This is a genomic window from Orbus sasakiae (assembly GCF_039542345.1).
Lineage (GTDB): Bacteria > Pseudomonadota > Gammaproteobacteria > Enterobacterales > Orbaceae > Orbus > Orbus sasakiae.
Genome location: NZ_BAABHY010000006.1, coordinates 171,685 through 229,355 on the forward strand (window position 1 = coordinate 171,685; position 57,671 = coordinate 229,355).

At 38.1% G+C, this 57,671-nt stretch carries 46 protein-coding genes (2 of these 46 only partly in view); 38 read left to right on the forward strand and 8 right to left on the reverse strand.

What is annotated here, in order from left to right; translation table 11 throughout:
• From thiE to ABEA36_RS11630, 3 genes are all read left to right on the forward strand, one after another.
• Positions 1–39, forward strand: partial view of a thiamine phosphate synthase gene (gene thiE / locus ABEA36_RS11620; protein ID WP_345492342.1) — the final stretch only. It extends 615 nt beyond the left edge of the window; the window shows 39 of its 654 coding nt (coding positions 616–654); the start codon falls outside the window, past its left edge; it ends in the stop codon at positions 37–39.
• A 3-nt stretch (positions 40–42) separates the two neighbouring features.
• Positions 43–834 (forward strand): bifunctional hydroxymethylpyrimidine kinase/phosphomethylpyrimidine kinase, encoded by a 792-nt coding sequence (thiD, locus tag ABEA36_RS11625; protein WP_345492344.1) that lies wholly within the window; start codon positions 43–45, stop codon positions 832–834.
• Between the two features lie 375 nt (positions 835–1,209).
• On the forward strand, positions 1,210–3,981 hold the full coding sequence (locus tag ABEA36_RS11630) for an autotransporter outer membrane beta-barrel domain-containing protein (protein ID WP_345492346.1): 2,772 nt from the start codon (positions 1,210–1,212) through the stop codon (positions 3,979–3,981).
• Positions 3,982–4,064: 83 nt separating this feature from the next.
• On the opposite strand, the gene ABEA36_RS11635 is transcribed toward ABEA36_RS11630, so the two are convergent.
• Genes ABEA36_RS11635 through ABEA36_RS11655 form a run of 5 tightly spaced genes read right to left on the reverse strand, consistent with a single transcriptional unit; the run spans position 4,065 to position 9,116 of the window.
• On the reverse strand, positions 4,065–5,429 hold the full coding sequence (locus tag ABEA36_RS11635) for an FAD-binding oxidoreductase (protein WP_345492348.1): 1,365 nt from the start codon (positions 5,427–5,429) through the stop codon (positions 4,065–4,067).
• Between the two features lie 12 nt (positions 5,430–5,441).
• Positions 5,442–6,113 carry a methionine ABC transporter permease gene (locus tag ABEA36_RS11640; protein ID WP_345492350.1) on the reverse strand — a complete coding sequence of 224 codons (672 nt, stop codon included), beginning with the start codon at positions 6,111–6,113 and terminating at the stop codon, positions 5,442–5,444.
• Entirely contained in the window at positions 6,113–7,132 is a 1,020-nt protein-coding gene (locus tag ABEA36_RS11645; protein ID WP_345492352.1) for a methionine ABC transporter ATP-binding protein, read from the reverse strand. Before ABEA36_RS11645 ends, ABEA36_RS11640 begins: the two co-directional genes overlap by 1 nt.
• Before the next feature lie 5 nt (positions 7,133–7,137).
• Positions 7,138–7,956, reverse strand: coding sequence for a MetQ/NlpA family ABC transporter substrate-binding protein (locus ABEA36_RS11650; RefSeq protein WP_345492354.1), 819 nt, complete (start codon positions 7,954–7,956; stop codon positions 7,138–7,140).
• Positions 7,950–9,116: a pyridoxal phosphate-dependent aminotransferase gene (locus ABEA36_RS11655; protein WP_345492356.1), complete on the reverse strand. Its 1,167-nt coding sequence runs from the start codon at positions 9,114–9,116 to the stop codon at positions 7,950–7,952. Before ABEA36_RS11655 ends, ABEA36_RS11650 begins: the two co-directional genes overlap by 7 nt.
• Positions 9,117–9,338: 222 nt before the next feature.
• Here ABEA36_RS11655 and ubiD point away from each other — a divergent pair, with 222 nt between their 5' ends.
• From ubiD to ABEA36_RS11825, 34 genes are all read left to right on the forward strand, one after another.
• Positions 9,339–10,802 carry a 4-hydroxy-3-polyprenylbenzoate decarboxylase gene (ubiD, locus tag ABEA36_RS11660; RefSeq protein ID WP_345492358.1) on the forward strand — a complete coding sequence of 488 codons (1,464 nt, stop codon included), beginning with the start codon at positions 9,339–9,341 and terminating at the stop codon, positions 10,800–10,802.
• A gap of 220 nt (positions 10,803–11,022) precedes the next feature.
• A complete protein-coding gene (gene rplK, locus ABEA36_RS11665; protein ID WP_345492360.1) occupies positions 11,023–11,451 on the forward strand; it encodes a 50S ribosomal protein L11 in 429 nt (142 codons plus the stop codon).
• Between the two features lie 3 nt (positions 11,452–11,454).
• Positions 11,455–12,156 (forward strand): 50S ribosomal protein L1, encoded by a 702-nt coding sequence (gene rplA, locus ABEA36_RS11670; protein ID WP_345492362.1) that lies wholly within the window; start codon positions 11,455–11,457, stop codon positions 12,154–12,156.
• Between the two features lie 273 nt (positions 12,157–12,429).
• On the forward strand, positions 12,430–12,933 hold the full coding sequence (gene rplJ / locus ABEA36_RS11675) for a 50S ribosomal protein L10 (RefSeq protein ID WP_345492364.1): 504 nt from the start codon (positions 12,430–12,432) through the stop codon (positions 12,931–12,933).
• A gap of 84 nt (positions 12,934–13,017) precedes the next feature.
• Positions 13,018–13,386, forward strand: coding sequence for a 50S ribosomal protein L7/L12 (rplL, locus tag ABEA36_RS11680; protein WP_345492366.1), 369 nt, complete (start codon positions 13,018–13,020; stop codon positions 13,384–13,386).
• Between the two features lie 259 nt (positions 13,387–13,645).
• Complete coding sequence (gene rpoB / locus ABEA36_RS11685) at positions 13,646–17,674, forward strand: DNA-directed RNA polymerase subunit beta (protein ID WP_345492509.1); 4,029 nt, start codon at positions 13,646–13,648, stop codon at positions 17,672–17,674.
• 87 nt (positions 17,675–17,761) lie between these two features.
• Positions 17,762–21,979 carry a DNA-directed RNA polymerase subunit beta' gene (gene rpoC, locus ABEA36_RS11690; RefSeq protein WP_345492368.1) on the forward strand — a complete coding sequence of 1,406 codons (4,218 nt, stop codon included), beginning with the start codon at positions 17,762–17,764 and terminating at the stop codon, positions 21,977–21,979.
• A gap of 371 nt (positions 21,980–22,350) precedes the next feature.
• Positions 22,351–22,566 (forward strand): YheU family protein, encoded by a 216-nt coding sequence (locus ABEA36_RS11695; RefSeq protein WP_345492370.1) that lies wholly within the window; start codon positions 22,351–22,353, stop codon positions 22,564–22,566.
• Positions 22,567–22,684: 118 nt separating this feature from the next.
• Positions 22,685–23,317 (forward strand): cAMP-activated global transcriptional regulator CRP, encoded by a 633-nt coding sequence (crp, locus tag ABEA36_RS11700; RefSeq protein ID WP_345492372.1) that lies wholly within the window; start codon positions 22,685–22,687, stop codon positions 23,315–23,317.
• A gap of 173 nt (positions 23,318–23,490) precedes the next feature.
• Positions 23,491–24,210: an undecaprenyl pyrophosphate synthase gene (uppS, locus tag ABEA36_RS11705; RefSeq protein ID WP_345492374.1), complete on the forward strand. Its 720-nt coding sequence runs from the start codon at positions 23,491–23,493 to the stop codon at positions 24,208–24,210.
• 14 nt (positions 24,211–24,224) lie between these two features.
• Positions 24,225–25,061, forward strand: a complete 837-nt coding sequence (locus ABEA36_RS11710) for a phosphatidate cytidylyltransferase (RefSeq protein WP_345492376.1) — start codon at positions 24,225–24,227, stop codon at positions 25,059–25,061.
• Positions 25,062–25,070: 9 nt separating this feature from the next.
• A complete protein-coding gene (gene rseP / locus ABEA36_RS11715; RefSeq protein WP_345492378.1) occupies positions 25,071–26,396 on the forward strand; it encodes a sigma E protease regulator RseP in 1,326 nt (441 codons plus the stop codon).
• Positions 26,397–26,434: 38 nt separating this feature from the next.
• A complete protein-coding gene (gene bamA / locus ABEA36_RS11720; RefSeq protein WP_345492380.1) occupies positions 26,435–28,849 on the forward strand; it encodes an outer membrane protein assembly factor BamA in 2,415 nt (804 codons plus the stop codon).
• A 40-nt stretch (positions 28,850–28,889) separates the two neighbouring features.
• Positions 28,890–29,378, forward strand: a complete 489-nt coding sequence (locus tag ABEA36_RS11725) for an OmpH family outer membrane protein (protein ID WP_345492382.1) — start codon at positions 28,890–28,892, stop codon at positions 29,376–29,378.
• Positions 29,378–30,406 (forward strand): UDP-3-O-(3-hydroxymyristoyl)glucosamine N-acyltransferase, encoded by a 1,029-nt coding sequence (gene lpxD, locus ABEA36_RS11730; RefSeq protein WP_345492384.1) that lies wholly within the window; start codon positions 29,378–29,380, stop codon positions 30,404–30,406. Before ABEA36_RS11725 ends, lpxD begins: the two co-directional genes overlap by 1 nt.
• A gap of 118 nt (positions 30,407–30,524) precedes the next feature.
• The gene (gene tig, locus ABEA36_RS11735) at positions 30,525–31,829 is read left to right on the forward strand and encodes a trigger factor (protein WP_345492386.1); all 1,305 of its coding nucleotides are present in this window, start codon (positions 30,525–30,527) and stop codon (positions 31,827–31,829) included.
• Positions 31,830–31,943: 114 nt separating this feature from the next.
• The gene (gene clpP, locus ABEA36_RS11740) at positions 31,944–32,528 is read left to right on the forward strand and encodes an ATP-dependent Clp endopeptidase proteolytic subunit ClpP (protein ID WP_345492511.1); all 585 of its coding nucleotides are present in this window, start codon (positions 31,944–31,946) and stop codon (positions 32,526–32,528) included.
• A 76-nt stretch (positions 32,529–32,604) separates the two neighbouring features.
• Positions 32,605–33,852 (forward strand): ATP-dependent protease ATP-binding subunit ClpX, encoded by a 1,248-nt coding sequence (gene clpX, locus ABEA36_RS11745; RefSeq protein WP_345492388.1) that lies wholly within the window; start codon positions 32,605–32,607, stop codon positions 33,850–33,852.
• A gap of 167 nt (positions 33,853–34,019) precedes the next feature.
• Positions 34,020–36,440 carry an endopeptidase La gene (gene lon / locus ABEA36_RS11750; RefSeq protein ID WP_345492390.1) on the forward strand — a complete coding sequence of 807 codons (2,421 nt, stop codon included), beginning with the start codon at positions 34,020–34,022 and terminating at the stop codon, positions 36,438–36,440.
• 173 nt (positions 36,441–36,613) lie between these two features.
• Positions 36,614–38,437 (forward strand): SurA N-terminal domain-containing protein, encoded by a 1,824-nt coding sequence (locus ABEA36_RS11755; RefSeq protein WP_345492392.1) that lies wholly within the window; start codon positions 36,614–36,616, stop codon positions 38,435–38,437.
• Between the two features lie 146 nt (positions 38,438–38,583).
• Complete coding sequence (locus ABEA36_RS11760) at positions 38,584–38,904, forward strand: ComEA family DNA-binding protein (RefSeq protein WP_345492394.1); 321 nt, start codon at positions 38,584–38,586, stop codon at positions 38,902–38,904.
• 131 nt (positions 38,905–39,035) lie between these two features.
• Positions 39,036–40,031: an aspartate-semialdehyde dehydrogenase gene (locus tag ABEA36_RS11765; RefSeq protein ID WP_345492396.1), complete on the forward strand. Its 996-nt coding sequence runs from the start codon at positions 39,036–39,038 to the stop codon at positions 40,029–40,031.
• A 14-nt stretch (positions 40,032–40,045) separates the two neighbouring features.
• Positions 40,046–40,828: a tRNA pseudouridine(38-40) synthase TruA gene (gene truA / locus ABEA36_RS11770; protein ID WP_345492397.1), complete on the forward strand. Its 783-nt coding sequence runs from the start codon at positions 40,046–40,048 to the stop codon at positions 40,826–40,828.
• Positions 40,829–41,030: 202 nt separating this feature from the next.
• Complete coding sequence (gene accD, locus ABEA36_RS11775; protein WP_345492399.1) at positions 41,031–41,927, forward strand: acetyl-CoA carboxylase, carboxyltransferase subunit beta; 897 nt, start codon at positions 41,031–41,033, stop codon at positions 41,925–41,927.
• A gap of 25 nt (positions 41,928–41,952) precedes the next feature.
• A complete protein-coding gene (gene folC, locus ABEA36_RS11780) occupies positions 41,953–43,248 on the forward strand; it encodes a bifunctional tetrahydrofolate synthase/dihydrofolate synthase (RefSeq protein WP_345492401.1) in 1,296 nt (431 codons plus the stop codon).
• A complete protein-coding gene (locus ABEA36_RS11785; RefSeq protein WP_345492403.1) occupies positions 43,241–43,768 on the forward strand; it encodes an SPOR domain-containing protein in 528 nt (175 codons plus the stop codon). Before folC ends, ABEA36_RS11785 begins: the two co-directional genes overlap by 8 nt.
• Positions 43,769–43,825: 57 nt before the next feature.
• On the forward strand, positions 43,826–44,311 hold the full coding sequence (locus ABEA36_RS11790; protein ID WP_345492513.1) for a CvpA family protein: 486 nt from the start codon (positions 43,826–43,828) through the stop codon (positions 44,309–44,311).
• Positions 44,312–44,345: 34 nt separating this feature from the next.
• The gene (purF, locus tag ABEA36_RS11795; RefSeq protein ID WP_345492405.1) at positions 44,346–45,866 is read left to right on the forward strand and encodes an amidophosphoribosyltransferase; all 1,521 of its coding nucleotides are present in this window, start codon (positions 44,346–44,348) and stop codon (positions 45,864–45,866) included.
• Positions 45,867–45,871: 5 nt separating this feature from the next.
• Positions 45,872–46,468 carry a UbiX family flavin prenyltransferase gene (locus tag ABEA36_RS11800; protein WP_345492407.1) on the forward strand — a complete coding sequence of 199 codons (597 nt, stop codon included), beginning with the start codon at positions 45,872–45,874 and terminating at the stop codon, positions 46,466–46,468.
• A 287-nt stretch (positions 46,469–46,755) separates the two neighbouring features.
• Entirely contained in the window at positions 46,756–49,494 is a 2,739-nt protein-coding gene (locus tag ABEA36_RS11805; protein WP_345492409.1) for an inverse autotransporter beta domain-containing protein, read from the forward strand.
• Positions 49,495–49,612: 118 nt separating this feature from the next.
• On the forward strand, positions 49,613–50,635 hold the full coding sequence (locus ABEA36_RS11810) for a hypothetical protein (protein WP_345492411.1): 1,023 nt from the start codon (positions 49,613–49,615) through the stop codon (positions 50,633–50,635).
• Positions 50,636–50,795: 160 nt separating this feature from the next.
• Complete coding sequence (rnr, locus tag ABEA36_RS11815; RefSeq protein WP_345492515.1) at positions 50,796–53,159, forward strand: ribonuclease R; 2,364 nt, start codon at positions 50,796–50,798, stop codon at positions 53,157–53,159.
• Positions 53,156–53,899 carry a 23S rRNA (guanosine(2251)-2'-O)-methyltransferase RlmB gene (gene rlmB / locus ABEA36_RS11820; RefSeq protein ID WP_345492413.1) on the forward strand — a complete coding sequence of 248 codons (744 nt, stop codon included), beginning with the start codon at positions 53,156–53,158 and terminating at the stop codon, positions 53,897–53,899. The genes rnr and rlmB overlap by 4 nt, the downstream gene beginning before the upstream one ends.
• A gap of 31 nt (positions 53,900–53,930) precedes the next feature.
• Positions 53,931–54,530 carry a hypothetical protein gene (locus tag ABEA36_RS11825; RefSeq protein ID WP_345492415.1) on the forward strand — a complete coding sequence of 200 codons (600 nt, stop codon included), beginning with the start codon at positions 53,931–53,933 and terminating at the stop codon, positions 54,528–54,530.
• 268 nt (positions 54,531–54,798) lie between these two features.
• Here ABEA36_RS11825 and metB read toward each other — a convergent pair whose 3' ends face one another.
• A complete protein-coding gene (metB, locus tag ABEA36_RS11830) occupies positions 54,799–55,983 on the reverse strand; it encodes a cystathionine gamma-synthase (protein WP_345492416.1) in 1,185 nt (394 codons plus the stop codon).
• 169 nt (positions 55,984–56,152) lie between these two features.
• On the opposite strand from metB, the gene metJ reads away from it, so the two are divergent.
• Positions 56,153–56,470 carry a met regulon transcriptional regulator MetJ gene (gene metJ / locus ABEA36_RS11835; protein ID WP_345492417.1) on the forward strand — a complete coding sequence of 106 codons (318 nt, stop codon included), beginning with the start codon at positions 56,153–56,155 and terminating at the stop codon, positions 56,468–56,470.
• 68 nt (positions 56,471–56,538) lie between these two features.
• On the opposite strand, the gene rpmE is transcribed toward metJ, so the two are convergent.
• A complete protein-coding gene (gene rpmE / locus ABEA36_RS11840) occupies positions 56,539–56,754 on the reverse strand; it encodes a 50S ribosomal protein L31 (protein WP_345492419.1) in 216 nt (71 codons plus the stop codon).
• 146 nt (positions 56,755–56,900) lie between these two features.
• Positions 56,901–57,671 carry the 3' portion of an outer membrane-stress sensor serine endopeptidase DegS gene (degS, locus tag ABEA36_RS11845; RefSeq protein WP_345492421.1) on the reverse strand. Its footprint extends 279 nt past the window's final position, so 771 of the gene's 1,050 nt are visible here — the last part of the coding sequence; its start codon lies off the right edge, out of view — the gene reads right to left on this strand; the stop codon is at positions 56,901–56,903.

Consider the following 57,671-nt stretch of genomic DNA (forward strand, 5'->3'; position numbering starts at 1 on the left):
AGCCACGCTATTTACCAGACACGAATGTTAAGGAGCTAGTTTATGCCGATAGCTTTAACGATTGCAGGCTCAGATCCGAGCGGCGGCGCTGGAATTCAAGCAGATCTCAAAACATTTTCCGCTTTGCGAGCCTATGGCATGTCAGTCATTACCGCTTTAACGGCACAAAGCACCCAAGGTGTGGATGGTGTATTGGCTGTTCCTGCTGATTTTGTGAAACAACAATATTATTCAATTATGCGCGATAGTCCGATTGAAAGTATAAAAATAGGGATGTTGATGAATAAAGAGATCGTCTACGCGGTCAGTCATATGCTAAATCAATATCCAGTTCCTTATACCGTTTTAGATACCGTCATGATAGCGAAGGGAGGACAAGCATTATTGCGCGATGAGGCGATTGAGGCGATTCGACAATATTTGATTCCACTATCAACGATTATTACACCAAATTTACCTGAAGCCGCAGCCTTACTTAATTGTGATGAGGCAACTAATGAAAAACAGATGTTAGCGCAGGGTAAGGCGTTACTTCAGTTTGGCTGCCAAGCGGTATTAATGAAAGGCGGCCATTTGGCCTGTGATCAAAGTCCTGACTATTTGATTACTGAACATCAAGTTAGTCGATTTAATGCACCAAGAATCAAAACTAAAAATACTCATGGTACTGGCTGCACATTATCGGCAGCACTGACGGCTTTACTACCTACAATGCCATTGATTGAGGCGGTTGAGCAGGCTAAGCATTACCTAAATGGCGCGATTGAACATGCTGATACATTACATATTGGAAAAGGAATTGGACCTACTCATCATTTTCATCATTGGTGGTAGTGTTTGTTCTTTAAAAGATATTTTTTAAAGTAAAATAAGTGCCTTAAATTCTAAAAAATTGCTTATTTTATTGTTTATTTTAATGTTTTAAAAATAATGATTATCTTAAGCGATAATCGGTTTTAATTGTTTAATTTTAATCGTTTTTTTATTTATTTTTGATATTCATCAATTGTATTTTTTTATAAAGCTTGCTAAGCTGATAAAATAAAAATAAAAATAAAAATAAAAATAAATATAATTTTAAGTCATGATGCGATAACTTTTCTCTCTGAACAATTAAGGAATAAGGGTAATTAGTTATAATTCAAATGGATAATATCTTTTGATGCAAAACTGACAGATAACTCACTTTAATTAATATCGGAAAAAATGATGAAAAATAAAACGATTTCTAATCGGAATGCTGTTACTCATGCAGCATTATCCGACTCTCCGTCCTGTTACCCTTATCTCAGTGGTAAAAATGATAGACATAACCGCGCATATTTTAAACGAAACTCAAAACTTATTTTGAGCCGAAAATATACATTATCGACATTAAGTTTATTAATTGGCTGCATTGCACCCGCATGGGCAGATGATAATCCAATGCCAACTGCTGAAAACTCTGGATTTAACTATAAGTATAGTAGCCAAGATACGCCGAATCCTTATTTACACTATGATGAAGAGACAGGGCAAATATCATTTGTCGATCCAACCGGTGCTTTAACTGGCCATGTTTTTGATCAAAGTTACTTTGGTAGCCAAGATAGTAATAATACCTACAGTTCGATTGCTGGTGCAGATGTTGCGCCTGTTGTTAAACTTTATGAGGGTAATAATGTGTCTGGTGGCGGCATTATATTAAATACTCAAGGTGAAAATGCATATTCAGTACTCTATAACAACTATGCGGTAGGTGTTGAACTCAATAATAGTGACGGTGGTACGGTTTATGTTAACCATAATAATGCAAACCAAGCAAAAGTAACAAATACTGGCAGCAACAGTTATATTCTTATTGAAGATAGTTCAGCTCAAGATGCAACATTGGTTAATAATGAAGGCTCGATGGCATTACAGGGTAATTTAGCTAATGGTGCTACAATTACGAATAATAATGGTACTGTAACTGCTGTCAATAACTCAGTTCAAGACGCTACGTTAACGAATAACCAAGGCACGATGACATTTCAAAACAATTTGGCCAATGGTGCAACCATTACAAATAATAATGGTACTGTCGCTGCTTTACAAAATTCTGTACAAAACGCGAATCTGAACAATACTGGAGAGTCTGCGAAATTTTTTGCTTATGGTAATGATATCACCGGTGCTCAAGTTGAAAATGGTGAAGGAGCAACGCTAATCGTTGGCGATTGTACTCTTGCTCTGGGTTGTACCGAAGAAAAAGGCACAACGGCTAAAGATGTCATGATAAATAATGCGGGTAAATTTTATTTAAGCGGCAATTTCAATATCACTAATGGTCAAATTAATAATAATGGTGAGTTATTTATTAATAATGTGACGATTAATGACGGTATTTTAAATAATGTTCAAAACGGCCAAGTTACATTAAGTGGGAGTAATCAAATTACGTCACAAGTTAATAATAATGGTGACGTTTCAATCACTGATGGTAGAACTGATTTTATTGGTTCGATAACAGGTAGCGGTATGATTAATATCGCGGAAAATAGCATCATAAATTTAATGTCAGATTCATCAACGTTTAGCGGTAATATATATAATGATGGGATCTTAAGCGTAAAAAGTGATGCAGAAATTGGTGGTACCATTTATGTGAATTCAACGGGTGTCGTGATTGGCACAGGTACCGTCGGATCAATTAATGCAGCAAGTGGTTCAACGATTTATTCAGGTAACTATCAACAAGGTGGGGCTTTAACCGTTGATGGTGACTTTGTCGGTGATAATGCGAACGTTGTCTTAGACACCATTATGTTAGATCAAGCATCAGACGATAATGTCTTCACGATTACAGGTCATGTATCGGGTACGAGCTATGTCACAGCACGTTATTTAGGTGGACAGCCACAATTAGATAAAATTAAAGTCATTAGTACGGGGTCTTCTGATGAAGATGCTTTCGTACAAGGCGGGCGCATTGTGGGGGGGGCATATGATTATCGTCTCGAACAAAGTGATGCAGATTGGTATTTAGCGAAGTCTACTTTCCGCCCAGAAGTTGGTGGTTATGTTGCAAATATGATTGCTAGTAATACGTTATTTAACCTTAATCAGCAAGATTATATCGGCACTGATCAGTTAACTCGTCAAAACAATCATGGAATGTGGTTGCGTCAGCAAGCGGGTTATCGCCAATTTAATTTATCGGATAATCAGAATCAAGTGAATGCCTCTCGTTATGTTGTTCAACTTGGCGGTGATGTTATTTCCGGTTCAACGGACCAACGGGATAAATACCAATTTGGTTTAATGGCGGGTTATGCTAATCAACAAGCTAAAACGTATAATCGTGTCTCTGATTATCAATCTAGAAGCCATATTACTGGTTATAGCGTGGGTATCTATGGTGGCTGGCAGCAAGATGCGGGTCAATTAGTCGGGTTATATACTGCCGGTTACCTTCAGTACAACTGGTTTAATAACCAAGTTGATACCGATAGTGGCGCTGAACGGTATAAAAGTCATGGTGTTAATGTGTCATTTGAAGGTGGTTATCGTGCTAAATTAGGCAGCTACCACACACTGGCTGGATTGGAAAATCAAATTTACTTACAACCAGAGGCTCAGATTAGTTGGTTAGGGGTTAAAACTGATGATCATCAAGAACGTAATTTAACTCAGGTCAGCGGTGAAGGTAAAAATAATATTCAAACGCGTCTTGGTGTGCGATTATTTATTGATAGTAAAAGTTATTTAGACCTTAATGATCCGCGTCATTTTCAACCTTATGTTGCGTTAAGTTGGATTCATAATAGTCGCCAATATGGGGTAACGATGAATGATACAACGATTTATCAACAGGGTAGTAAAGATCTTGCTGAGTTAAAAGTGGGCTTGAATGTTAAAATGAGCGATGCCTTATCAATGTGGGGAAATGTTGCTCACCAACAAGGTCAGCATAGTAACCGAGATACGCAAGCAACATTAGGTATACGTTACACGTTTTAATAATACATTATTGTATTAAAATTTATGCCTTATTAGAGATAATAAGGCATTTTTTTTATTAGAAAAAAAGTGATGAAGCCGGATTAATGATGATTACCTTTAATATACACTTGATTATTAAGAATATTATTTGGGTCAAAACTCTGCTTGATTTTTTGCATCATTAAGCGGTTTTCCAATGGAATTGCGGCATTAAAATATTTCACTTTTGCCGTCCCGATACCATGTTCTGCTGATGGTAATCCTTTTAATTCATGGCATTTTTGGTAGAGTGCATCGTGTACTTGTTGCAACTTAATCGCCCACTGGGCTTCATCAAGTTCATCGCGTAAAATACATAAATGTACGTTACCATCGCCAGCATGACCAAAGGCTAACATTCTTACACCGCTTTCGATTTCTAGTTGCTTGGTAAAATTAACAAAATCAGCAATTCTGTTAATTGGGACGACGATGTCAATCGGATCTTGTTGAGTAACGGCTTCAACTGCACGCACTAATGAACCACGAATAGCCCAGATTTGAGCCGCTTCAGCTGGTGTTTTAGGGATTACATAGGGCACATTACCGAGGGTCGTCAGTAATTGCTCACGTTGTTTATCAATGGCGTTTCGATCATTGCCGTCGAGCATAATAATCAAATAGGCTTGTGAGTCCGGCAATGGAAACTCAAAACCTGAATAATTCTCACCCCATTTAGCCACTTTCTGCTCAACAAACTCAAGTGCGGTTGGCGTTAAGGTTTGTAACACTTTGGTGATATTGGCTATCGCTTGTTCTATGGAGGTAAAACCCACAATCATGGTTTCTATAATGCTAGGCTTTGCGATCAGTTTTAAAGTACACTGAGTGATAACGCCAAGTGTCCCTTCGCTCCCAATAAACAGATGCTTGAGTGATAACCCAGTATTATCTTTAATATTTTTACTACCAATATTTAAGATGGTACCATCGGCTAATACTACTTCAAGTGCTTGTACATAATCACGTGTCACCCCATATTTTACCGCTCTCATGCCACCAGCATTGGTACTAACATTTCCGCCAATTGTTGATTTTTTTTCACCTGGATCGGGGGGATAGAATAGATGATGTTGTTCAACGTATTGTTGTAAGTCACTTAAAAAGACACCTGATTGGACTGTGACAGTGAAAGTCTCCTTATCTAATTCGATGATATTATTCATTAATGATAAGTCTAAGATTATGCCTCCATTTGGAATGGTTGAACCGACCAAGTTTGAACCGGCACCCCGTGGCGTAACACTAATTCCATTTTGGTTAGCATAGTGCATAATTTTTGCCACTTCTTGAGTCGTTTTGGGTAAAACTAATAGGTCAGCTTGACCGTGTTCAAGTTTTAGCCCATCACTCAAATAGGAGGATTCAATCCAACTTTTTGTGATGACGCGTTGTGGATCATTGATCATTTCCATTATCTGTTTCATGTCTTTTATCCATTATTTATGACGTTTATCAAGGTAGTTGGCTAAACTATCACCTAAAAACTGCAAGAGTTGTACAATAATAATCAGTATCACAATACAAATGATTAATACTTCGGTGACATAGCGCTGGTAACCATAACGAATCGCCAAATCACCGATACCACCACCACCCACAATCCCAGCCATTGCACTATAACCAATAAGTGATATAACCGTTACTGTCGCATGGCGAACCAGTTGCGAAAATGCTTCAGGAAACAAAATCCCCGTAATGATACGCCAATGAGATGCACCACTTGCAACCGCGGCTTCAACCACACCATTATCAACTTGACTAAAAGCGTTTTCAGCAAGCCTTGCATAAAATGCAACGGCTGCCAGTGATAAAGGGAAAATAACGGCCTTTGGCCCGATAGACGTGCCGACTAAATAAAAACCAGCAGGTAACACAGCAACCATGAGGATTAAAAAAGGAATTGACCGCGTCGCATTCACAATAAAACCAGAAATCTGATTGATCACTTTATTTTTAAAGAAGAAACGGCTTGATGTGATATATAAAAATAATCCAATGATCGTACCAAATAGAATTGCAGCAAGTAATGACCAACCGACCATAATAAAGGTTTCTTTAGCTGCAATCCAAAGTAGGTCAGTAATATCAGCCCAATTTAGTTTGATCATTAGCTTATATCCTCAACAATTACATCATGTTTTCTTAATGAGGCAATCAGCATAATAATATTCTCATTTTCACCAATCAGTTCCACAACCAAATTACCTAAGGCTTGGTCGTTAAAATATTCAATAAAGCCATGCAAAATATTAAACGTGACATTTGCCTGCATGGCTGACTCGTGTAGTACTGGCTGAGTTGCATTTTCATTAATATAACGTAGTCGAACTAATTTACCCTTAACACTCTTTTTAACATTCGCAGGTAAAGCCGTGCTTTCATCAATATTTAAAAATGCTTGTGTAAACTGTTTTTGTGGTGACGCAAACATAGCAAAGGTATGATTCAGTTCGACGATTTCACCTTTTGACATCACTGCAACACGATTACAAATCTTTTTTACGACATCAATTTCATGGGTGATTAACACAATCGTTAATTTAAATTTTTGATTAAGTTGTTTAAGCAGCTCTAAAATTGATGCCGTGGTTTGCGGGTCAAGCGCACTGGTTGCTTCATCACATAGTAGTATTTTTGCATCGTTAGCTAACGCTCGAGCAATACCAACACGCTGCTTTTGGCCACCACTTAATTCTGCTGGGTATGCATTAGCTTTATCACTTAAACCAACTAAAGCCAGTAGCTCTGCAACTTTATCTTTAACAACCTGACCTCGTTTACCCGCCGCTTTTAATACAAAGGCAATATTTTCATAGACGGTTTTAGATGACGCTAAGTTAAAGTTTTGAAAAATCATACCAACTTGAAAGCGAAAGGCTTGCAAGTCTCGTCCAGATAAATGACGGATATCCGTACCATTTACTAAAATTTGCCCAGCCGTTGGATAAGCCAGACAGTTTAATGTTCTCACTAGCGTGCTTTTCCCTGCACCACTTGAGCCGATAATACCAAAAATGTCGCCCTCATACACATCAAAGGAGACATTTTTTACAGCATCAATGGTCTGGTGTTTCGATTCAAAACTGACCGAAACATTTTTTACTTGAATAAGGGGGTTATGATCCATAACGTTTAATACAACTGATAATCGGGTTTTTGGAAAGTATAAAAGATACCGTTTCTATCTTCAATGACGTGATTAAAACCGTCAGATTTTAAAACGTCAACAATATCTTTACCTAGTGTATCAACTGATTCGGTACGGATTGCAATAACATTTTTAAGATCTTTGTCTAGCACTTCGGTATACAGTGCTTTGGATAAATCTAAACCTGCACCAATTGCATAGTTACCATTGACAACCGATAATACCGCACTATCAAGAGAACGAGGTGTTTGTGGCGCTTCAATTGGAACAATCACAAGTCCATATGGGTTTTCGATAATATCTTTAGGCGTAACTTCACTTGGTTTTGCTGTTGGATTGAGTTTAATTAATCCTGCTGCTTGTAAAATACGTAGAGCACGGGCTTCATTGGTGATGTCATTTGAAATCGTGACTTGATCACCCGCCTTTAATTGTGAAAAATCTGTAATCTTGTTAGAAAAAATCCCAGCACCTGCGGTGGGTACAAAGGCAATTGCAGTCAGATCTAAATTACGTGCTTGTTTAAAGTTATTAAGGTAACTTAAGTGCTGAAACAAATTAATATCAATTTCTTTGTTTGCTAAAGCAATGTTAGGTTGTACATAATCACTAAATTCACGAATCTCAATTTTATAGCCTTTTTTTTCTAAACCGGGGGCAATGGCTTGTTTAAACATATCGCCATAAGGGCCTGCGGCAACACCTACAATTAATGTATTTTCACTTTTGCTGTTATCACACCCGGTTAGAGCGAAAGCGGCAAATAAGATACCTAGACCAACGCCTATGATTTTTTTTAACATGGTAATTTTTCCTTCAATTTTGATAAACGCGCCAATGCAGCAACTAAAGTTTGTTCTTTCTTGGCAAAATGGAAACGAATGTAACGATACTCTGGTTCTTTAAAAAAGGCTGAGCCAGGGACAGCGGCAACACCAACTTCTTTAATCAACCATTCACAAAATTCAAAATCAGTCTCAAAAGGGTTAAACGCCGAAATATCGACAAGCACATAATACGCACCTTGTGGTTCGTAATAAGATAAACCAATTTGGTCTAGACCCTCTAAAAATAGGCGGCGTTTTTCACTGTAAGTTTGTGTTAATTGCGCATAATACTCATCATCAAATGCGAGCCCTGCACACGCAGCTTTTTGTAATGGTGCCGCAGCGCCAACTGTTAAGAAGTCATGGATCATTTTACAACCATCGATAATCTTTTTATCAGCGATAATATGACCAAGTCGCCAGCCAGTTATAGAATAGGTTTTCGATAATGAGCTGCACGTAATGGTGCGCTCTTGCATGCCCGGAAAGCTAGCCAGATAAAGGTGACGATGTGGCTCGTACACTAAATGTTCATAAACTTCATCAGTGATGACATAAGCATCAAATTCAATCGCAAGTTGACTAATATAGTCTAACTCTTGTTGATTAAACACCTTACCACATGGGTTACTTGGATTACACAGGATTAATGCTTTAGCACCTTGTGCAAAGGCATCTCGTAATTGCTGTTTATCAAATTCAAACGTGGGTGGAATCAATGGCACATAAATCGGTGTTGCATCCGACAAAATTGCATCTGCCCCATAGTTTTCATAAAACGGCGAGAAAATGATGACTTTATCTTTTGGATTACACACAGTCATGACAGCGCACATCATTGCTTCCGTACTACCACAGGTGACCAGCACATTTTCATTTGGATCGATATTAATATTCATCAATTTTTGTTGTTTTTTTGCCAGTAATTGTCTGAACTCGGCTGACCCCCAGGTGATTTCGTACTGATGTGGTCCATTATCAGCCGCGAGTTTTAATGCGGTGACTAATTCTGCGGGCGGATCGAAGTCAGGAAATCCCTGAGATAAATTGATGGCATCATATTGGTTAGCGATGCGCGTCATACGGCGGATCACTGAATCTGAAAAATGGTTAAGTCGATCAGCTAATTTATGCATAGTGGTAACATCACAATAAAAGGGAAAGTCGATCATTATAATATAAGCGCGCTAGAAACGGGTTAAATAATAAATTTATATATCCTTATAGCTTTTATTTATATACTAATAAATATTACTGTCTTATTTATATAACAAATATCGTGAGTTAGCTTTGACATCGGTGGTGAATTTTTATAAACACGGTATAATTATTGCCAATTATCATTAGTTGGTACAATCATGAAATATACTGATTTAAGAGATTTTATTGAACAGTTAGAAAAGCAGGGCGAGCTCAAGCGTATTAGCTATCCTGTTAATCCACATCTAGAAATGACCGAAATAGCCGATCGTGTTTTGCGTAGTGAAGGCCCAGCATTGCTGTTTGAAAACCCAATTGGTTATGATATGCCAGTATTGTGCAATTTATTTGGTACGCCAAAGCGCGTTGCTATGGGGATGGGTCAAGATGATGTTTCGGCTTTACGGGAAGTGGGCCATCTGCTCGCTTTTTTGCGCGAGCCTGATCCTCCAAAAGGTATCCGTGGTTTCTTTTCTGAATTACCGAAATATAAGCAAGTATTAAATATGCCCGTGAAACAGCGTTCATCTGCCGCTTGCCAAAGTGTCGTGTTAAAAGATGATGAGGTTGATTTAATGCAAATTCCAATTATGCATTGTTGGCCTGATGATGTAGCACCATTAGTGACATGGGGATTAACGATTACCAGAGGACCATATAAAGAACGGCAAAATCTTGGTGTATATCGTTTACAGCGTTTAGCTAAAAATAAGCTCATCATGCGCTGGTTATCCCATCGTGGTGGTGCGATTGATTTTCAAGAATGGCAAAAAGAGCACCCAGGGGAAAAATTCCCGGTTGTGGTTGCCTTAGGTGCTGACCCGGCAACAATTCTTGGTGCGGTAACCCCTGTTCCTGATTCATTATCTGAATATGCATTTGCAGGATTATTACGTGGGCATCGTACTGAAGTGGTCAAAGCACTTTCTTGTGATTTAGACGTACCAGCCAGCGCAGAAATTGTCTTGGAAGGCTATATTGATCCAAATGAGACGGCATTAGAAGGACCGTATGGTGATCACACTGGGTATTATAATGAAGTTGAGCGTTTTCCCGTTTTCACCATTACACATTTAACGAAACGTAAAGATGCAATATATCATTCGACCTATACGGGGCGACCACCGGATGAACCTTCTGTAATGGGGCTGGCACTAAATGAGGTATTTATACCTATTTTGCAAAAACAATTCCCTGAAATTGTCGATTTTTATTTGCCACCTGAAGGGTGTTCGTATCGCATTGCTGTCGTTACTATTAAGAAACGTTATGCGGGTCATGCCAAGCGGATTATGATGGGCGTGTGGTCTTATTTACGGCAATTTATGTATACCAAGTTTGTCATTGTTTGTGATGATGATATCAATGCTCGTGATTGGAAAGATGTGATGTGGGCAATTTCAACCCGCATGGATCCTAAACGGGATGTGACATTTGTTGAACATACACCGATCGATTATTTAGACTTTGCATCACCAATATCCGGGCTTGGTTCTAAAATTGGATTAGATGCAACCAATAAATGGCCAGGTGAAACGTCGCGTGAATGGGGGCGTATTATTGAAAAAGATCCCGATGTTGTCGCGCACGTCGATCAAATTTGGGATAAATTGGGATTATAGATGTAAATTTCATCGTGAAAACAGATCATTTTTACACTATAATTACCCATTATGATAAAAATTTAACGAAAATAATGAGCGTGTAATTAGGTAAAAACAAATACTTAATAGCTCTTGCTTTTCGTTTAAATCTGTAGCATAATGTTGCCCTCATTTAACTTAGGGGAGCTGTCTGTTATCGGTTTAACAGGGCGTTAGCACCCGAGATAAGGAAACACAAATGGCAAAGAAAGTACAAGCCTACATCAAGTTGCAAGTTGCAGCTGGTGCAGCAAATCCTAGTCCGCCAGTTGGTCCAGCACTTGGTCAACACGGTGTGAATATCATGGAATTCTGTAAAGCATTTAATGCAAAAACAGAAGGTTTAGAAAAAGGTTTACCAACTCCGGTTGTTATTACTGTATATTCTGACCGTTCATTTACATTCATTACTAAAACTCCACCTGCTGCAGTTCTTCTTAAGAAAGCTGCTAAAATCAAGTCTGGTTCTGGCGAACCTAACAAGAAGAAAGTAGGTAAAGTAACTAGCGCGCAGATTCGTGAAATTGCTGAATTGAAAGCTGCGGATATGAATGGTGCAACTATTGAGACGATGATGCGTTCTATTGAAGGAACAGCTCGCTCGATGGGTCTGGAAGTGGAGGGTTAATCAATGGCTAAACTATCTAAAAAAGCTAAACTTATCCGCGAAAAAGTGAATGCAACTAAACAATACGAAATTAATGAAGCGATTGCTTTATTAAAAGAATTAGCAACGGCTAAATTTACTGAAAGTGTTGATGTTTCTGTAAATTTAGGTATTGATGCGCGTAAATCAGACCAAAACGTACGTGGCGCTATCGTTCTTCCGAACGGTACTGGACGTAGTGTTCGCGTCGCTGTGTTTACACAAGGTGCAAACGCAGAAGCAGCTAAAGCTGCTGGTGCAGAACTTGTTGGTATGGAAGATTTAGCGGATCAAATCAAAAAAGGCGAAATGAACTTTGATGTTGTCATTGCATCACCAGACGCTATGCGTATTGTTGGTCAATTAGGTCAAATTTTAGGGCCACGTGGCTTGATGCCAAACCCGAAAGTGGGTACTGTAACGCCAAACGTTGCTGAAGCAGTTAAAAATGCTAAAGCAGGTCAGGTTCGTTACCGTAACGACAAAAATGGTATTATCCATACCACTATCGGTAAAGCTGACTTTGATACAAACCAATTAAAAGAAAACTTAGAAGCATTACTTGTTGCGCTTAAACGTGCGAAACCAGCATCTTCTAAAGGTGTATTTATTAAGAAAGTTAGCCTGTCAACCACTATGGGTGCAGGTGTTGCTATCGATCAAGCAAGCTTGAGCGCAGCAGTCTAAACTTTTTTAATGTAGTAAAGAATCGGTTGGTGTCTGGCCTAATCCAGACCCCGTCCAAGACCGTAGGTGTAAGGTACAATAAATGTATTTTACTTAATTTTCCTACGTAGACGGTGACAGAACCTAAAAGTTATTTTAATTAGATAAATATAGTTGAATTAACAGGACTCTGCTCACCGTAAATACGCTAATTATTAGTCTGACAAATGTCAGTCTTAATAATTGGTATAGTGAGTCTAGGCGTAAGCCTAGTTTAATTCAGGAGCAAAACTAATGGCACTAAACCTTCAAGATAAACAAGCAATTGTTGCTGAAGTTAACGAAGTAGCCAAAGGTGCGCTGTCTGCAGTTGTCGCGGATTCTCGTGGCGTTACTGTAGAAAAAATGACTGCATTACGTAAATCAGCTCGCGAAGCTGGCGTTTATATGCGTGTTGTTCGTAACACGTTATTACGTCGCGTCGTTGAAGGTACTCCTTATGAGTGCTTGAAAGATACGTTTGTTGGTCCAACTCTTATTGCATTTTCAAACGAGCACCCAGGTGCTGCAGCGCGAATTTTTAAAGCGTTTGCAAAAGAAAATGACAAATTTGAGATTAAAGCAGCAGCCTTTGAAGGTGAGTTAATTACTGCGGCTAACATTGACCGTTTAGCAACGTTACCAACTTACGAAGAAGCATTAGCTCGCTTGATGTCGACCATGAAAGAAGCCGCAGCAGGCAAATTGGCTCGTACACTTGCAGCAGTTCGCGATCAAAAACAAGAACAAGCTGCGTAATTTTGTTATTAACAAATACGCAAACTGTTTTAATTGTGAACAATTTACTAATTTTAAAAAATTCTATATTTAGGAAACTATATTATGTCTATCACTAAAGAACAAATTTTAGATGCAGTTGCTGAAATGTCTGTAATGGACGTTGTTGAACTAGTATCAATGATGGAAGAAAAATTCGGTGTTTCTGCAGCAGCAGCAGTAGCAGTTGCAGCAGCGGGTCCAGCTGAAGCAGCAGAAGAGAAAACTGAATTCGACGTTATCTTAAAAGATATCGGCGCTAACAAAGTAGCAGTTATCAAAGCAGTACGTGGTGCAACTGGCTTAGGCTTAAAAGAAGCTAAAGACCTTGTTGAATCAGCTCCTGCAACAGTTAAAGAAGCAGCTAGCAAAGATGATGCTGAAGCACTTAAGAAAGCACTTGAAGAATCTGGTGCTGTTGTCGAACTTAAATAAGTTTGATTTAAATAGTGCAGCCTGAAAAGGCTGATGGCTGGGGGTTTTTTACCTCCAGCCTTTTTGCGCTGTAATAGGTGTGAAAAAGAAATTGTATATAGCGATAAATGAAATAATATATAATTAAAATCCTAATCAATTGATATTTATAAATATTTCGAGCAGGTGTCAGATTACAGTCAGGGTCTGATGAATATTTAATAAAGCCGATATGATATTAATTCCAATATCGACGGCCGATCAGCAAGTTGAGGAACTAATGGTTTACTCCTATACCGAGAAAAAACGAATTCGTAAGAATTTTGGTAAACGTCCACAAGTGTTGGATATACCCTATCTTCTTTCTATTCAACTTGATTCGTTCCAGAAGTTTATTGACCAAGATCCAGAAGGTCAATATGGTCTAGAAGCCGCTTTTCGTTCAATCTTTCCTATAAAGAGTTATAGTGGTAGTGCAGAACTTCAATATGTCTCATTTAAAATGGGTGAACCAGTTTTTGATGTAAAAGAGTGTCAAATCAGAGGCATCACTTATTCTGCGCCATTGCGTGTTAAATTACGTTTAGTGATTTACGATAGAGATGCGCCTGAAGGAACGGTAAAAGACATTAAAGAACAAGATGTCTACATGGGTGAAATTCCACTCATGACAGATAATGGAACGTTTGTTATTAACGGTACCGAGCGTGTAATTGTGTCTCAGTTACATCGTAGCCCGGGTGTGTTCTTTGATAGTGACAAAGGTAAAACTCACTCGTCAGGTAAAGTGTTATACAACGCAAGAATTATCCCTTATCGTGGTTCTTGGTTGGACTTTGAATTTGATCCTAAAGATAATTTATTTGCTCGTATTGACCGTCGTCGTAAATTACCAGCAACAATTATTCTACGTGCTTTAGGTTTTGAAACTGAACAAATCTTAGATATTTTCTTTGAAAAAACCGTATTTGAAGTTGCAAAATCTAAATTAAAAATGGATTTACTGCCTGAACGTTTACGTGGCGAAACCGCCCTTTTTGATATTGAGTCGAAAGGACAAGTTTATATCGAAAAAGGCCGCCGTATTACAGCAAGACATATCAGACAATTAGAAAAAGATAAAATTACTAAAATCGATGTGCCTGTTGAGTATATTATTGGTAAAGTTCTGGCAAAAAATTATGTTAATGAAAGTACTGGTGAGATTATTGCTCCTGCCAATACACCAATTTCATTAGAGTTACTGGCTGAATTAACTAATGCTGGTTACAAAAAGATTGAAACATTATTTACCAACGATCTTGACCACGGTTCATTTATTTCAGAAACATTAAATGTTGATCCAACAAACGACAGATTAAGCGCGCTTGTTGAAATCTATCGTATGATGCGTCCTGGTGAGCCACCAACAAAAGAAGCCGCAGAATCATTATTTGAAAATTTATTCTTTACTGAAGAACGTTATGATTTATCGGCTGTAGGTCGAATGAAGTTTAACCGTTCATTAAATCGTGATGATATTGAAGGTAGTAGCGTATTAACTAAAGAAGACATTATCGAAGTAATGAAAAAACTCATTGCTATCCGTAATGGTCACGGTGACGTGGACGATATTGACCACTTAGGTAACCGTCGTATCCGTAGTGTTGGTGAAATGGCTGAAAACCAATTCCGTATTGGTTTAGTCCGTGTTGAACGAGCAGTGAAAGAACGCTTATCATTAGGTGATCTTGATGCATTAATGCCACAAGACATGATCAATGCAAAACCAATTTCAGCTGCAATTCGTGAGTTCTTTGGTTCAAGCCAGTTATCTCAGTTTATGGACCAAAATAACCCATTATCTGAAATTACACATAAACGTCGTATTTCTGCATTAGGACCTGGTGGTTTAACGCGTGAACGTGCTGGCTTTGAAGTCCGTGACGTACATCCAACCCATTACGGTCGAGTGTGTCCAATCGAAACCCCTGAAGGGCCAAATATCGGTTTGATCAACTCACTTGCGGTATATGCTCGTACCAACGAATATGGTTTCTTAGAAACTCCATACCGTCGTGTAATTGATGGCGTTGTGACCGATGAAATTAACTACTTATCAGCAATCGATGAAAGTACTTATGTTATTGCTCAGGCTAACTCAAACTTAGATGATGATGGTCGCTTCAAAGAAGATCTGATTACATGTCGTTTAAACGGTGAGTCTGGTTTATACAGTGCTGATCAAGTTAACTATATGGACGTTTCAACACAACAGATCGTGTCGGTCGGTGCGTCGTTGATTCCATTCCTTGAACACGATGATGCGAACCGTGCCTTAATGGGTGCGAACATGCAACGTCAGGCAGTGCCAACATTAAAAGCGGAAAAACCGTTTGTTGGTACAGGTATGGAACGTGCAGTAGCGGTTGACTCAGGTGTAACGGTTGTTGCCAAACGTGGTGGTAGCGTTCAATATGTGGATGCATCACGTATCGTGATTAATGTGAATCCTGATGAGATGTATTCAGGTGAAGCTGGTATTGATATCTACAACTTGACTAAATACACTCGTTCAAACCAAAACACGTGTATCAACCAAATTCCATGTGTTGATTTAGGTGAAAAAGTTGAACGTGGTGACGTATTAGCTGATGGTCCTTCAACAGACCTTGGTGAATTAGCCTTAGGTCAAAACATGCGAGTGGCATTTATGCCATGGAATGGTTATAACTTCGAAGACTCAATCTTAGTGTCTGAAAAAGTCGTGCAAGATGACCGTTTCACTTCGATTCATATTCAAGAATTATCCTGTGTGTCTCGTGACACGAAATTGGGTGCTGAAGAAATTACAGCGGATATCCCAAATGTTGGTGAAGCTGCATTATCTAAGCTCGATGAATCAGGAATTGTGTATATCGGTGCTGAAGTGAAAGGTGGTGATATTCTGGTTGGTAAAGTGACACCAAAAGGTGAAACACAATTAACACCAGAAGAAAAACTACTTCGCGCTATTTTTGGTGAAAAAGCCTCAGATGTTAAAGATACTTCGTTGCGTGTACCAAATGGTGTATCAGGTACTGTTATTGACGTCCAAGTCTTTACGCGTGATGGCGTTGCTAAAGATAAACGTGCTCTTGAAATTGAAGATATGCAGTTAAAACAAGCTAAGAAAGATTTAACTGAAGAGTTCAAAATCTTAGAAGCAGCGTTATTTGCTCGTATTAAAGATATTCTTGTGGCAGGTGGTATTGAAGCAAGTAAACTTGATGTGTTATCACGTGAGAAATGGTTAACAATTGGCTTGTCTAAAGAAGATAAACAAGCGCAATTGGAAGAGCTTGCTGCTCAGTATGATGAAATCAAAGCTGAATTTGATAAGAAACTTGAAGCTAAGCGAATGAAAATCACGCAAGGCGATGATTTACAACCAGGTGTTCTAAAAATTGTTAAGGTGTATTTAGCGGTTAAACGTCAAATCCAACCGGGTGATAAAATGGCGGGTCGTCATGGTAACAAAGGGGTTATTTCAAAAATTAACCCAATTGAAGATATGCCATATGACGAAACGGGTTGTCCGGTCGATATCGTGCTAAATCCACTTGGTGTTCCATCTCGTATGAACATCGGTCAGATTTTAGAAACCCATTTAGGGATGGCTGCTAAAGGTATCGGTATTAAAATTGATACAATGTTAAAAGAACAACAAGAGTTAGCTAAATTACGTGACTTTATTCAAAAAGCTTATGATTTAGGTCTTGGTGCATCACAAAAAGTTAACGTTGCTGAATTTACTGATCAAGAAGTGAAGACTTTAGCACAAAATCTTCGTAATGGTATGCCGCTTGCAACACCTGTATTTGATGGTGCAAAAGAAGCTGAAATTAAATCATTACTTGAGTTAGGTGATATTCCAACATCAGGGCAAATTACCCTTTATGATGGCCGCACTGGTGAGAAGTTTGAACGTCCAGTAACTGTTGGTTACATGTACATGTTAAAACTTAACCACCTTGTTGATGACAAGATGCATGCTCGTTCAACGGGTTCATACAGCTTGGTTACTCAGCAACCGCTTGGTGGTAAAGCTCAGTTCGGTGGTCAGCGCTTTGGTGAGATGGAAGTGTGGGCACTTGAAGCTTATGGTGCTGCATATACTCTACAAGAAATGTTGACAGTAAAATCGGATGACGTAAACGGTCGTACGAAGATGTATAAAAATATTGTAGATGGTGATCATCGTATGGAACCAGCTATTCCTGAATCATTTAACGTATTGTTAAAAGAGATCAGATCGCTTGGTATCAATATTGAATTAGATGAAGAGTAATTGTTCTGATTTTAAGATTGCTATTTATACGGGTAATCGGCTAACAATGCGATTACCCAGTTGGTTTAACTCCATAGGAGCCAATTAGTGAAAGACTTATTAAAGTTTCTAAAAGCACAAACTAAAACTGAAGAGTTTGATGCGATTAAAATTGGGTTAGCGTCACCAGACATGATCCGTTCATGGTCATTTGGTGAAGTTAAAAAACCAGAAACCATTAACTACCGCACATTTAAACCTGAGCGTGACGGTTTATTCTGTGCCAGAATTTTTGGTCCAGTAAAAGATTACGAATGTTTATGTGGAAAATATAAACGTTTAAAACACCGTGGTGTGATCTGTGAAAAATGTGGTGTTGAGGTGACTCAAGCTAAAGTTCGTCGTGAGCGAATGGGGCATATTGAGTTAGCATCTCCAACTGCACACATTTGGTTCCTTAAATCACTGCCATCTCGTATTGGTTTATTACTTGATATGCCACTACGTGATATTGAGCGTGTGCTTTATTTTGAATCATTTATGGTTCTTGACGGCGGTATGACAAATTTAGACCGTGGTCAAATTTTAACTGAAGAACAATACCTTGATGCACTTGAAGAGTTTGGTGACGAATTTGATGCGCGTATGGGTGCTGAAGCCATTCAAGAGTTATTACGCAATTTAGATTTAAATGCGGAATGTGAAACATTACGTGATGAGTTATCAACGACTAACTCTGAAACTAAACGTAAGAAACTCACTAAGCGTATCAAAATTATTGAAGCTTTTGTTCAGTCAGAAAATAAACCTGAATGGATGATTTTGAACGTATTACCGGTGCTTCCACCTGATTTACGTCCATTAGTGCCACTCGATGGTGGTCGTTTTGCAACGTCAGATCTCAATGATTTATATCGTCGTGTGATCAACCGTAATAACCGTTTAAAACGTCTATTAGATCTTGCAGCCCCTGATATTATTGTACGTAACGAAAAACGTATGTTACAAGAATCCGTCGATGCATTATTAGATAATGGTCGTCGTGGCCGTGCAATTACTGGTTCAAATAAACGCCCATTAAAATCACTTGCTGATATGATTAAAGGTAAGCAAGGTCGTTTCCGTCAAAACTTACTTGGTAAACGTGTTGACTACTCTGGTCGTTCTGTAATTACAGTGGGTCCATACTTACGTCTACACCAATGTGGTTTACCGAAAAAAATGGCACTTGAGCTATTTAAACCATTTATTTATGGCAAATTAGAGCGTCGTGGTTATGCGACGACGATTAAAGCCGCTAAAAAAATGGTTGAACGTGAAGATGCGATTGTTTGGGATATTTTAGATGAAGTGATTCGTGAACATCCGGTATTATTAAACCGTGCTCCAACACTTCACAGATTAGGTATTCAAGCATTTGAACCCATCCTAATCGAAGGTAAAGCGATTCAGTTACATCCATTAGTTTGTGCGGCATTCAACGCCGACTTCGATGGTGACCAAATGGCTGTACACGTTCCATTAACACTTGAAGCGCAAATTGAAGCCCGTGCATTGATGATGTCAACTAACAATATCCTATCGCCAGCAAGTGGTGAGCCGATTATTGTTCCATCACAAGACGTGGTACTTGGTCTTTACTATATGACGCGTGATAAAATTAACGCGAAAGGTGAAGGCATGGTATTAACAGGCCCTAAAGAAGCAGAAAAACTGTATCGTTTAGGTGTGGCTGAATTGCATGCGCGTGTTAAAGTGCGTATTACTGAATATCACCGTAATGATGCTGATGAATGGCAAGAGTCAATTTCACTAGTTGACACAACAATTGGTCGCTCAATTTTATGGTTAATTATGCCTAAAGGGTTACCGTTCTCTGTGGTTAACCAGCCGTTAGGTAAGAAAGCAATTTCTAAAATCTTAAACGTGTGTTATCGCCAATTAGGTATGAAAGAGACCGTTATTCTAGCTGATCAGGTGATGTATACTGGTTTTGCTTACGCAGCACGTTCAGGTGTATCTGTTGGTATTGATGATATGGTTATTCCAGCTAAGAAAGCGGGTATCATTAATGAAGCAGAAACCGAAGTTGCTGAAATTCAAGAACAGTTCCAATCAGGTTTAGTAACAGCTGGTGAACGTTATAACAAAGTTATCGATATTTGGGCAGCCGCTAATGAACGTGTTGCTAAAGCGATGATGGATAACTTATCCACTGAAAAAGTTATCAATAAAGAAGGTAAAGAAGAGACGCAATCATCATTTAATAGCATTTATATGATGGCCGACTCAGGTGCTCGTGGTTCGGCAGCGCAGATTCGTCAGCTTGCTGGTATGCGTGGTTTGATGGCAAAACCAGACGGTTCTATCATTGAAACACCAATCACAGCAAACTTCCGTGAAGGCTTAAACGTACTTCAGTACTTTATTTCTACGCATGGTGCGCGTAAAGGTTTAGCCGATACAGCATTAAAAACAGCAAACTCAGGTTACTTAACTCGTCGTTTAGTTGACGTGGCGCAAGACCTTGTTGTTATTCAAGATGACTGTGGAACACACGAAGGTGTGATCATGACCCCAGTGATTGAAGGTGGTGATGTAAAAGAGCCACTACGTGAACGTGTATTAGGTCGTGTCACTGCGGAAGACGTATTAAAACCGGGTAGTGCAGATATCTTGATTCCACGTAACACGTTACTTGACGAAGCATTCTGTGATTTATTAGAAGCGGAATTAATTGATAGTGTTAAAGTACGTTCAGTGGTTTCATGTGATACAGACTTCGGTGTTTGTGCAAACTGTTATGGACGTGACTTAGCACGTGGTCATTTAGTGAATAAAGGTGAAGCAATCGGGGTTATTGCAGCACAATCAATCGGTGAACCAGGTACACAGTTAACGATGCGTACGTTCCACATCGGTGGTGCGGCATCAAGGGCTGCAGCTGAATCAAGCGTACAAGTTAAAAACAACGGTAATGTTAAATTATCGAATGCTAAATTTGTTATCAATCCAGACAAAAAACTTGTTATTACCTCTCGTAATACAGCGTTAACGGTGGTTGATGAACTTGGTCGTATGAAAGAGACGTATAAAGTCCCTTACGGTGCGATTTTAACCAAAGGTACAGGTAGCACAGTTAAAGCGGGTGAAACCGTTGCAAACTGGGATCCACATACCATGCCAGTTGTATCAGAGGTTCAAGGTTTAGTTAAGTTTGTTGATATGGTTGATGGTCAATCAATTACGCGTCAAACTGATGAGTTAACAGGTTTATCTTCAATTGTTGTACTTGATGTTGCAGAAAGAACCGCAGCTGGTAAAGATCTGCGTCCTGCAATCAAAATTGTCGATGCGAAAGGTAAAGATGTGTTTGTAACAGGTTCAGAAATGCCTGCACAATACTTCTTACCAGGTAAAGCATTAGTACAATTAGAAGATGGTGCGCAAATCAATATCGGTGATGTACTTGCTCGTATTCCACAAGCATCGGTAGGTACTAAAGATATTACCGGTGGTCTACCTCGCGTTGCAGATCTATTTGAAGCGCGTAAACCAAAAGAACCCGCTATCCTTGCTGAAATCGATGGTATTGTTTCATTTGGTAAAGAGACAAAAGGTAAACGTCGTTTGGTTATTTCACCAGCTGATGGCAGCGAACCATACGAAGAGATGATTCCTAAATGGCGTCAGCTTAACGTATTTGAAGGTGAGCATGTTGAACGTGGTGATGTGATTTCAGATGGTCCAGAATCACCGCATGATATTTTACGTTTACGTGGCGTAAATGCTGTAACGCGTTATATTGTTAACGAAGTACAGGAAGTTTATCGCTTACAAGGCGTAAAAATCAATGATAAACACATTGAAGTTATCGTTCGTCAGATGCTGCGTAAAGCAACGATCATGAATACAGGTAATTCACGCTTACTTGAAGGTGAGCAATTAGAAGTATCTCGTATTAAAATAATGAATCGTGAACTTGAAGCACAAGGTAAAGAACCAGCAACTTATATCCATGACTTGCTAGGGATTACTAAAGCATCATTGACAACTGAATCATTTATTTCTGCCGCATCGTTCCAAGAAACAACACGCGTGTTAACGGAAGCTGCTGTCGCTGGTAAAAATGATGAACTTCGTGGTCTTAAAGAAAACGTTATTGTTGGTCGATTGATTCCAGCAGGTACGGGTTATGCTTACCATAAAGAACGCTTACGTAAACGTTCTGTCGGGGTAGACACAACAACAGTATCTGAGCCAACCATGACTGCTGAAGAAGCAACTGCCAACTTAGCAGAGCTACTTAACTCAGCTGAAGACTAATAGGTTGTTTCGCTTTCTAAATAAAAAAACCGCTTTTAAGCGGTTTTTTTTATGAGTGAATGATAATCATGACGCTGTGGCCCATTAGTCATCACATTTATTCTTCCCCTCCTGATTATTGACTAAACTGGTTTTGTTTAATTTATGCGATGTGTCATACTATGATAAATAAGTTTGTTACTCTGGCTTAACTGTAATGTTGGCGATTCGCTTAATTAACATCACTTCGTGTAATGAATGCTATGAACTTAAAAGAGATGACTTAAATCATGATAACGTTTTGTTATTATTTTAAGATGTAGGTAGATACAGTCACCAACGTATTTCATTTGATAAACACAATACTTAGTATAAAAAAGAGAATATGAATTATGATCATTCCTTGGCAAGAGCTAGATGAGTCAACGCTAATTAACATTATCGAGAGCTTTGTATTACGCGAAGGGACGGATTATGGTGATATTGAAAAATCGCTTGCTGAAAAAGTTCAGGATGTCCGTGAGCAGCTCATCCAAGGCAAGGTTGTGATTGTATGGTCTGAATTACATGAAACCGTCGATTTGAAACCCACTGATAAATTGCTATAAAACCAAGCAGCAAAAGGTATAACAAGCGATTAAAATAATCTCTGATATATAATTTTTTGAATAAGTTTGATATAGTGTCACATAATAACTCGATATTGTATAACTGGAGTAGGACCTAATGATCATTAGCAAACAACAATCCGATACAACGTTAGAATGGTTTTTATCCCATTGCCATATTCATAAATACCCAGCTAAGAGTACGTTAATTCATCAAGGTGAAAAAGCCGAAACACTTTATTACATTGTTAAAGGTGCTGCTGCAGTGCTCATTAAAGATGATGAAGGTAAAGAGATGATTCTTTCTTACCTCAGCCAAGGTGAATTTATCGGTGAATTAGGTTTATTTGAAGAAGGCATGGAACGTAGTGCATGGGTTAAAGCACGAACCAGTTGTGAAGTTGCAGAGATATCTTACAAAAAATTTAAACAACTGATTCAAGTTAATCCCGATATCTTAATGAAATTAGCCGCACAGATGGCAAATCGTTTACAAGTGACATCTGAAAAAGTGAGCAATTTAGCATTCCTTGATGTGGCTGGTCGAATAGCGCAAACGTTATTAAATCTTGCTAAACAACCTGATGCGATGACGCACCCAGATGGTATGCAAATCAAAATAACACGACAAGAAATCGGGCAAATTGTAGGTTGTTCAAGGGAAACGGTTGGGCGTATTCTAAAAATGTTGGAAGAGCAACATTTAATCTCTGCTCATGGTAAAACGATCGTTGTTTACGGTACGCGATGATAATTTTGTAAAGTTTATTTTAATTGAGCTCATTTTTTTTACATTTTTTTAATTATCTAATTGAATCTTTAAAGAAATATAAAGGCTTAAGGTAAGTAAAATAAATTTACTGGCTTTTATCGGTTATGTTAACATGATCATTAGTTTTTTATAGAAGTGTAAATAGGGAAGGCATGACACAACATAAACTCATTCCAAATCATGTAGCTATTATTATGGATGGAAATGGGCGATGGGCCAAAAATCGCAACCAGCTCCGTGTCGTTGGTCATCGAGCTGGCTTAAAAGCAGTAAGAAAAACCGTTCAACATGCCAGTTTAATCGGCATTAAAGCGTTAACATTGTATGCTTTTAGCAGTGAAAACTGGAAAAGGCCAGAACAAGAAGTTTCAGCTTTGATGTCTTTATTTGTCTACGCATTAAATCGTGAAGCCAAAGTGCTTCATAAAAATAATATTCGCTTGAATATTATCGGTGATACCGCTCGCTTTTCATCTCAACTGCAATCCATGATTGATGATGTACAACAGCTAACCCTTCAAAATACAGGATTAGTGCTGAATATCGCAGCCAATTATGGTGGGCGATGGGACATTACTCACACCATTAAGTCAATTATTAAAAAAGTTAATGATAGCGAGATGACTGTCGATGATATTAATGAAGAAACCATCAATAACCAAATTTCATTACATGATCTTCCTGCAATTGATTTGGTGATTCGAACAGGTGGTGAATATCGTATAAGTAATTTTTTACTATGGCAAATTGCTTATTCTGAACTCTATTTTACTGATATACTATGGCCTGATTTTGATCGAAATGCACTTGATGAAGCTATTTCGACATTTAATAAGAGAGAGCGGCGTTTTGGCCGAGTCATAGAATCTTAAAATTAGGATAAGTAATGTTAATTCAGCGTTTATTGGCAGCCATAGTTTTAATACCATTAGTCATTATCTGTTTATTCTTTTTACCGCTGACTGTTTTTGTCGCAGTAATGGTCGTTATTTTTGCATTATCAGCATGGGAATGGACACAGTTTCTGCGTTTAACGTCACGGAGTAATAAAGTTTTATTTACCTGTATTCTAACAATACTGGCTGTTGCCATCTATTACCTATCGACGATAACGGATCAAATTCTTATTTTTAAATCTGTATTATACATCTCATTGATTTGGTGGATCGTGGCATTATTGCTTGTGATCAGTTATCCCAAAACAACGACTTTGTGGCAAAATAATGTGATTAAATCGTTGTTTGCATGTTGTACTTTAATCCCATTTTTTATTGGTATGATTCAATTAAGACAAATTCATTATTCTTATGATACATACCATGGTGCATTTTGGTTACTGTATGTATTAATCCTTGTTTGGGCAACTGATTCTGGCGCTTATTTTGCCGGACGAGCATTGGGTAAACACAAGTTAGCACCGAAAGTTTCACCAGGTAAAACCCTAGAAGGCCTTATCGGTGGTGTTTCGCTATCATTGATCATTACGGTGATTGTATATGCTAGCAATTATTTTGCTGTGTCTTTTTCTCATCTTGTTATCAGTTCGATTGTTGCGATTTTAGTTTCCGTGTTGGGCGATTTAACGGAAAGTATGTTCAAGCGTGAAGCGAATATCAAAGATAGTGGTCATCTCATTCCTGGTCATGGTGGTATTCTTGATCGTATCGATAGTCTCACTGCTGCGATTCCTGTTTTTGCTGCCCTTTCATTGTATCTTTTATAGGATTCTTTCGTGATTTGGACAACATTAATTTTTTTAATTACCATCAGTGTGCTTGTCACTGTTCATGAATTTGGGCATTTCATTATTGCTAGGCTATGTGGCGTAAGAGTTGAATGTTTTTCGATTGGTTTTGGCAAAAAGTTATGGTCTTATACCTCTAAAAAAGGAACTGAGTTTGCGATCGCGTGCATTCCACTTGGTGGATATGTCAAAATGTTGGATGGTCGTAATACCCAACTTACTGAACAAGAGATCCCCTTTGCGTTTAATCATAAGTCGATAGCAAAACGGGCTGCGATTATTAGTGCGGGGCCGATTGCCAATTTTATTTTAGCGGCATTAGTATATTGGTTAATTTTTCAAATCGGCGTACTGACTTATCCTGTCAAAATTGCTCAAATTATTGCCAATACGCCTGCTGCAAGTGTAAATATTCCGCAAGGTGCGGAACTAAAAACGATTGCGGGTATCAAAATAGAAAGTTGGTCTGATGTTAATTCAGCATTAATTAATGAGATGGGTAAAGATAACGTGGTTATCACTTATGATACGCCAACCGAACATCATAATGAGATATGGGTGGATATTAAAAACTGGCAATTTGATATTGAAAAACAGTCTCCGATTGCTGCGTTTGGTTTTGTCCCTGCACCTGTAGAGATTTACCCCATTATCAGCAAGATTGTTCCTCAATCAGCAGCTGAAAAAGCAGGGCTACAAATTGGTGATGAAATTCAATCATATAATAATCAAACATATCATGATTGGGACAGTTTTGTTACATTGATTAAAACGGGTCAACCTATTGAGCTTAATGTAAAACGAGGTAATCAGTCCGTTGTGTTGACATTAACTCCTCAGATGGATGTTAATGCTAAAGGTGAAAGAATCGGTGTAGTAGGAATTTATCCGACGAATAACACAAGTGTAAAACAGTATGATATAGTAAGCGCATTTGTTAAAAGTATCGACCAAACTGGGTTGACGATAAAATTGGTAGTGCGATCATTTTACCAATTAATTACTGGTGTGATCAGTATTAAAAATTTGTCTGGTCCAATAACAATTGCCAAAGGTGCTGGGCAAACCGCAAGTTATGGCTTTGTGCCATATTTGTTTTTTTTAGCATTTATTAGTATTAGTTTAGGTGTAATTAATCTTGTACCGTTACCGATGCTAGATGGGGGGCATTTGATTTTTCTCTTAATTGAAAAAATGAAAGGTAGTCCACTGTCCACAGCAACACAAGAAGTCATGTACCGGTTGGGATTTATTTTATTAATGGTCATAATGGGTATCGCGTTATTTAACGATTTTCTAAGATTATCCCTATGATGGAATGGAGTAATATATAATGAAGGTGAGCCTCACAAATGAGAATTAATAAATTACTCATAGCATCTTTGCTTTTTAGTTCTTCTGCTTATAGCCCCGTTGTTTTTGGTGCTGATGATTTTATGGTAAAAGATATAAAATTTGAAGGATTACAACGCGTTACATTGGGTGCGGCATTATTAAAAATGCCAGTACAAGTTGGCGATTATGTTAATGAATCTGACTTAGGTAGTATTATCAAATCCCTTTATACAAGTGGTAACTTTGAAAATATCACCATCGCTCGTGATGGCGCGACATTAATTATTCATGTTCAAGAGCGCCCAACAATCGCAAGCATTACTTTTTCAGGTAATAAATCCGTTAAAGACGATATGTTGACATCTAATCTCGATGGATCCGGTGTACGTGTGGGCGAATCATTAGATCGTACGACCTTATCTGCCATTGAAAAAGGGCTTGAAGATTTCTATTACAGCATCGGTAAATATAACGCAAAAGTTAAAGCGGTGGTGACACCTCTAGCGAGAAACCGCGTTGATTTAAAATTAGAGATAGCCGAAGGGGTTTCTGCGTTAATTGAACAAATCAACATTGTTGGTGCAAAAGCCTATTCTTCTGATGAGCTGATTTCTCGTTTTGCTTTGCGAGATGAAGTGCCATGGTGGAATATGTTAGGTGATAGAAAATACCAAAAACAAAAACTGGCTGCAGATTTGGATGAGCTACAAGGTTTCTACCTAGATCGTGGTTATGCTCGTTTTAATATTGATTCAACTCAAGTCAGTTTAACGCCAGACAAAAAAGGTATTTATGTCACAATTAATATCAATGAAGGTGAACGTTATAACTTGTCAGATATTGAATTAAAAGGCAATTATGCTGTTCATAAAGATAAAGTTGAACAAATTGCAACTGAACAATTGAAATTGGGTGAACTCTATAACGGTAAAAAAATTACCGAAATAGAAGACCAAATTAAAAAAATGTTAGCGAATTACGGTTATGCTTTCCCTCGAGTGATTACTCATCCTGAAATTAATGATACCGATCATACAGTTAAATTGATCTTATTTGTTGATGTGGGGCCGCGTTATTATGTTCGTAAAATTAATATCGTTGGCAATACTGTCACAAGTGAAAAAGTTATTCGTCGTGAATTGCGTCAAATGGAAGGTGCATGGTTAAGTAATGATTTAGTCGAATTAGGTAAAACACGACTTAACCGATTAGGTTTCTTTGATGTGGTTGAAACTGAAACTGAAAAAGTCTCGGGTGTTGATGATCAAGTCGATATTACTTATAAAGTCTCAGAACGTAATACCGGTAGTATTAAATTTGGTATTGGGATCGGCTCGGATAGCGGCTTAAGCTTTAATGCAGGTATTGCACAAGAGAACTGGTTAGGTACAGGTAACAGTGTCTCATTTGATGTGAATACCACCAATTCAGATAAAACAGCATCAATTTCAGCCGTAAACCCTTATTTCACCATTGATGGTGTCAGTTTAGGTGGTAGTGTTTACTACAACACCTATAAAGCGGATAAAGAAAACGGTGACGTATCTGAATATTCTAGCAAAACGTGGGGAGCCACAACCAATTTAGGTTTCCCGATTAGTGAAAAGAATTTTCTTCGTTTTGGTCTTGAATACGCAAATCATAAACTCGATGATATGGATGCCCAGTATGGAATGTGGCGTTACTTTAAATCAATGGGTGAAAATGTTGCAAATAAGAATAGTGTTTCATTTAATGCTAATGACTTATTAGTGAATGCTTACTGGAGTTATAACTCTCTAAACCGTGGTTACTTCCCAACCGACGGGATAAAAGTTACCGCAAATGGTAAAGTGACGTTACCGGTATTTGATAACCGTTTTGCAAAAATGGTTGTAGATGGATCTTACTATTATCCATTAGATTATGATCAAAAATGGGTATTATTAGCGCGTGGTCGTCTAGGCTATGGGCTTGGTTTTGGTGGTAAAGAACTCCCATTCTATGAAAACTTCTATGCAGGTGGTTCAACCATACTACGTGGTTTTAAATCGAATACAGTTGGTCCAAAAGCAGTTAAATTCAAGTCTAATTGTGATTTATCTAATTATGATGGATGTTCGGCTTCTAGTGATGCTGTTGGTGGTAACGCCCTTGCATTTGTCAGTGGTGAGGTCATTGTGCCAACGCCATTTGTCAGTGAAAAATATGCGAGCAGTATTCGTACATCATTATTTGTTGATGCCGGTACTGTGTGGGATACAAAGTGGGATATCAACAATAAAAACATTCCTGATTATGGGTCACCGTCTGATATTCGTGTGTCAGCCGGCGTTGCCGTGCAGTGGATGTCGCCATTAGGGCCACTCGTGTTCTCATATGCTCAACCAATCAAGAAATTTGATGGTGATTCTTCGCAGCAGTTCCAGTTTAATATTGGTTCTACTTGGTAATAAAATAAAAATGTTATTTTTAATATAAAAGGTGATTAGTGTGAAAAAAATTATATCAGTTATGGGATTAAGCGTAGCATTGTTATTTACTTGTGTTGCTAATGCTGAGACAAAAATTGCGATTGTTGATGTTGTTTCTGTATTACAGCAAATGCCACAGAGAGAAGCTGTGAGCAAAACGCTTGATTCTGAATTTGAAGCTCGTGCTAAGGTGTTACAAGAAGAAGAGAAAAAAGCGAATGACGCAGCACAAAAATTACAAAAAGATGGTATGACATTATCTGCTTCAGAAAAAACTAAATTAACTAACTTAATTAAAGCATTTGAAGACAAAGCTAAAGCATTTTCAGTGGACTATCGTAAACGTGAAAATGAAGAAGCAAGCAAATTATTAACAAAAATTCAAGATGCTGTTGTTAAAGTTGCAGAGCAAGAAAAATATGATCTTATTTTAAAAGCAGAAGCTGCTTTTTATGCTGTTGATGCTGTTGACGTAACAAGCAAGGTTTTGGAACAGGTTAAAAAATAATGCATTCTTATAAGCTTAAAGAACTTGCAGAAAAATTAAACGCTGTTTTAGTGGGTGATGAAAATCTGGTTATTAACAGCATTGCTTCGATGTCGACCGCTGAGCAAGGGCAAATCACATTTTTATCTGATAAAAAATATCAAGATCAGCTCATAACCTGTAAAGCCAGTGTTGTGGTATTAACCGAGGAAAGTTTAGCTAAATGGAAAGGTGCAGCATTAGTTGTGACTAATCCTTATTTAGCCTATGCAAAGCTTGCTCAATTGCTTGATACTACACCATTACCTGCACAAGGTATCGCATCATCTGCAGTGATTGCAGATGATGTCGTTTTAGGTCGTCATGTTGCAATCGGAGCAAATTCCGTCATCGAAAGTGGTGTATCCCTAGGGGATAATACAATTATTGGTGCTGGTTGCTTTGTTGGTAAAAATACTAAAATTGGTGCAAACACAAAGCTATGGGCCAATGTTGCTATTTATCATAATATTCAAATTGGCGATAATTGCTTAATTCAATCTGGTGCTGTCATTGGTTCCGATGGATTTGGTTATGCAAATGATCGGGGTAATTGGATTAAAATTCCGCAGTTGGGTCGTGTGATAATTGGTGATCATGTTGAAATTGGTGCATCGACCACCATTGATCGTGGTGCATTAGATGACACGATCATTCGTGATGGTGTGATTATTGATAATCAATGTCAAATAGCGCACAACGACTATATTGGTGAACATACTGCCGTTGCAGGTGGTGTGATAATGGCTGGCAGTTTAAAAATTGGTAAGTATTGCATGATCGGCGGTGCGAGTGTGATTAATGGTCATATGGAAATTTGTGATAAAGTCACGGTAACTGGCATGGGGATGGTGATGCGTCCGATTTCTGAACCGGGTGTCTATTCATCAGGAATTCCTTTACAAACCAATAAAGTTTGGCGTAAAACCGCATCATTAGTCTTACATATTGATGAGATGAATAAACGATTAAAATCGTTAGAGAAGGAACTATTAAAAGTCTCGACGTAAGCAGTATCGAACTGTATAATGCATGCCTATTTTATAAACTTTGTTGTGTTTGATTGTCTTGGGCAAAACATTTAAAAAATACAAACACAAAATAATTCATGATTCTGAGGTACCAAAGATGCAAGTTTCGGTTGAAACAACACAAGGATTAGGTCGACGTTTAACGATAACTATTCCATCAGCAGATATCAAAAAAGCAATTGATAAAGAACTCATTAATACTGCGAAGAAAGTCCGTATTGATGGCTTCCGTAAAGGTAAAGTGCCATTAAAAGTTGTTGAACAGCGTTATGGCGCATCCATTTTACAAGATGCATTGAGTGAATTAATGCAACGTCACTTTATTGAAGCGATTATTCAAGAAAAAATCAATCCAGCGGGTTCACCAACTTATATTCCAACTGAATATAAACAAGGTGAAGACTACCCGTTCAGTGTTGAATTTGAAGTCTATCCGCAAGTAGAAATTAAAGACCTTGATAAAATCGAAGTTGAAAAACCGGTTGCAAATGTCGTTGATGCTGATGTTGAAACCATGATCGAAACACTGCGTAAACAACAAGGTACATGGAAAGAAGTGACTAAAGATGCACAAGATCAAATGCGTGTTGTGCTTGATTTTGTTGGTACCGTTGATGGCGAAGAATTTGAAGGCGGCAAAGCGACTGATTTTGCACTTGTATTAGGTCAAGGCCGTATGATTCCTGGTTTTGAAACCGCAATTTTAGGTCATAAAGCAGGCGATTCATTTGATATCGATGTGACATTCCCTGAAGATTATCATGCTGAAAATTTAAAAGGTAAAGCCGCTAAATTTGCATCTACCTTGAAAAAAGTTGAAGAGTTAGAATTACCAGAATTAACTAATGACGTGATTAAACGTTTTGGTATTGCTGAAGGAACCATTGATGGTTTAAAAGCTGAAGTCCGTAAAAATATGGAAAGAGAGCTTAAAGCAACTGTACGTAACAAAATTAAAGCACAAGTGATTGACGGACTTGTCAAACATAATGAAATTGACGTCCCATCACCACTTGTTGATCGTGAAATTGATGTGTTACGTCAGCAAGCTATGTCACGTTTTGGTGGCAATGCTAAGCAACCTATGGATTTACCAAAAGAGATTTTTGAGCCAGAAGCAAAACGTCGTGTGATTATTGGTTTATTATTCAGCGAAATTATCGAAAGCAACCAATTAAAAGCTGATGAAGATCGTGTTAAATCTCTAATTGATGAGATTGCGACAGCTTATGAAGATCCGAAAGAAGTCGTTGCTTATTATAGCAAAGATAAAAAAGCATTAGAGAACTTGAAATCTGTTGCATTAGAAGATCAAGTGGTTGATATGTTACTTGAAAAAGCCAAAGTAACCGATAAAGTATACTCATTTTCGGAATTAATGAATCAGCAACAACAAGCTTAAGTTTTAGTTGATTTTAGAACAAGTTATAGCCCAAAATACGTGTATTCTATTTTGGGCTGTTTTATTTAGTTAGGAGGAAAAATGTCTTATACAAATCATTTATTAGAGCAAAGTATGAATTTGGTCCCGATGGTTGTTGAACAAAACTCACGCGGGGAGCGAGCATATGACATTTATTCCAGACTTTTAAAAGAGCGCATTATATTTATGACAGGTCAAGTTGAAGACCATATGGCCAATTTAATTGTTGCTCAAATGTTATTTTTAGAAGCTGAGAATCCAGAAAAAGATATTTACCTTTACATCAATTCTCCTGGTGGTGTCATTACTGCGGGTATGTCAATTTATGACACAATGCAATTTATTAAACCCGATGTCAGTACAATATGTTTAGGTCAAGCATGTTCAATGGGGGCATTTTTATTAACCGCTGGTGCAAAAGGGAAACGTTATTGCTTACCTAATGCTCGAGTGATGATTCATCAACCGTTAGGTGGTTTCCAAGGGCAAGCATCGGATATTCAAATTCATGCTAAAGAAGTCTTAAAAGTCAAAAATAGAATGAACGAGTTAATGGCTTTGCATACTGGACAACCGTTAGACGTCATTGAAAAAGATACTGACAGAGACAACTTTATGTCAGCACAACAAGCGGTTGACTATGGGCTAGTTGATGCTATTTTTGATAAAAGAGCTTAACTGTCAATCAGATAATTAGATCTATCTTGTCAGATTTTGAGCAATTTTATATATATTGTCATAACAGGTGGTTGTAGTGAATAAAGAAAAATCATCAAAATTACTTTACTGTACTTTTTGTGGCCGCAGTCAACATGAAACGAAAAGACTGATCGAATGTTCTTCGTCTATTTATATTTGTGATGAATGTATTCATTCTTTAAATGAGATGTTAAAAAGTGATGAAACGGATTTTACTCAACAAGAAGATCTTGCCGCCAAACCATTGCCAACACCTCATGAAATTAGAGCACATCTGGATGAATATGTCATCGGTCAAGAACAAGCTAAAAAAGTCTTGTCTGTTGCGGTGTATAACCATTATAAACGTTTACGTGTTCCTAAAGGCCAAAATGGGGTAGAACTGGGTAAAAGTAATATTTTACTTATTGGTCCAACGGGAAGTGGTAAAACGTTGTTGGCTGAGACGCTAGCTCGATTCCTCGACGTTCCATTTGCTATGGCGGATGCGACGACGTTGACTGAAGCGGGTTATGTCGGTGAGGATGTTGAAAATATTATCCAAAAACTGCTACAAAGCTGCGATTATGATGTGACTAAAGCACAACTCGGCATCATTTATGTTGATGAGATTGATAAAATCTCACGTAAATCCGATAATCCTTCGATCACGCGTGATGTATCGGGTGAAGGTGTACAACAAGCACTCTTAAAAATTATTGAGGGGACGGTAGCATCTGTTCCGCCTAAAGGGGGACGTAAGCATCCTCAACAAGAATTTTTGCAAGTTGATACATCTAAAATCTTATTTATCTGTGGCGGTGCTTTTGCTGGGCTTGATAAAGTGATTGCAGGTCGAACATCAATTAATTCAGGGATTGGTTTTGGTGCTGAAGTTAAAGCTGAAAAACAAAAAGCGACTGAGTCTGAGTTATTGGCGCAAATTGAACCTGAAGACTTAATTAAATTTGGTTTAATTCCAGAGTTCATAGGTCGGTTACCTGTGTTAGCGGCACTATCAGAACTGGATAAAGCAGCATTAATTCAGATTTTAACTGAACCAAAAAATGCATTAACCAAACAATACCAGGCCTTGTTTGAACTAGAGAATGTTGAATTAGAATTTACATTAGATGCACTTGATGCGATCGCCAATAAGGCAATGAAGCGTAAAACGGGCGCAAGGGGATTACGTTCAATTGTTGAAAACATTCTTCTTGATACCATGTATGATTTACCATCATTAAAAAATGTGAATAAAGTTATCGTTACCGGCGAGACTATTGAAAAGCAAACATCTCCAGAACTGATTTATAATCAATAAATGAAAGCCTACATTTTATCTTATCTATAAAAATGTAGGCTTTCATTCTATAATACAATTTAACCTCCATTTAAATAATCAATATATTGACTGTTGATAGGCTTGAATATTCATAATTAGTCCCAATATAGTTTCAATGTGAAGTTGATACAGCTAGAGAGAGTGATATGAGAACAAAACAATCAAAACAGGTGATGCCAGTTTTACCGCTACGTGATGTAGTCGTCTTTCCTCATATGGTTATCCCGTTGTTTGTTGGTCGAGATAAATCTATCCGTTGCTTAGAAAAAGCGATGGAGATGGATAAACAAGTCTTTTTAGTGACGCAAAAGGATGCTACCCAAGATGATCCACAAGAAGGTGATCTTTATTCAATTGGGACAATAGCCAATATTCTGCAATTACTAAAATTACCCGATGGCACAATTAAAGTCCTCGTAGAAGGGGTTGAACGAGCCAAACTAACCAATATTGTTGATCAAGACGTTGAAGACTTTTTTATTGGTAATATCCAACAAGTTAAAGAAAAAAATGCCGCTTCAATCAATGAAGCCTTAGTTCGCGTTGTGTTATCTAATTTTGAAGAATATGCAAAATTAAATAAAAAGATTACACAAGAAGTGGTTGATTCAATTCGGTTAATTAAAGAACCTGAGCAATTAGCCGATTCAATTGCAGCGACATTGTTTATTAAAGTTGATCAAAAACAAGAAATTTTAGCGTGTTTAGAATTAGAGAAACGTTTTGAATTTTTAGTTTCAATGATGGAATCTGAGATTGATTTATTGCAAGTGGAAAAAAATATTCGTCAGCGCGTCAAACAGCAAATGGAGAAAGCGCAAAAAGAGTATTACCTCAATGAGCAAATTAAAGCCATTCATAAAGAATTAGGTGATATAGAAAATAAACCTGATGAATATGAAGAAATTATCGCTAAGATCGAAAAAGCCAAAATGCCGAAAGAAGCTGTCGATAAAGTGATGGCTGAGCTTAATAAACTCAAAATGATGCCAGCCATGTCTGCTGAAGCGACGGTAGTTCGTGGTTATATTGACTGGATGCTTCAGGTACCATGGTCGAAAAAAAGCAAAGTTAAAAAGAGCATAAAAGAAGCGCAAAAAGTACTGGATCGTGACCATTATGGATTAGAGCGCGTCAAAGATCGCATTTTAGAATATTTGGCGGTACAAAGCCGTGTGAATAAAATCAAAGGACCGATTCTTTGTCTTGTTGGGCCGCCAGGTGTCGGTAAAACCTCACTTGGACAGTCTATTGCGAAAGCAACAGGCCGTGAATATGTTCGTATGGCTTTAGGTGGCGTTCGTGATGAAGCTGAAATTCGTGGGCACCGCCGTACCTATATTGGCTCGATGCCTGGGAAGTTAATTCAGCGCATGACAAAAGTCGGCGTAAAAAACCCATTATTCTTATTAGATGAAATTGATAAGATGTCATCTGATATGCGTGGTGATCCGGCCTCAGCACTTCTTGAGGTTTTAGATCCTGAACAAAATAATGCGTTTAGTGACCACTATTTAGAAGTTGATTATGATTTATCTGATGTGATGTTTGTCGCGACAGCAAACTCGATGAATATTCCTGCGCCTTTACTCGATCGTATGGAAGTGATTCGTTTATCTGGTTATACCGAAGATGAAAAACTGAATATCGCCAAAGAACATCTATTGCAAAAGCAAATTGATAACAGCGGGCTTCAATCAAGCGAAATTGTGATTGATGATTCAGCCATTATGGGCATTATCCGCTATTATACACGTGAGGCAGGTGTACGTAGTTTAGAACGTGAAATTGCTAAAATCTGTCGTAAAGTCGTTAAAAAATTAGCATTGGATAAGCAAACGAAAAAAGTGGCGGTAACACAGGATAATTTACACGATTTCTTGGGTGTTCAACGCTTTGATTATGGCAAAATTGATGATGAAAACCGTATTGGTCAAGTGAATGGTCTAGCTTGGACTGAAGTTGGTGGTGACTTACTTACTATCGAATCTGTCAGTATACCTGGTAAAGGTAAATTAACCTATACCGGTTCGTTAGGTGATGTGATGCAAGAGTCAATCCAGACGGCATTAACGGTTGTCCGTGCAAGAGCTGAAAAATTAGGTATCAATAACGACTTTTACGAAAAACGTGATATTCATGTCCATGTGCCAGATGGTGCGACACCAAAAGATGGCCCAAGTGCAGGTATTGCAATGTGTACTTCGTTAATTTCGACGTTGACGGGTAATCCGGTTCGAGCTGATGTGGCAATGACGGGTGAAATCACCTTACGTGGTCAAGTGTTACCTATTGGTGGTTTGAAAGAGAAACTCTTGGCAGCACACCGCGGTGGAATTAAGACTGTTATTATTCCAATTGATAACGTCAAAGATCTTGAAGAGATTCCAGACAATGTCAAATCAGAACTGGACATTCATCCTGCAAAATGGATTGATGATGTTATTACTGTTGCACTGGCCAATAATCCTTTTGGGATCGAACCGATTAAAGTGACGAAGAGTCCAATAAAACGGACTGTCAAAAAAAGTAAAAATATTATCCCTGTTTCGGGCACGATTAATTAATCGTCTTTAAACCTTAAAGGCTGGCTTGATGCCAGCTTTTTTATTATCATTTATCCAATAGCGTATTGCCGTAGATATGGTATACTTTCGCAAATTAAATTGGGTGAATTGAATACTTATTTCAGTGAATAAACCTTAATTAAGGTGGATTATTCAATGGAGAATAACAACATATGATGGAAAAAATTCGTACTGCAGCAAATAGTTTAATTGTTAAAATCATTTTTGGCATAATTATTCTTGCATTTATTTTTACCGGCGTCGGTGGCTTTCTTGGGCTTAACTCAACGAGTGCTGATGATGAACGCTTATATATTGCCAAAGTCGATGGTGAAGGAATTAGTCGCGCTGGATTTGAAGAACAAGTCAATCAAGCGTTACAACAAAGCTTTTCACTCGGTGCTGACGACTCTATTAAACCGATCATTCGTCAACGTGTATTTTTGTCTAATGTTGGTAATCATTTAAGCTATAAATTATCAGAAGACTTAGGTGTTAAAGTCTCCGATCAGCAAGTCAAAGATGCCATTCGTCAACAAGATGTCTTTTTTGTGAATAACGCGTTTAACAATGAACGTTTTCTTACTTTATTGCGTCAAAATGGTTATACGCCAGATATGTATGCAGAGCTGATTCGAGCGGATAAACAAAAAGAACAGTTGCTTGTTGGTTTGTTGTTAACGGATTTTGCTTTACCTGTTGAATCCGAGTTATCTGAATTGGTGGGGCAACAGCGCAAAGGGTATTATGCTAAAGTTTCAATTAATGATGTTGTTGATAAAGCCGCAATCGCGGTGACGCCAGAAGAGCTACAACAGTATTATCAAACGAATATCACAAAGTTTAACCGTAGTGATCGTGTTAAAGTCAAATATGTTGTTAACAGCTATTCAGATGCCATGCAGAAAGTGAAAATTCCTACTGAACAAGATATTAAAGATTATTACCAAGCTAATATCTCGCAATTTATGGAACCAGCAAAATATGAATACTCTTTAATTCAAGCTAAAGATGAAACTGATGCTAAACAAATTGAACAAGCCATTAAAAAACAAAACAAAGATGCAACATCTTCTTCTAATTTAATTAATTTGGGCTGGTTTACTCAGGCAACAGTACCTGATTACTTGTCACATTTAAATTTGACCAAAAAAGGTGATTCGAGTACGGTCAATATTGATGGTGAATATTATGTTGCTGTGTTAAGCAATCTTTCACAAACGCAAAAAATGCCATTTGAATTTGTTGCAACGAAAATTAAAAATGAACTTTATGATAGTCAAGTTCAAAAATTATATAACGAAGCAAATGATAAATTAATTGCAGCTCGTGGCAAATATCAGACGTTAGAAGATATTGCAAAAGAGACTGGATTAGCATTATCTGCACCAGAAGACTGGCAAACTCGAAATGAATACATGTCTATTGCAGCAAATGCGGAATTACAAAATGTATTATTTAGTGAACCGATGATTAGTAATGGTCATGCAACCAACAATGTTTCTGACATTGTTGAGATTAGTGAACCAAAAGCAACCTATATTGTTCAAGTGTTAGATTATCGTCCAGAGGGGATTGCGCCTTATGAAGAAGTGGCGAATTTAGTGAACGAAAGCTTAACGACTGAAAAATCGAAATCCGTATTTGATGCAGAGCTTAAGAAAATTGCGCAAGCCTTAAATAGTGGCGAAAGTGATAACCGCATTAATTTTGCTAATCAATATGATGTGACGCGTACATCAGCCGACTTAGATCAAAGTACGATTGATATGATTTTTGGTTTAACTCCGCCGTCACAAGGTAAAGAGGTATATGGATTCGATATGAATAAATATAACTCAGCAGTGATTGCAGCATTGACTGATGTAAAAAATAGCGATGATAAAGATTTATCACAACAAATTACTGAAGTGAATAAAAATCAAATTTTTATGAGTTTAAATACAGACTTACGTTCTAAGGCAAAAATCGAAATTATGCCAAATGCAGATCTGTGATAAAACTCGCAATACATCAGATTGTTTTGATAGAACTAAAAGCCACATTCGTGGCTTTTAGCATATTTAGACTTACAGTAATCCCGTTATCTCCTTTTATGTCATATTAGCTTTGCATATGTTTGCAATCATTTAAGGAGTTATTAATGAAAAAATTGAAGTACTATCTTACTATTATCACTTTGTGTATCACGTCAATCAGCTATGCTTTAACCTGTTATGCTGAGTCAGCCAGTTATCAATCACCATCAGCCACTGCGCCTAGTTTTACGGAACAAATTAATATAAATCAATCAACAGCCGAACAAATGGCAAAATATATTAATGGGATTGGAATCAGCAAAGCAAAGAGAATCGTTGAATATCGTGAAAAATTTGGGCCATTTGTGTCTATCGAGCAGCTAAAAGACGTCCCCGGAATTGGTCAATCGATTCTTGATAAAAATGCAGGTAAGTTAAGATTATAATCGAGATGAGGCCGTAAGGCCTCATTGATGGGATCGGGTAAAGATGTTTACCTTATTGTATTTGTACTGTATCTTGCCGCAAATTGTCAGTATAATCATGGCCAATCAACGTCTTTTAATAGGTTCTAAAAATGGCATCATGGAATATTGCAGTTGTCGGTGCAAATGGGCAAGTCGGCAGTGCACTTGTTGAATTATTACAAAACAGCGCGCTTGAAATTGATCACATTGATCTGCTTGGTAGTGATAATAGCGAGGGCGAGGTTGTTCGCTTTGCGGGTAAAAATATCACGATTAAGCATATTGATAGTATGGATTGGTCACAGGCTCATCTTGCTTTTTTTGCAGCTAACCAAAAAGTCTCTCAAAATTATGCGCGTATCGCAGCTGAAGCAGGTTGTATTGTTATTGATGCAACCGGTGAGTTTGCTTTAGATGAGTCCATTCCATTAATTCTACCAAAAGTTAATGATCATTTGCTAAGTGAATATCGCACTGAAAATATTGTTGCTGTTGCGAATGCGGCCGCAAGTCAGGCATTACGGTGTATTAATGCTTTAACGGATATTGAACAGCTGTCCTCGTTACATATTAGCAATTTGATTCCTGCGTCTTATTACGGTAAACAAGGCGTCAATGAATTAGCAGGTCAAAGTGCTCGATTATTAAATGGTTTACCGGCTGAAAATGATTTTTTTGAAAAGCAATTAGCATTTAATGTATTACCTACACTTGCAACAGATGATGAAGTGATTGTTGAACAAATTCGGCGTATTACTGGTAATTATCAGTTATCGATTTCTATTGACTCAATTATTGTGCCGGTGTTTTATGGTTTGACACAAGCCGTCTCCTTTGAATCCGCTTTACCACAAACCATAGAGCAAGATCCTGAGCTATTTGCTAAATACGGCGTTGATGTTTCAACAACTGGCTACCCAACCCCGGTCACCGTTATTAACCGTGAACAGGCTGAATCACAATTGATTTACCTTGCTAATTTACATTATAGTTATGGTAATCAACAACAAATTCAGTTTATGAGTGTCAGTGATAATATTCGTTATCTTGGCGCTAAAATTTTATTAGAAACAGCTGAAAAATTACTGACAGATTATATTGATTAGGCCGCGCAATTGTCATGAAGATAGCACTTGGAATTGAATATGATGGAAGCCAATATTTTGGTTGGCAAAGGCAGCAAAATGTTCAATCCATCCAACAAAAGCTTGAAGAGGCCTTGAGTAAGGTTGCGAATGAATCCATCTCAATATTTTGTGCGGGACGCACAGATGCGGGTGTACATGCAACGGGTCAGGTAGTCCATTTTGAAACGACGGCTATGCGCGCTGTTGGTGCTTGGACAATGGGCGTAAACGCGAATTTACCTCACAATATCGCGGTTAAATGGGCGCATGAAGTGGATGAGTCATTTCATGCCAGATTCAGTGCAACTGCAAGACGGTATCGTTATATTATTTATAACCATCCATACCGTCATGCAATATTAAATCAAGGTATTACCCATTACTATCAGGTCTTAAACGAGCAAAAAATGCACGATGCAGCGCAGTATTTACTGGGTGAAAATGATTTTAGTTCATTTCGCGCTGCACAATGTCAATCTTTATCTCCTTATCGTAACATCCATCATGTTAATGTGACTCGACAACACAATTTTATTATTGTTGACATCCAAGCTAATGCTTTTGTCCATCATATGGTGCGTAATATTGTTGGTAGCTTAATGGAAGTTGGTAATGGTAACCAACCGCAAGCGTGGATTAAAATACTATTAGACGCGAAAGACCGTACATTGGCCGCTGCAACAGCAAAACCCGAAGGATTATATTTAGTCAATGTGATTTATCCTGAGCAGTTTCAACTACCTAAGTCAGCTATTGGGCCGCTTTTTTTGCCTTGATGACAAATCAGAATAGGGGTTTTTTACACTATAATCATACCTTACGACAATAATTTAACGAAAAAACAGTATTAAAATTTTATAATCATGCTAGATTTAATGAAAACTAAAAAATAGCTATTAAGTAACGGCATAAAATAATATACAATAGTCATAATTATCCAGAGTGTAAAAAACTTTGTAAACTAACAGAAGGTTAATAATGAGTTGGATTGAAAAAATTCTTAATAAGAATAATATCTCATCAGATCACAAAAAAGCCAATATTCCAGGTGGCGTTTGGACTAAATGTAGTAGCTGTGAACAAATCATTTATCAGGCTGAACTTGAGCGTAATTTAGAAGTGTGTCCTAAATGTGATCACCATATGCGTATCCCTGCGCGTGTACGTTTATACCGCTTTTTAGATGAAGGTTCTGATGTTGAAATCGGCACTGATTTAGAACCGAAAGATATTTTAAAATTTAAAGATTCTAAAAAATATAAAGATCGTTTAGCAACTGCACAAAAAGAGACGCATGAAAAAGATGCGATGGTTGCAATGAAAGGGACGCTATTTGGTATTCCTGTTATTGCCGTCTCTTTTGAGTTTGCTTTTATTGGTGGATCAATGTCATCGGTTGTTGGGGCGATGTTTGTTCGAGCCGCTGAGCAAGCGATTGAAGATAAATGCCCGCTAGTTTGTTTCTCAACCAGTGGTGGGGCGCGTATGCAAGAAGCCTTATTTTCACTCATGCAAATGGCCAAAACGAGCGCGATTCTTGCTAAAATGCAAGATGAAGGATTACCGTATATTTCTGTCATGACTGACCCGACAATGGGCGGCGTTTCAGCCAGCCTTGCAATGCTCGGTGATGTTAACATTGCTGAACCTAAAGCACTAATTGGCTTTGCGGGTCCACGTGTTATTGAGCAAACTGTACGAGAAACCTTACCTGAAGGTTTCCAGCGTAGTGAGTTTTTATTAGAAAAGGGTGCGTTGGATATGATTGTCCATCGTAAGGATATGCGCGCAAAAATTGCCAGTATTCTCGCTAAAATGATGAGAGCACCTGATCCATTTAATGAAACATCAGTTGAATCATTGTTAAACAAGTAGTTGATATAATTGTCATAAAATTACTATGAACTCAAGCAACTTACCAAAACCAGATGCCATGTCCAGCTTAGCGACATGGCTTCATTATTTAGAGCAGATTCATCCTAAAACAATTGAGTTAGGTTTGGATCGTGTGACTCGTGTTGCCGATAAATTATCGGTACTCAAACCGGCTCCGTTTGTTTTTACGGTTGCTGGCACCAATGGAAAAGGCACGACTTGTCGAGCCTTGGAAATGATATTACTCGAGGCTGGTTTTAAAGTTGGGGTCTATAGTTCGCCTCATTTAATCCGTTATACCGAGCGTGTACGTATTAATAATCAAGAATGTCCTGATGTTGGGCATGTTAATGCTTTTGAGCAGATTGAAACTGCGCGTCACGATATTTCGTTAACCTATTTTGAATATTCGACCCTCGCGGCATTATTGCTATTTAAACAAGCAAATCTTGATGTGGTGATACTTGAAGTGGGTCTCGGTGGCAGACTTGATGCAACAAATATTGTTGATGCAGATGTTGCAGTCATTACCTCGATAGCGCTGGATCATACCGATTATCTTGGCAATACCCGCGAAAGTATTGGACGCGAGAAAGCAGGAATTTTCAAACCACAGTGTATTGCTGTTGTGGGTGAACCGGACATTCCACACACGATTTATGATGTTGCGCATCAAAAACACGTTCAACTCCATTGTTGCCAGCCAAATCAAGATTATGATTGGCAATATCAACAAGATAATCATCATTCATGGCAGTTTCGTTCGCAATCCTCGCATTATGATAATTTACCGATGGTGAAAATTCCATTGGCGAATGCGGCAACTGCATTGGCCGCATTAAGTTATAGTCGCTTAGCGATAAGTGAAAAATCGATTAAAAACGGTTTAATGAAAACCGAATTGACTGGTCGGTTTCAAATTATTCGACATGACCCTATGGTGATTATTGATGTTGCACATAATCCACATGCCGCAACTTATTTACAAAAACAGTTGCAGATACTTCGAACAAGTCAACCTAACACGAAAAAATTGCGGCTTGTTATTGGTATGTTAAAAGATAAAGATATTGCATCGACAGTACAGATTCTAAGCGCTGATGCTTGGTACTGTGCAACGCTATATGGCGAAAGAGGCACCGATGCTTCTGAGATTGCTAAACATATTCATATTCGTGGTGACCAGACGATTCAACGTTTTACATCCGTTGAACATGCTTTTAAGCAAGCGATACATGATGCCGATAAAAATGACATTATTGTTGTTTGCGGTTCATTTCATACGGTATCTGACGTTTTAAATTTGGTGGCAAATGAATAATAAAAAACGTAATCAATTAATTGGCTTTATCACGCTGATCTTAGTTGCCTTATTAGTTGCGCCTTATGTGATAACAAATAAATCAAGGCAGGCAGACACATCCATTCCATTGTTATCTTCTACTAATGAAATAGAGAATGAATTAGTACAAGATATTGAAGAACTTAATATAATAGACCCACCATTATCACCAGATTCTCAATCGCCCGTTATTAATTCGGTACCCGAACAAGTTGTTAGTGCACCAATTGAACAAACCCTAACAGCTGATAATAATCCCAATACAATAAAGAACTATGTTATACAATTAGTCGCGTTAAAAAATAAACGTAAAATTGAAGAGTTAGTGGCCCTATTAAGACTGAATAACTATGATGCGTATACGACACCGCAAGTTCCTCAAGAAGGGATATTAACGCGGTTGTTTGTCGGTCCCTACCTGACTAAAGAACAAGCGGATATGGTGATCATTGATTTAGAGCATCTGACTAAGTTAAAAGGCTTTGTCACTACAAAGTAGATTAAACCATTAATATAGCATGAGCCGTAAGGCAGTAAAACAGAGAGATACGTTATGATGAATTGGGTTGATTTTACCATTATTGGTATTATTGTCTTTTCTGCCTTAGTCAGTTTAGTTAGAGGGTTTGTAAAAGAAGCACTCTCTTTACTCAGTTGGATCTGTGCTTTTTTTATTGCAAGCCAGTTCTATTTTTATATTAGTGATTATTTTACTTATTTTAACGACGAATTCGTGCGTAATGCGATCGCTATTGCGGTATTATTTGTTGCAACATTACTCGTTTGTGCTGTGATTAACTATATTATTAGTGAATTAGTGCAAAAAACGGGGTTATCTGGCACGGATAGGGTGTTGGGTGTTTTCTTCGGCATTTTACGCGGTATATTATTAACGGCTGCGGTGTTGTTTTTTGTTGATACCTTTACGCCATTAGCCAAAAGTGTGGCATGGCAAGAGTCTATTTTGATTCCTCATTTTCATTTTATTGTTCGTTGGTTCTTTGACTTATTACAAAATTCATCGTCATTTTTAGTTAAATAGTGGTGATAATCAATCTCTTATTAGGAGTGATCTTATGTGCGGAGTAGTAGGTATTGTTGGCTTTAGTCCGGTAAATCAATCAATTTATGATGCATTAACCGTTTTGCAACATCGTGGTCAAGATGCAGCGGGTATTGTGACAATTGATGAAAATGACTACTTTCGTTTACGTAAAGCAAATGGCCTTGTACAAGATGTTTTCCAGGCCCAACATATGCAACGTTTGCAAGGGAATATTGGCATTGGCCATGTTCGTTATCCTACCGCTGGGAGTTCTAGCGTATCGGAAGCACAACCTTTTTACGTGAATTCACCCTACGGAATTACATTGGCACATAATGGTAATTTAACCAATACCAATGAATTACGCGATAATATGTTAAAGCAAGCGCGTCGCCATATTAATACAACATCCGACTCAGAAGTCTTACTTAATATTCTGGCGAGTGAATTGGATAAATTTACAACCGATAGATTAACGCCAGAAAACATCTTCTCAGCGATAGAACACGTTCACCAAACAATAAAAGGCGCCTACGCCTGTGTGGCGATGGTGATTGGTCATGGCTTGATTGCATTTCGTGATCCAAATGGTATACGGCCATTAGTGATTGGTAAGCGAGTGCTGAGTAATCAAAAAACTGAATATATGGTTGCCTCTGAAAGCGTTGCTTTAGATACATTAGATTTTGAGTTTTTACGCGATGTTGAACCTGGTGAGGCGATTTATATCACTCAAGATGGGCAATTATATACCAAACAGTGTGCTACCCATGCTAAATATTGTCCGTGTATTTTTGAATATGTTTATTTTGCCCGCCCTGATTCATTGATGAATGGTATTTCAGTGTATCAATCACGTATTTTAATGGGGCAGAAATTAGGTCAAAAAATCGCCAAAGAGTGGCAGGATTTAGATATCGATGTGGTCATTCCCATTCCAGAAACATCTTGTGATGCGGCATTAGAAATTGCACGTATTTTAAATAAACCTTATCGTCAAGGCTTTGTGAAAAATCGTTATGTAGGCCGCACCTTTATTATGCCAGGTCAAACAATGCGTCAACGTTCAGTCCGACGTAAATTGAATGCAAATCGGATTGAGTTTGAAGGTAAAAATGTGCTGTTAGTTGATGATTCAATCGTACGAGGCACCACATCGCAACAAATTCTTGAGATGGTGCGCTCAGTAGGGGCGAAAAAGATTTACTTAGCATCAGCGGCTCCTGAAATTCGTTATCCCAATGTGTATGGTATTGATATGCCCGTGGCGAATGAACTTATTGCTTATAATCGTAATGTGCAACAAATCGCACAAGCTATTGGTGCTGATAAACTAATTTTTCAAGATCTTAATGACTTAATTGCGGCAGTCAGAGAAGGTAATCCTGAATTAACCGAATTTGAATGTTCTGTATTTGATGGTCGCTATATCACTGGCGATATTAGTGAGTCTTATTTGACTAATTTGCAAAACAGTCGTAGTGATACAAGTAAAGGCGCCTTACAAAATAAAGATGCTGAAAATTTAGAAATTTATAACGTTGATCAATAAAACAGATGAACTTACAACATAACCAAACAGTCAAAAGACGTATTATTGTCGGTATTTCAGGGGCCAGCGGGGCGCTATACGGTATTCGGCTATTGGAACTGTTAGCAACCCTTGACGACATAGAAACGCATTTAGTCATTTCTCGTTCCGCTAAGCGTACGATTGAACTTGAAACTGATTATGGATATGAACGTGTGACGCGTTTAGCTGATCACTTTTATGATATTACGGATATTGCAGCAAGTATTTCATCGGGTTCATTTAAAACTGACGGGATGATTATTGTACCGTGTTCAATCAAAACCTTATCGGGTATCGCACACAGTTATAGTGATAATTTACTAATTCGTGCCGCAGATGTGGTATTAAAAGAACAGCGTAAACTTGTACTGTGTGTTCGTGAAACGCCTTTTCATTTAGGGCATATTCAACTGATGCAAACTGCGTGTCAGATTGGCGCCACAATTATGCCATTAGTCCCTGCCTTTTATCATATGCCTAAAACGATTGATGAATTAATTAATCAATCGTTAACTAGAGTGCTTGATCAGTTTAATATTCGTACTCATTTTAACTATGCATGGCAAAACCCATCAAAGTAGTAACCATTTGTAAAGAATCATTCATCTTCTCAAGATTAATTCTAACAAAAATGTCATGTTTTACCTTTTATTTATCTTATTGATTTTAAAAAATAAAATAACAGAAAGGTTAATTAATAACCAAATCTTAACAAAATTGTTATTGATCCATCGTTAATATTTAGATAAATTTGCTGCAAATTTTGTAAAGAATTTTAAATTCTGTAATAAATAAGAAAGTTAAATAATTAAAATATAGATATTAATAATAATATCAAATAATGATGAATAAATAAGGAATAATTAAGATGAAAAAGAATCTTAATTTATCAGTGGTTGCTGCATTCGTTTTGGCAGCATTAAGCTATAATGTTGCTCAGGCTAAAACCAGTCAACACACTTCTACCAATAGCAAAGATGTGAGTTCTGCTAAAGCAGATGATGTACGCGTTTTTGTAAATACTCAACAACGTAGCCTATACCAAATTGCCTTATTAAGTGGTATTTCAATTACTGAGCTGCGCAAAATCAATAAAGGCGAATATGATAATGTTGATGTTGTAAAAATAGGCCAAAGTATTGTATTACCGGCTCATTCATCATTATTGCCTGCTGAATCTAAAGAAATTAAAAAAGAAGAAAAATATAGCAATCTTCCAAGTTTGGGGTCATCCGATAAAATTGATGTGACAAAAGATGATTCGATGGAACGTCAAGTTGCTACCGTTTTGCAGACATTAGGTCAGCAAGACTGGGATAACATGTCTTCTGAAAAAATCAAACAAGATCTGAATAATAAAACTCAAGATTATGCTGAAAGCTATGTTCGTAACCAAGTTCATACTCAAGTGATTGATCCTATTCGTAATGCTGCACAAGACTTTTTAGGACGTTTTGGTACCGCACAATTGCAATTTGATGTCAGTGACCAAGCTAAATTGAATAATATCAACGTGAAATTATTTAGTCCTTGGTATGATTCAGATCGTACTTTAATCTTTTCGCAATTAACCTATCAAGAATATGAAAAAGATCGCCGTATTGGTAACTTTGGTATTGGTCAGCGTTGGGATATTGCCGATAACCGCTGGTTAATTGGTTACAACGTATTTTTTGACCATGATTTTGGACGTAATCACAACCGTCTTGGTTTAGGTCTTGAAGCTTGGTCAGATTACATGAAATTTGCTGCCAACTACTATACGCCATTATCTGATTGGAAAGACTCTAAAGACTTTGATGATTACTTAGAGAGAGCCGCAAGAGGTTTTGATATTCGTTTCCAAGGGTATCTACCGTCTTATCCACACCTTGGTGCGTCATTAATGTTTGAACAATACTTTGGTGATAAAGTCGCGTTATTCGGAAAAGATCATTTACAAAAAGATCCGTATGCTGTCACGTTCGGTGTGGACTATACCCCGGTACCATTATTCACAATTAAAGGTGAACATAAACAGGGTCAAGACGCACATAAAATGGCTAAAGTTGAGTTGACAATGAATTACCGTTTAGGGGTGCCACTTAAAGACCAACTAGATCCCAATATGGTCCAAGTTGCACGTTCACTCAAAGGAAGCCGTTATGATTTAGTTGACCGTAATAACTACATTGTCCTTGAATATAAAGAGAAAAAATTTAGTGTCGACTTAGCCTCATTAGGTGAATTTGAAGAACAAACCATTGTTCCTGTTGTCATCTCTGTCCATAATGTTAAAGGTGGCTTGTCAGCATTAAGCTGGAATAATTTAACGGGCAGTGCAGATTTAAATGCGCTAGGCTTACCGCGAGTTGCTGGAAATGGTGACTTATGTTACAACCGTGGTAGCTCTGTAATGGGGACGTTATGTCCTGCTGGCAATGCATGGAATGAAACGGTTGGTGCGGCAACAAGCGATATTTCAAACTGGTCAATTCGTGTACCTGACTATATTAATGCCACAACAGGTGAACGTAATCCAACATCACTTAGTGGTGTATCTGTACCGGGACGTTATACTTTTGATGTTACCTTGACATCAAACAATGGATTGTCTGCATCATCGAATACATCATGGTTATCCATTAAGCCATCATCAACCCGTCGTACCGTTGTGGTTGAAAACGTATCACCGGCAAATCCAAGCGGTAACGCGCTAGGTTCTACCGTTGCGGATGCCGCATCAATTGATGGTGTGACGACAGTTAAATTAGAAGCGTATTTATTTGATACATCGGTTTTACCTGCACCAGGCGCCGGTTTTAATGATGCATCGATTTTAGTGAATTACCCAAGTGCATTCGATCTTGATAAAATTAATACTTATTGGAGTGGCGTTACTCACGATGGTAAAACCGTTAAATTTGTTAATGGTAGTGCATCAGATGCTAAGTGTGATGTGGTTGACGGGACACCAGAGAGCTGTTTATTAGTGAAATCTGTGCAAGCTGTGGCGGGTTCACCTGATAAATATCAATTAAATGTTGCAACAACTGCGCCGTTAGGTGAAGTCACGGTTACGGCTAAAATGAGTCCGTATGGTCAAGGCACGATACCTGTCTACTTTAGTACAACATCGGGTGCAGCTTGGTTAGCGATTTATGATACTAGCAACGGTAGTATGGTTGCTTATGGTCAAGCAAGTGGTGAAGCAAATTCAATTGTTGCTGTATCGAGCGCGGCGAATCCGTTTATCGTCGGTAAAACGTATGAAGCAAGAGGCTATGCGGTTGACCCTACCACATCAGGTGCTACACCGATTGCTAGCTTAAATTATGTCTGGTCACTGGTTGGTGACAATATTGCAGCATGTCCATCATCAGATGGCGTGAGCTACAACACAGTACTAAATGATTTTGTGAGCCAGCCAAACGGTCCATGGTTTAATGTCAGTACGTCAAACCAATACACGATTAAAGGTTTAGTTGCGGGTAATGTCAGTATGGCAAGTAACGGCTCAGCTGGACTTACAGTGGGCAGTCAATCTTGGGGTGCATCACATCCAGCTGCATCGCCACAAGCGTGTGCTGGGGATCAAGGATTTAAGTTACAAGTTACCGCTTATTAATACAGAATTTTGACAGTCATGAATAGATTCATTGACTGTCATCAAGGGACACCTCAAATGGTGTATTTATATAAATACAACACAGTATGTTGAAGAAATAAAATAGGAAATTTTAACTATGAAAAATTTAACCATCAAAAAAGTCGCATTAGGTTTGTTACTTGCTGGTTATGCTGCGAGTGGCGCTTTTGCAGCAACAACTGCTACAACAGCAGCAACGATTAAAGGTAATGCCCCAATTATTAAATCAACCGACGCAACACCGACTGAAGGTAAATATTCTGTTCAGGTACAACGTCTTGACTCGTCTAGTGTATGGCAAAACCTTGCTTCAACAGAAAAGATGAAAGTGGGCGATAAAATTGTGATTAGCTTCGATTATTCAGATGCGGATGGCGATGCAGCTGAAGCTAACTGGATCACAACAACGAAAACTAAAACTACGGCAGATGGTAGTGCATCATTAAAATTTGAAGTTAAAATCAATGGTACCACAACAATAATTGGGCCTGAAACCGGTTACACTAATGTTGTCTCTGGCACAGCTGGTAAATATGAATATATTATTCCAAATACTGCAGGTGGTAAAAAGCTAGACATTAGCTTAACGCCCGTTTCTAAATTTGGTGACCCATACTACGGCACTTCATTAACCGGTAACTTATTCTCGACAACCAACACAACGGGTCCAAGTGTACCACCAGGATGTGAAGATGATTCAACCACGCCATGTATTTTACCAAGCGATGATGATGTTATCGTCAGAATTGTTAAAGGGTCTACGCCAGTAACAGGTACAATCCCTGCTCAAACTGCATGGTACGGATCTTCAAGTACAGATGATACTATTCCAGAGGCAAATATTCCTAAAGTGGGTGATCAATTCACATATGTAGTTGTGGATACATCAAGCGGTTCTGAAGTCAACGTAACATCAATGTATACCAAAGCGTCTTGGAACTTCGCCGGTACCAATACTGCAGCACTAGGTGCAACTGCGTCTGATTCGACTAAAGTGGTTTATGCAACGAGCTATACAATTGGTATCAATAGTGCAGATGAAATTGCTAAATTATACCCAACAGCACCAGAAGCTGGTGCACAGGGGTATAACTTGTCTGTAACGGTTGCTGCTGAATAATTTCATCTTTAATCGGATATCATTGATTTAAACCACTCTTCGGAGTGGTTTTTTTATGGCTAAAAGCGGCATTATTTTATCAAAAACTATGGCTAAACATGCATGATATTGCACAAATTATGTTATGCTTAGACCATCTTATCAAAAAGGATAATAGATGATGATGAAAGACCCTTTTTATAATCGAGAAGTCGAAAAGTATGATTCTCCTATCGCAAGTCGTGAACTTATTTTGAGCTACTTAGAAAAAATTGCCAAGCCGGCTAACTTAGACAATATTGCACAAGCGATGGCGCTGACGAGTGAAGAACAAAAAGAGGCTTTACATCGTCGTTTACGAGCGATGGAACGAGATGGTCAATTAATTTTTACCCGCCGGAAATGTTATGCGCTACCTGAAAAGTTAGCGATGGTAAAAGGTTCTGTGATTGCACATCGCGATGGTTTTGGTTTCTTACGTGTTGAAGGCCAACCGGATGATTATTTCTTATCTCCAGAACAGATGCGTAAAACGCTTCAAGGTGATGTGGTACTTGCTCAACCAATGGGTAGTCAGTATAGAGGTAAAACCGAAGCGCGTATTGTGCGAGTGCTCGAACCGCGTAGTAATCAGATTGTAGGACGCTATTTTATTGAAGAGGGGATTGGTTTTGTCGTGCCCGATGATACCCGTTTAAATTTTGATATTTTAATTACTGAAAAAACCCCTCAAACAGTTCGAATGGGCACGGTTGTTGTTGTTGAATTACTCAAACGACCAGAATTTCGAAAAAAGGCAGTGGGTAAAATTACCGAAATTCTAGGCGAAAATATGGGGACGAATTTAGCGATTGAAATTGCGGTACGTAATCATGAAATACCCCACGTCTTACCGACTGATGTTGAAAACGCCGTAAGTCAACTTTCGGAACACGTCTCTCCTCAGGCTAAAAAAGGCCGTAAAGATTTAACGCAATTACCCTTAGTCACCATCGATGGTGAAGATGCACGTGATTTTGATGATGCCGTTTATTGTGAAAAAAATAAAGGAGGCGGTTACCGACTCTGGGTTGCCATTGCTGATGTCAGCTATTATGTTCGCCCAAAAACAGCGTTAGACAAAGAGGCTTGCAATCGAGGTACCTCGGTTTACTTCCCATCAAGAGTCATTCCAATGTTACCCGAAGTGTTATCTAATGGATTATGTTCACTTAATCCACAAGTTGATCGCTTATGTATGGTATGTGAGATGACTCTTTCTGCAAAGGGGCGTTTAACAAGCTATCAATTCTATGAAGCGGTGATGAATTCGCACGCAAGGTTAACCTATACTAAAGTACAAAAAATTCTTGATGGGGATCAAGCGTTACGTGAACACTACCAAGCACGTGTTAAAGATCTTGAAAATTTATATGCACTTTATAAAATTCTAGACAAAACGCGCGTTGCACGTGGTGCAATAAGCTTTGAATCTGCAGAACCTAAATTCATCTTTAATGCTGACAAGCGAATTGAACGCATTGAAATGGCACAACGTAATGATGCACATAAAATTATTGAAGAATGTATGATTTTAGCCAATGTTGCTGCGGCTAAATTAGTTGAAGAACATGATATGCCTTCTTTATACCGCATTCACGATAAACCAGATGAAGATCGACTGAATAATCTGCGTAGTGTGTTAAGTGAGTTGGGATTAACGTTTGAAGGTGGGGATAAACCACAACCTAAAGATGTTGCTAAATTAATGGATCTCGTTGCCCAAAGGCCTGACCGTGATATGATTCAAACCATGATTTTACGGTCAATGAAACAAGCTGTTTATGATCCGGAAAATCGGGGCCATTTTGGCTTAGCCCTGGAATCATATGCCCATTTTACTTCACCAATACGGCGTTACCCTGACTTGTTGTTACATCGTACCATCAAAGCAATTTTAGCCAGTCAAGCTCATAAATCAAGTAAAACGGGCGGCTATCAATATACAATGAGTGAAATGCTCTATTTTGGTGAGCACTGTTCGATGACAGAACGGCGCGCAGATGAAGCCGTTCGAGATGTGGTTGATTGGCTAAAATGTGATTTTATGCAAGATCACGTAGGTGAAGTATTTGATGGTGTAATATCAAGTGTGACCAATTTTGGTTTCTTTGTTCGCTTAGATGATCTCTTTATTGATGGTCTAGTGCATGTTTCGACACTTGAAAATGATTACTATAGCTTCGATGCGGGTCGTAGTCGTTTAGTCGGTGAGAACAGCGGTTTTTCTTATCGCTTAGGTGATAAAGTTAAAATCAAGGTGGAAGCGGTCAATCCTGAAGAACGCAAAATTGATTTTAGCCTTGTCGGCAGTGACAATAAGCCTCGTCGGCAAGGTAAAACGGTCAAAGATAGAACAAATAAAGCGCGTAAAGCACAAGACAGTAAAGATGATGTCGCTAAAAAAACATCTAAATCATCGACAAATAAAAAAACGAAAGCAAAAGCTAAAGTAAAAAAAGTATCAAATAAACAACCAGCAAAAAAGAAGAAGTCAGCTAAATGAGTGAAATGATATATGGTATCCATGCTATGCAAGGCATGTTAGCGCGTTCACCTGAACGAATTTTAGATGTTTATCTGTTGAAAAATCGTGATGATAAACGATTAAATAGTGTGATTGAAGAATTAGAATCATTAGGGATTGCGATTAAATTAGTGGATCGTAAATGGCTTGATGAACAAAGTGCTAATGGTGTTCATCAGGGCATTATGGCAAAAATAAAAGAAGGGCGTAGTTATCATGAAAATGACTTACCCAATTTATTGAGTCAAAAACCAGAGCCTTTTATTTTAATTCTTGATGGAATAACCGATCCTCATAATTTAGGTGCCTGTATTCGTAGTGCCGATGCGGCTGGTGTGGATTTAATTATTGTCCCTAAAGATAAATCCGCACCACTTAATGCGATTGCTAAAAAAGTGGCATGTGGTGCGGCAGAAAGTGTCCCCGTCATTCGAGTAACAAATTTAGCTAGAACGCTGCGAATGTTGAAAGATGAATATCAGATCTGGATTGTCGGGGCGGCAGGTGAAGCCGATCATTCACTGTATCAAAGTAACTTGACGGGCAAATTAGCGATTGTCATGGGCGCGGAAGGTGAAGGTATGAGACGCTTAACCAAAGAACATTGCGATGAATTGGTGAGTATTCCGATGTCAGGATTTGTATCGTCGTTAAATGTTTCTGTTGCCACCGGTATCTGCTTGTTTGAGTCAGTAAGACAAAAAAGCCACAAAGGCTAATCACATTATGATATGCATAAAAGGATAAATGATGTTTGGCAAATTATTAAGTAAGATTTTACCTAACAAGAAACCCGCACCACAACCGACAGGCCGTGAACTGTATGGTCGTAATAACGTCGGCTATCCAACTATGCATCTTTCTCGTCACATTGATGATGTCATCAACCAACATTATCGTGAAATTAAACCCTTAATTAAATTTTACAAAGAGACGTTTTTATTTAAGTGGGGACCGGCTATTATTAATAATTCACTGGATAATGAACAGCTAAAAAATTTATCAGGACGTAATGTGCAGATGGTCTATTTGCTCTTATTTCGGGATATGTTACGGCATATTGCGGATTATATTTCACCTAAACATGCCCCCGAAAGCTGGCCTGATTTATTAGCACAAGATGTGCTTGAGCGTTGCAATATGCTCGGTGATGACGATGATACCGATATTGAGTTTAAACAAGTATTATTTAACGATACACAGCGTTATGATATTGATAATGAAACGAGTCAGCAATGGGTTGAGCTTGTCGCCGGTCTCATTGATGTACCCGCTAAAGATTTGTATTATTGGCACCGTTCATTAACGAATACCATTTTGAAAAAAGTCGCTAAAAAACATAAAAAATAAGCCTAAGAACGGATGAAATCACTGCGGTACAAAGCGGTTCGGTTTGAAACCGCCTATGTGGCTATTTCAAACATATCCACATTGCGTTTGTGCATTAAACGCTACTTTTTACACTATAATCATAGCTTACGATAATAATTTAACGAAAATTATCGATTAACTATCTGGATTTTCATCTTATTTATCGCACATATGGGCATCATTACAATGCCCAGTGTTTTATAATGGTCTCTTCATCACCGGCAGTTAGAGAGATGAGGCAACACATTTAAATGACAGCAAGTGCTTGTTCAAGGTCGTTGATTAAATCATCAATGTTTTCAAGCCCAACCGAAATTCTCAATAGTTGATCTGAAATTCCAGCAGCTTGTCGCGCCTCGGCAGTGATCCCAGAATGGGTCATGGTTGTGGGGTGAGATAAGAGACTTTCTGTTCCACCAAGTGATTGAGCCAGCGTAAAAATTTGTAACTGTTCAACAAATTTTGGAATGTTATCAGCGCTGGTATTGAGCTCAAAACTCAGTAATGAACCAAATCCTTTTTGCTGTTTTTTCGCGATTTCATGCCCTGGTGTCGATGGCAATGAGGGATGGTGAACCGCAGCAATTTTAGGATGATTAGCTAAAAACGCTACAATGCTAAGGGCATTTGCTTGCTGTGTTAATACACGAACGGATAATGTGCGTAAACCGCGCTGTAATAAATAGGCATCAAATGATGAATTAGCGGTGCCAATATTATTTGACCACCACAATACGTGATCTGCTAATGTTTGGTTGTTAAAAACTAATACCCCTGCCAGTAAATCTGAGTGCCCATTTAAGAATTTAGTACAGGAATGAACAATAATATCAGCACCAAGTGTAAATGGGCTTTGTAAAATAGGCGTCATAAACGTGTTATCAACTAAAACTAAAGCCCCCGCCTCGTGTGCTAATTTTGCGATTTGCTCAATGTCAACAACGCGTAATAATGGATTACTGGGCGTTTCAATTAGGACGAGTTTAGGTTTGAGCGCCAACACATTTTTGAGTGCTTCCAAATCAGATTGATCGACGAATTGTGCTTTAAAATATCCTTTTTGGCTTAGGCTATTAAAGAGCCGGTAACTTCCCCCATAACAATCATGGGGTGCAACAACCAAATCATTGGGTGAAAGAAGCGCGACAGAAAGTAAATGAATAGCTGACATACCGCTATTTGTCAAAATGGCATCGACACCGCCTTCTAATGTGGCAATGGTGGTTTCTACCGAATCACGATTAGGTGTTGATTTACGCCCATAGTCAAATTGTCTGGGTTTGCCAAATTCTTCAAACTGATAGCAAGTGGATAATGAAATTTTAGGGATCACTGCGCCATGTTGCTCATCACTATTGAGTCCCCCTCTTACCGCAACAGTTTGTTGGGATAATGATTTTTGTACAGCCGATTTATGTGTTGCCTTTGTCATCATCTTTTCCTCTTATAAATCGAATACGTTTAAGCATAACATAAAGTAATAAGACGTCAATATGTCTAGATGTCTAAATATCTTGATGTATAGATTGCGAGCCATCGAAAAAAACGATAAAATTAACCATAGTAATTGTGATATTAATGGGTAGAAACGAGGCTACTATATGATGGAATGGAATGGCGACTATATTAGTCCTTATGCAGAGCATGGCAAAAAAAACGAGCAAGTTAAAAAAATTACGGTTTCAATCCCATTAAAAGTATTAAAAATTCTAACGGATGAACGAACGCGTAGACAGGTTAATAATTTGAGACATGCAACAAACAGTGAATTACTGTGTGAAGCGTTTCTTCATGCATTTACCGGGCAGCCACTCCCTAGTGATGATGATTTAAGTAAAGAACGTAATGATGGAATTCCGGCGCAAGCAAAAGAATTAATGATTAAGTTAGGGATTGATCCTGATTCGTTAGAGTATTAAATTATTTTATTTTAGGCATAAAAAAAGCGCTATCAATTAGCGCTTTTTATCATGTTACTTATCGGTAATTATTTTTTACCGCCAACCATAGCAAAACGTTGATTGAATTTATCAACACGTCCACCAGTTGCAACATCACGTTGTTTACCAGTATAGAATGGGTGACATTCACCACATACGTCTAAATGGATATCGTGACCGACAGTTGAATGCGTTTTGATTGTATTACCGCAAGAACAGGTTGCTGTAATTTCTGTATAATTAGGATGAATACCTTTTTTCATTTTGAGCCTCTCTTTTGTGTATCGCTATATAAATGGCTGCCTTGCAACAAAATTTATACACCATACAAATGTTAAATAACACGAATAAGGTGGCGGATTATATACCCATCTAGGTATTGCGTCAAGTCTGTCGATTAGCTTGATATTTAAATAGCTAATTGTTCGATTTGAACTTGAAGCGTTAATCTTTCACCGTTGCGTAACACGATAACAGGAACCGTTGTGCCCGGTTTAATTTCAGCGATTTGATCCATCGTTTCTATAATCGATTTGACGGGGTTACCATTAACCGAGATTAAAATATCATTGGTATTAATGCCGGCTTTTTTGGCTGGACCTTCTGCATTCGTCACTAAAATACCCAATACAACAGGGTGATCACTTGGGTTTTGGGTTGGTGAAAATTCTAACCCATCGACCCCGATATAACCGCGAATAATTTTGCCATCTTTAATTAATTTATCCATGATTTTGGTTGCAAGTGAAGTTGGAATTGCAAATCCAATGCCTTCTGGCACATCATTTGATGTACTTTTAGCAAATGATAACGTGTTAATACCCACTAGCTCACCTTTCGTATTCACAAGTGCACCCCCTGAATTGCCGTGGTTAATCGATGCATCGGTTTGGATAAAATTTTGTCGCCTAATTGGGCTTAAGCCATCACGTCCGGTTGCACTAATAATACCTTGTGTGATTGTTTGCCCGATATTATAAGGATTACCAATCGCTAATACGACATCGCCAATTTTGGGTGCGCGCGCTAAATTAATCGGGATAACGGGAATATTGGAAGCTTCAATTTTGAGTATAGCAATATCCACTAATTTATCTGAACCGACTGATAGTGCTTCAAAAATACGGCCATCTTGCAATGCCACAATAATTTGTTGTGCATTTTCAATAACATGGTAATT

Excerpts from the sequence above, each read along its gene's own strand:
- thiD (WP_345492344.1), top strand. The coding sequence starts at position 43 with ATGCCGATAGCTTTAACGATTGCAGGCTCAGATCCGAGCGGCGGCGCT.
- ABEA36_RS11630 (WP_345492346.1), top strand. The coding sequence starts at position 1,210 with ATGAAAAATAAAACGATTTCTAATCGGAATGCTGTTACTCATGCAGCA.
- ABEA36_RS11635 (WP_345492348.1), bottom strand. The coding sequence starts at position 5,429 with ATGAAACAGATAATGGAAATGATCAATGATCCACAACGCGTCATCACA.
- ABEA36_RS11640 (WP_345492350.1), bottom strand. The coding sequence starts at position 6,113 with ATGATCAAACTAAATTGGGCTGATATTACTGACCTACTTTGGATTGCA.
- ABEA36_RS11645 (WP_345492352.1), bottom strand. The coding sequence starts at position 7,132 with ATGGATCATAACCCCCTTATTCAAGTAAAAAATGTTTCGGTCAGTTTT.
- ABEA36_RS11650 (WP_345492354.1), bottom strand. The coding sequence starts at position 7,956 with ATGTTAAAAAAAATCATAGGCGTTGGTCTAGGTATCTTATTTGCCGCT.
- ABEA36_RS11655 (WP_345492356.1), bottom strand. The coding sequence starts at position 9,116 with ATGCATAAATTAGCTGATCGACTTAACCATTTTTCAGATTCAGTGATC.
- ubiD (WP_345492358.1), top strand. The coding sequence starts at position 9,339 with ATGAAATATACTGATTTAAGAGATTTTATTGAACAGTTAGAAAAGCAG.
- rplK (WP_345492360.1), top strand. The coding sequence starts at position 11,023 with ATGGCAAAGAAAGTACAAGCCTACATCAAGTTGCAAGTTGCAGCTGGT.
- rplA (WP_345492362.1), top strand. The coding sequence starts at position 11,455 with ATGGCTAAACTATCTAAAAAAGCTAAACTTATCCGCGAAAAAGTGAAT.
- rplJ (WP_345492364.1), top strand. The coding sequence starts at position 12,430 with ATGGCACTAAACCTTCAAGATAAACAAGCAATTGTTGCTGAAGTTAAC.
- rplL (WP_345492366.1), top strand. The coding sequence starts at position 13,018 with ATGTCTATCACTAAAGAACAAATTTTAGATGCAGTTGCTGAAATGTCT.
- rpoB (WP_345492509.1), top strand. The coding sequence starts at position 13,646 with ATGGTTTACTCCTATACCGAGAAAAAACGAATTCGTAAGAATTTTGGT.
- ABEA36_RS11695 (WP_345492370.1), top strand. The coding sequence starts at position 22,351 with ATGATCATTCCTTGGCAAGAGCTAGATGAGTCAACGCTAATTAACATT.
- crp (WP_345492372.1), top strand. The coding sequence starts at position 22,685 with ATGATCATTAGCAAACAACAATCCGATACAACGTTAGAATGGTTTTTA.
- uppS (WP_345492374.1), top strand. The coding sequence starts at position 23,491 with ATGACACAACATAAACTCATTCCAAATCATGTAGCTATTATTATGGAT.
- ABEA36_RS11710 (WP_345492376.1), top strand. The coding sequence starts at position 24,225 with ATGTTAATTCAGCGTTTATTGGCAGCCATAGTTTTAATACCATTAGTC.
- bamA (WP_345492380.1), top strand. The coding sequence starts at position 26,435 with ATGAGAATTAATAAATTACTCATAGCATCTTTGCTTTTTAGTTCTTCT.
- lpxD (WP_345492384.1), top strand. The coding sequence starts at position 29,378 with ATGCATTCTTATAAGCTTAAAGAACTTGCAGAAAAATTAAACGCTGTT.
- tig (WP_345492386.1), top strand. The coding sequence starts at position 30,525 with ATGCAAGTTTCGGTTGAAACAACACAAGGATTAGGTCGACGTTTAACG.
- clpP (WP_345492511.1), top strand. The coding sequence starts at position 31,944 with ATGAATTTGGTCCCGATGGTTGTTGAACAAAACTCACGCGGGGAGCGA.
- lon (WP_345492390.1), top strand. The coding sequence starts at position 34,020 with ATGAGAACAAAACAATCAAAACAGGTGATGCCAGTTTTACCGCTACGT.
- ABEA36_RS11755 (WP_345492392.1), top strand. The coding sequence starts at position 36,614 with ATGATGGAAAAAATTCGTACTGCAGCAAATAGTTTAATTGTTAAAATC.
- ABEA36_RS11760 (WP_345492394.1), top strand. The coding sequence starts at position 38,584 with ATGAAAAAATTGAAGTACTATCTTACTATTATCACTTTGTGTATCACG.
- ABEA36_RS11765 (WP_345492396.1), top strand. The coding sequence starts at position 39,036 with ATGGCATCATGGAATATTGCAGTTGTCGGTGCAAATGGGCAAGTCGGC.
- truA (WP_345492397.1), top strand. The coding sequence starts at position 40,046 with ATGAAGATAGCACTTGGAATTGAATATGATGGAAGCCAATATTTTGGT.
- accD (WP_345492399.1), top strand. The coding sequence starts at position 41,031 with ATGAGTTGGATTGAAAAAATTCTTAATAAGAATAATATCTCATCAGAT.
- folC (WP_345492401.1), top strand. The coding sequence starts at position 41,953 with ATGAACTCAAGCAACTTACCAAAACCAGATGCCATGTCCAGCTTAGCG.
- ABEA36_RS11785 (WP_345492403.1), top strand. The coding sequence starts at position 43,241 with ATGAATAATAAAAAACGTAATCAATTAATTGGCTTTATCACGCTGATC.
- ABEA36_RS11790 (WP_345492513.1), top strand. The coding sequence starts at position 43,826 with ATGAATTGGGTTGATTTTACCATTATTGGTATTATTGTCTTTTCTGCC.
- purF (WP_345492405.1), top strand. The coding sequence starts at position 44,346 with ATGTGCGGAGTAGTAGGTATTGTTGGCTTTAGTCCGGTAAATCAATCA.
- ABEA36_RS11800 (WP_345492407.1), top strand. The coding sequence starts at position 45,872 with ATGAACTTACAACATAACCAAACAGTCAAAAGACGTATTATTGTCGGT.
- ABEA36_RS11805 (WP_345492409.1), top strand. The coding sequence starts at position 46,756 with ATGAAAAAGAATCTTAATTTATCAGTGGTTGCTGCATTCGTTTTGGCA.
- ABEA36_RS11810 (WP_345492411.1), top strand. The coding sequence starts at position 49,613 with ATGAAAAATTTAACCATCAAAAAAGTCGCATTAGGTTTGTTACTTGCT.
- rnr (WP_345492515.1), top strand. The coding sequence starts at position 50,796 with ATGATGAAAGACCCTTTTTATAATCGAGAAGTCGAAAAGTATGATTCT.
- rlmB (WP_345492413.1), top strand. The coding sequence starts at position 53,156 with ATGAGTGAAATGATATATGGTATCCATGCTATGCAAGGCATGTTAGCG.
- ABEA36_RS11825 (WP_345492415.1), top strand. The coding sequence starts at position 53,931 with ATGTTTGGCAAATTATTAAGTAAGATTTTACCTAACAAGAAACCCGCA.
- metB (WP_345492416.1), bottom strand. The coding sequence starts at position 55,983 with ATGACAAAGGCAACACATAAATCGGCTGTACAAAAATCATTATCCCAA.
- metJ (WP_345492417.1), top strand. The coding sequence starts at position 56,153 with ATGATGGAATGGAATGGCGACTATATTAGTCCTTATGCAGAGCATGGC.
- rpmE (WP_345492419.1), bottom strand. The coding sequence starts at position 56,754 with ATGAAAAAAGGTATTCATCCTAATTATACAGAAATTACAGCAACCTGT.